Origin of the sequence: Bradyrhizobium shewense (assembly GCF_900094605.1) — a bacterium.
Classification (GTDB): Bacteria; Pseudomonadota; Alphaproteobacteria; order Rhizobiales; family Xanthobacteraceae; genus Bradyrhizobium; species Bradyrhizobium shewense.
Genome location: NZ_FMAI01000030.1, coordinates 1 through 53,278, shown reverse-complemented (window position 1 = coordinate 53,278; position 53,278 = coordinate 1). Strand labels below are relative to the sequence as shown.

63 protein-coding genes, 2 pseudogenes and 1 riboswitch (1 of these 66 cut by a window edge) are annotated in these 53,278 nt (G+C 62.6%); of the genes and pseudogenes, 23 read left to right on the top strand and 42 right to left on the bottom strand.

The annotated features are described in order from the left end of the window. Positions 1–1,067, top strand: the 3' portion of a protein-coding gene (locus tag GA0061098_RS36275) for an HlyD family type I secretion periplasmic adaptor subunit (RefSeq protein ID WP_091966166.1). It extends 298 nt beyond the left edge of the window; 1,067 of the gene's 1,365 nt are visible here — the last part of the coding sequence; the start codon falls outside the window, past its left edge; it ends in the stop codon at positions 1,065–1,067. Positions 1,068–1,583: 516 nt separating this feature from the next. On the opposite strand, the gene GA0061098_RS47300 is transcribed toward GA0061098_RS36275, so the two are convergent. After that, a complete protein-coding gene (locus tag GA0061098_RS47300) occupies positions 1,584–1,865 on the bottom strand; it encodes a hypothetical protein (protein ID WP_165637825.1) in 282 nt (93 codons plus the stop codon). 1,976 nt (positions 1,866–3,841) lie between these two features. Beyond that, positions 3,842–4,072, bottom strand: coding sequence for a hypothetical protein (locus GA0061098_RS36250; RefSeq protein WP_091966163.1), 231 nt, complete (start codon positions 4,070–4,072; stop codon positions 3,842–3,844). A 334-nt stretch (positions 4,073–4,406) separates the two neighbouring features. On the opposite strand from GA0061098_RS36250, the gene GA0061098_RS36240 reads away from it, so the two are divergent. Continuing rightward, positions 4,407–4,751, top strand: a complete 345-nt coding sequence (locus tag GA0061098_RS36240; protein WP_091966195.1) for a response regulator — start codon at positions 4,407–4,409, stop codon at positions 4,749–4,751. Here the strand turns inward: GA0061098_RS36240 and GA0061098_RS36235 are convergent. The 3 genes from GA0061098_RS36235 to GA0061098_RS36220 all read right to left on the bottom strand — a co-directional run bounded on the left by GA0061098_RS36235 (position 4,748) and on the right by GA0061098_RS36220 (position 6,289). Further along, positions 4,748–5,092 (bottom strand): response regulator, encoded by a 345-nt coding sequence (locus GA0061098_RS36235; protein WP_091966161.1) that lies wholly within the window; start codon positions 5,090–5,092, stop codon positions 4,748–4,750. The two genes, GA0061098_RS36240 and GA0061098_RS36235, sit on opposite strands and share 4 nt — an antisense overlap. A 482-nt stretch (positions 5,093–5,574) precedes the next feature. After that, complete coding sequence (locus GA0061098_RS36225; RefSeq protein WP_091966159.1) at positions 5,575–5,766, bottom strand: CsbD family protein; 192 nt, start codon at positions 5,764–5,766, stop codon at positions 5,575–5,577. A 262-nt stretch (positions 5,767–6,028) separates the two neighbouring features. Then, positions 6,029–6,289: a hypothetical protein gene (locus GA0061098_RS36220; protein WP_129591022.1), complete on the bottom strand. Its 261-nt coding sequence runs from the start codon at positions 6,287–6,289 to the stop codon at positions 6,029–6,031. A 260-nt stretch (positions 6,290–6,549) separates the two neighbouring features. On the opposite strand from GA0061098_RS36220, the gene GA0061098_RS47295 reads away from it, so the two are divergent. Further along, positions 6,550–6,807: a response regulator gene (locus GA0061098_RS47295; protein WP_347337552.1), complete on the top strand. Its 258-nt coding sequence runs from the start codon at positions 6,550–6,552 to the stop codon at positions 6,805–6,807. 193 nt (positions 6,808–7,000) lie between these two features. Then, positions 7,001–7,276 (top strand): DUF6894 family protein, encoded by a 276-nt coding sequence (locus GA0061098_RS44230; protein ID WP_129591021.1) that lies wholly within the window; start codon positions 7,001–7,003, stop codon positions 7,274–7,276. A gap of 1,268 nt (positions 7,277–8,544) precedes the next feature. Here GA0061098_RS44230 and GA0061098_RS36190 read toward each other — a convergent pair. The 11 genes from GA0061098_RS36190 to GA0061098_RS36125 form a co-directional block, all read right to left on the bottom strand. Then, complete coding sequence (locus GA0061098_RS36190; protein ID WP_091966154.1) at positions 8,545–8,751, bottom strand: hypothetical protein; 207 nt, start codon at positions 8,749–8,751, stop codon at positions 8,545–8,547. Between the two features lie 17 nt (positions 8,752–8,768). Continuing rightward, positions 8,769–9,086: a PilZ domain-containing protein gene (locus GA0061098_RS36185; RefSeq protein WP_091966153.1), complete on the bottom strand. Its 318-nt coding sequence runs from the start codon at positions 9,084–9,086 to the stop codon at positions 8,769–8,771. After that, entirely contained in the window at positions 9,046–9,423 is a 378-nt protein-coding gene (locus GA0061098_RS36180) for a hypothetical protein (protein WP_165637824.1), read from the bottom strand. The genes GA0061098_RS36185 and GA0061098_RS36180 overlap by 41 nt, the downstream gene beginning before the upstream one ends. An 821-nt stretch (positions 9,424–10,244) precedes the next feature. After that, complete coding sequence (locus GA0061098_RS36170; protein ID WP_091966151.1) at positions 10,245–10,481, bottom strand: hypothetical protein; 237 nt, start codon at positions 10,479–10,481, stop codon at positions 10,245–10,247. 8 nt (positions 10,482–10,489) lie between these two features. Next, positions 10,490–11,041 (bottom strand): hypothetical protein, encoded by a 552-nt coding sequence (locus GA0061098_RS36165; RefSeq protein WP_091966150.1) that lies wholly within the window; start codon positions 11,039–11,041, stop codon positions 10,490–10,492. Between the two features lie 137 nt (positions 11,042–11,178). Continuing rightward, positions 11,179–11,742 carry a hypothetical protein gene (locus GA0061098_RS36160; protein WP_091966149.1) on the bottom strand — a complete coding sequence of 188 codons (564 nt, stop codon included), beginning with the start codon at positions 11,740–11,742 and terminating at the stop codon, positions 11,179–11,181. Between the two features lie 6 nt (positions 11,743–11,748). After that, the gene (locus tag GA0061098_RS36155; RefSeq protein ID WP_091966148.1) at positions 11,749–12,039 is read right to left on the bottom strand and encodes a hypothetical protein; all 291 of its coding nucleotides are present in this window, start codon (positions 12,037–12,039) and stop codon (positions 11,749–11,751) included. Positions 12,040–12,205: 166 nt separating this feature from the next. Further along, positions 12,206–12,409, bottom strand: a complete 204-nt coding sequence (locus GA0061098_RS36150) for a hypothetical protein (RefSeq protein ID WP_091966147.1) — start codon at positions 12,407–12,409, stop codon at positions 12,206–12,208. 407 nt (positions 12,410–12,816) lie between these two features. After that, positions 12,817–14,067: a tyrosine-type recombinase/integrase gene (locus tag GA0061098_RS36145; RefSeq protein WP_245323806.1), complete on the bottom strand. Its 1,251-nt coding sequence runs from the start codon at positions 14,065–14,067 to the stop codon at positions 12,817–12,819. Positions 14,068–15,071: 1,004 nt separating this feature from the next. Continuing rightward, positions 15,072–15,914, bottom strand: a complete 843-nt coding sequence (locus tag GA0061098_RS36130; RefSeq protein ID WP_018318586.1) for an AAA family ATPase — start codon at positions 15,912–15,914, stop codon at positions 15,072–15,074. A 96-nt stretch (positions 15,915–16,010) separates the two neighbouring features. After that, on the bottom strand, positions 16,011–16,256 hold the full coding sequence (locus GA0061098_RS36125; RefSeq protein ID WP_018318587.1) for a GlsB/YeaQ/YmgE family stress response membrane protein: 246 nt from the start codon (positions 16,254–16,256) through the stop codon (positions 16,011–16,013). A gap of 123 nt (positions 16,257–16,379) precedes the next feature. Between GA0061098_RS36125 and GA0061098_RS36120 the strand changes: the two genes are divergently transcribed. The 3 genes from GA0061098_RS36120 (at position 16,380) to sseA (ending at position 19,076) form a co-directional block, all read left to right on the top strand. Next, positions 16,380–17,555, top strand: coding sequence for a vWA domain-containing protein (locus GA0061098_RS36120; protein ID WP_028145611.1), 1,176 nt, complete (start codon positions 16,380–16,382; stop codon positions 17,553–17,555). 131 nt (positions 17,556–17,686) lie between these two features. Next, on the top strand, positions 17,687–18,100 hold the full coding sequence (locus tag GA0061098_RS36115; protein ID WP_091966194.1) for a rhodanese-like domain-containing protein: 414 nt from the start codon (positions 17,687–17,689) through the stop codon (positions 18,098–18,100). Positions 18,101–18,224: 124 nt separating this feature from the next. Further along, on the top strand, positions 18,225–19,076 hold the full coding sequence (gene sseA / locus GA0061098_RS36110) for a 3-mercaptopyruvate sulfurtransferase (protein ID WP_091966144.1): 852 nt from the start codon (positions 18,225–18,227) through the stop codon (positions 19,074–19,076). Between the two features lie 69 nt (positions 19,077–19,145). Here the strand turns inward: sseA and GA0061098_RS36105 are convergent, their stop codons facing one another. Continuing rightward, positions 19,146–19,910: a hypothetical protein gene (locus GA0061098_RS36105; protein ID WP_208610713.1), complete on the bottom strand. Its 765-nt coding sequence runs from the start codon at positions 19,908–19,910 to the stop codon at positions 19,146–19,148. Between the two features lie 368 nt (positions 19,911–20,278). On the opposite strand from GA0061098_RS36105, the gene GA0061098_RS36100 reads away from it, so the two are divergent. Continuing rightward, complete coding sequence (locus GA0061098_RS36100; RefSeq protein ID WP_165637822.1) at positions 20,279–21,481, top strand: L,D-transpeptidase family protein; 1,203 nt, start codon at positions 20,279–20,281, stop codon at positions 21,479–21,481. A 90-nt stretch (positions 21,482–21,571) separates the two neighbouring features. On the opposite strand, the gene GA0061098_RS36095 is transcribed toward GA0061098_RS36100, so the two are convergent. Together GA0061098_RS36095 and GA0061098_RS36090 are read right to left on the bottom strand one after the other, a co-directional pair. Further along, on the bottom strand, positions 21,572–22,534 hold the full coding sequence (locus GA0061098_RS36095; RefSeq protein ID WP_091966141.1) for a D-2-hydroxyacid dehydrogenase family protein: 963 nt from the start codon (positions 22,532–22,534) through the stop codon (positions 21,572–21,574). Between the two features lie 143 nt (positions 22,535–22,677). Beyond that, entirely contained in the window at positions 22,678–22,893 is a 216-nt protein-coding gene (locus tag GA0061098_RS36090; RefSeq protein WP_091966140.1) for a hypothetical protein, read from the bottom strand. Between the two features lie 234 nt (positions 22,894–23,127). Here GA0061098_RS36090 and ettA point away from each other — a divergent pair, with 234 nt between their 5' ends. Beyond that, the gene (gene ettA, locus GA0061098_RS36085) at positions 23,128–24,777 is read left to right on the top strand and encodes an energy-dependent translational throttle protein EttA (protein WP_091966139.1); all 1,650 of its coding nucleotides are present in this window, start codon (positions 23,128–23,130) and stop codon (positions 24,775–24,777) included. A gap of 7 nt (positions 24,778–24,784) precedes the next feature. Next, entirely contained in the window at positions 24,785–26,011 is a 1,227-nt protein-coding gene (locus GA0061098_RS36080) for a lytic murein transglycosylase (protein ID WP_091966138.1), read from the top strand. 80 nt (positions 26,012–26,091) lie between these two features. On the opposite strand, the gene GA0061098_RS36075 is transcribed toward GA0061098_RS36080, so the two are convergent. Next, positions 26,092–26,376, bottom strand: coding sequence for a hypothetical protein (locus GA0061098_RS36075; RefSeq protein ID WP_091966137.1), 285 nt, complete (start codon positions 26,374–26,376; stop codon positions 26,092–26,094). Between the two features lie 238 nt (positions 26,377–26,614). Further along, positions 26,615–26,938 carry a hypothetical protein gene (locus tag GA0061098_RS36070; RefSeq protein ID WP_091966193.1) on the bottom strand — a complete coding sequence of 108 codons (324 nt, stop codon included), beginning with the start codon at positions 26,936–26,938 and terminating at the stop codon, positions 26,615–26,617. Between the two features lie 134 nt (positions 26,939–27,072). Here GA0061098_RS36070 and GA0061098_RS36065 point away from each other — a divergent pair, with 134 nt between their 5' ends. The 3 genes from GA0061098_RS36065 (at position 27,073) to bfr (ending at position 28,438) form a co-directional block, all read left to right on the top strand. Further along, positions 27,073–27,381: a hypothetical protein gene (locus GA0061098_RS36065; protein WP_091966192.1), complete on the top strand. Its 309-nt coding sequence runs from the start codon at positions 27,073–27,075 to the stop codon at positions 27,379–27,381. 161 nt (positions 27,382–27,542) lie between these two features. Further along, positions 27,543–27,815 (top strand): (2Fe-2S)-binding protein, encoded by a 273-nt coding sequence (locus GA0061098_RS36060; protein WP_018318601.1) that lies wholly within the window; start codon positions 27,543–27,545, stop codon positions 27,813–27,815. A 134-nt stretch (positions 27,816–27,949) separates the two neighbouring features. Beyond that, the gene (gene bfr, locus GA0061098_RS36055) at positions 27,950–28,438 is read left to right on the top strand and encodes a bacterioferritin (RefSeq protein ID WP_011089420.1); all 489 of its coding nucleotides are present in this window, start codon (positions 27,950–27,952) and stop codon (positions 28,436–28,438) included. Positions 28,439–28,624: 186 nt separating this feature from the next. On the opposite strand, the gene GA0061098_RS36050 is transcribed toward bfr, so the two are convergent. The 3 genes from GA0061098_RS36050 to GA0061098_RS36040 form a co-directional block, all read right to left on the bottom strand. Further along, positions 28,625–29,227 (bottom strand): MSMEG_1061 family FMN-dependent PPOX-type flavoprotein, encoded by a 603-nt coding sequence (locus tag GA0061098_RS36050; RefSeq protein WP_091966136.1) that lies wholly within the window; start codon positions 29,225–29,227, stop codon positions 28,625–28,627. 76 nt (positions 29,228–29,303) lie between these two features. Then, positions 29,304–29,657 (bottom strand): hypothetical protein, encoded by a 354-nt coding sequence (locus GA0061098_RS36045; protein WP_091966135.1) that lies wholly within the window; start codon positions 29,655–29,657, stop codon positions 29,304–29,306. Between the two features lie 148 nt (positions 29,658–29,805). Beyond that, entirely contained in the window at positions 29,806–30,882 is a 1,077-nt protein-coding gene (locus GA0061098_RS36040) for an alpha/beta fold hydrolase (protein WP_091966191.1), read from the bottom strand. Between the two features lie 129 nt (positions 30,883–31,011). Here GA0061098_RS36040 and GA0061098_RS36035 point away from each other — a divergent pair, with 129 nt between their 5' ends. Next, positions 31,012–31,278, top strand: a complete 267-nt coding sequence (locus GA0061098_RS36035; protein ID WP_091966134.1) for a DUF2277 domain-containing protein — start codon at positions 31,012–31,014, stop codon at positions 31,276–31,278. Positions 31,279–31,477: 199 nt separating this feature from the next. After that, positions 31,478–31,699, top strand: a complete 222-nt coding sequence (locus GA0061098_RS36030) for a hypothetical protein (RefSeq protein WP_091966133.1) — start codon at positions 31,478–31,480, stop codon at positions 31,697–31,699. 147 nt (positions 31,700–31,846) lie between these two features. Here GA0061098_RS36030 and GA0061098_RS36025 read toward each other — a convergent pair whose 3' ends face one another. The 3 genes from GA0061098_RS36025 to GA0061098_RS36015 all read right to left on the bottom strand — a co-directional run bounded on the left by GA0061098_RS36025 (position 31,847) and on the right by GA0061098_RS36015 (position 33,845). After that, the gene (locus GA0061098_RS36025) at positions 31,847–32,356 is read right to left on the bottom strand and encodes a collagen-like domain-containing protein (protein ID WP_091966132.1); all 510 of its coding nucleotides are present in this window, start codon (positions 32,354–32,356) and stop codon (positions 31,847–31,849) included. A gap of 186 nt (positions 32,357–32,542) precedes the next feature. Further along, positions 32,543–32,791, bottom strand: coding sequence for a helix-turn-helix domain-containing protein (locus GA0061098_RS36020; RefSeq protein ID WP_028145592.1), 249 nt, complete (start codon positions 32,789–32,791; stop codon positions 32,543–32,545). A gap of 286 nt (positions 32,792–33,077) precedes the next feature. Then, positions 33,078–33,845 (bottom strand): SDR family NAD(P)-dependent oxidoreductase, encoded by a 768-nt coding sequence (locus GA0061098_RS36015; RefSeq protein ID WP_091966131.1) that lies wholly within the window; start codon positions 33,843–33,845, stop codon positions 33,078–33,080. 111 nt (positions 33,846–33,956) lie between these two features. Here GA0061098_RS36015 and GA0061098_RS36010 point away from each other — a divergent pair, with 111 nt between their 5' ends. Beyond that, positions 33,957–34,442: a molecular chaperone DnaJ gene (locus GA0061098_RS36010; protein WP_091966130.1), complete on the top strand. Its 486-nt coding sequence runs from the start codon at positions 33,957–33,959 to the stop codon at positions 34,440–34,442. Between the two features lie 229 nt (positions 34,443–34,671). Here the strand turns inward: GA0061098_RS36010 and GA0061098_RS36005 are convergent, their stop codons facing one another. The 3 genes from GA0061098_RS36005 to GA0061098_RS35995 form a co-directional block, all read right to left on the bottom strand. Next, a complete protein-coding gene (locus tag GA0061098_RS36005; RefSeq protein ID WP_038947729.1) occupies positions 34,672–34,923 on the bottom strand; it encodes a hypothetical protein in 252 nt (83 codons plus the stop codon). Positions 34,924–35,160: 237 nt separating this feature from the next. After that, complete coding sequence (locus GA0061098_RS45345; protein ID WP_165637821.1) at positions 35,161–35,421, bottom strand: hypothetical protein; 261 nt, start codon at positions 35,419–35,421, stop codon at positions 35,161–35,163. Between the two features lie 151 nt (positions 35,422–35,572). Then, positions 35,573–35,956, bottom strand: coding sequence for a RidA family protein (locus GA0061098_RS35995; RefSeq protein WP_091966129.1), 384 nt, complete (start codon positions 35,954–35,956; stop codon positions 35,573–35,575). 481 nt (positions 35,957–36,437) lie between these two features. Between GA0061098_RS35995 and GA0061098_RS35990 the strand changes: the two genes are divergently transcribed. Further along, positions 36,438–36,872 (top strand): hypothetical protein, encoded by a 435-nt coding sequence (locus tag GA0061098_RS35990; protein WP_165637820.1) that lies wholly within the window; start codon positions 36,438–36,440, stop codon positions 36,870–36,872. A 122-nt stretch (positions 36,873–36,994) separates the two neighbouring features. Here the strand turns inward: GA0061098_RS35990 and GA0061098_RS35985 are convergent, their stop codons facing one another. Continuing rightward, positions 36,995–37,690: a glutathione S-transferase family protein gene (locus tag GA0061098_RS35985; protein ID WP_091966128.1), complete on the bottom strand. Its 696-nt coding sequence runs from the start codon at positions 37,688–37,690 to the stop codon at positions 36,995–36,997. Positions 37,691–37,870: 180 nt separating this feature from the next. On the opposite strand from GA0061098_RS35985, the gene GA0061098_RS35980 reads away from it, so the two are divergent. Further along, positions 37,871–39,427, top strand: coding sequence for an outer membrane protein (locus GA0061098_RS35980; RefSeq protein WP_091966127.1), 1,557 nt, complete (start codon positions 37,871–37,873; stop codon positions 39,425–39,427). Between the two features lie 80 nt (positions 39,428–39,507). Here GA0061098_RS35980 and GA0061098_RS35975 read toward each other — a convergent pair whose 3' ends face one another. Continuing rightward, positions 39,508–40,158: a glutathione S-transferase family protein gene (locus tag GA0061098_RS35975; RefSeq protein ID WP_091966126.1), complete on the bottom strand. Its 651-nt coding sequence runs from the start codon at positions 40,156–40,158 to the stop codon at positions 39,508–39,510. Between the two features lie 179 nt (positions 40,159–40,337). Then, positions 40,338–40,855: pseudogene (locus tag GA0061098_RS35970) on the bottom strand (mismatch-specific DNA-glycosylase). Here GA0061098_RS35970 and GA0061098_RS47290 point away from each other — a divergent pair. Next, positions 40,739–41,503, top strand: a pseudogene (locus GA0061098_RS47290) (DUF4262 domain-containing protein). The pseudogenes GA0061098_RS35970 and GA0061098_RS47290 sit on opposite strands and share 117 nt — an antisense overlap. A gap of 105 nt (positions 41,504–41,608) precedes the next feature. Here the strand turns inward: GA0061098_RS47290 and thiC are convergent. The 6 genes from thiC to GA0061098_RS35930 all read right to left on the bottom strand — a co-directional run bounded on the left by thiC (position 41,609) and on the right by GA0061098_RS35930 (position 47,322). Next, entirely contained in the window at positions 41,609–43,507 is a 1,899-nt protein-coding gene (gene thiC / locus GA0061098_RS35955; RefSeq protein ID WP_091966123.1) for a phosphomethylpyrimidine synthase ThiC, read from the bottom strand. 215 nt (positions 43,508–43,722) lie between these two features. Then, entirely contained in the window at positions 43,723–44,331 is a 609-nt protein-coding gene (locus GA0061098_RS35950) for a thiamine phosphate synthase (protein ID WP_091966122.1), read from the bottom strand. Beyond that, on the bottom strand, positions 44,318–45,100 hold the full coding sequence (locus GA0061098_RS35945; protein WP_091966121.1) for a thiazole synthase: 783 nt from the start codon (positions 45,098–45,100) through the stop codon (positions 44,318–44,320). Before GA0061098_RS35945 ends, GA0061098_RS35950 begins: the two co-directional genes overlap by 14 nt. A gap of 172 nt (positions 45,101–45,272) precedes the next feature. Further along, positions 45,273–45,470, bottom strand: a complete 198-nt coding sequence (thiS, locus tag GA0061098_RS35940) for a sulfur carrier protein ThiS (RefSeq protein WP_028145578.1) — start codon at positions 45,468–45,470, stop codon at positions 45,273–45,275. Beyond that, positions 45,461–46,471, bottom strand: a complete 1,011-nt coding sequence (locus tag GA0061098_RS35935) for an FAD-dependent oxidoreductase (protein WP_091966120.1) — start codon at positions 46,469–46,471, stop codon at positions 45,461–45,463. The genes thiS and GA0061098_RS35935 overlap by 10 nt, the downstream gene beginning before the upstream one ends. Beyond that, a riboswitch (TPP riboswitch) is annotated at positions 46,459–46,587 on the bottom strand. Its footprint overlaps the gene before it by 13 nt. A gap of 177 nt (positions 46,588–46,764) precedes the next feature. Beyond that, complete coding sequence (locus GA0061098_RS35930; protein ID WP_165637818.1) at positions 46,765–47,322, bottom strand: lytic transglycosylase domain-containing protein; 558 nt, start codon at positions 47,320–47,322, stop codon at positions 46,765–46,767. A gap of 243 nt (positions 47,323–47,565) precedes the next feature. On the opposite strand from GA0061098_RS35930, the gene GA0061098_RS35925 reads away from it, so the two are divergent. Then, positions 47,566–47,781, top strand: a complete 216-nt coding sequence (locus GA0061098_RS35925) for a hypothetical protein (protein ID WP_091966118.1) — start codon at positions 47,566–47,568, stop codon at positions 47,779–47,781. Between the two features lies 1 nt (position 47,782). Here the strand turns inward: GA0061098_RS35925 and GA0061098_RS35920 are convergent, their stop codons facing one another. Further along, entirely contained in the window at positions 47,783–49,105 is a 1,323-nt protein-coding gene (locus GA0061098_RS35920; RefSeq protein WP_091966190.1) for an ATP-binding protein, read from the bottom strand. A 14-nt stretch (positions 49,106–49,119) separates the two neighbouring features. Next, positions 49,120–49,890, bottom strand: a complete 771-nt coding sequence (locus GA0061098_RS35915) for a response regulator (protein WP_091966117.1) — start codon at positions 49,888–49,890, stop codon at positions 49,120–49,122. Positions 49,891–50,070: 180 nt separating this feature from the next. Between GA0061098_RS35915 and GA0061098_RS35910 the strand changes: the two genes are divergently transcribed. Then, positions 50,071–50,643 (top strand): hypothetical protein, encoded by a 573-nt coding sequence (locus tag GA0061098_RS35910; protein WP_165637817.1) that lies wholly within the window; start codon positions 50,071–50,073, stop codon positions 50,641–50,643. A 231-nt stretch (positions 50,644–50,874) separates the two neighbouring features. Further along, positions 50,875–51,405, top strand: coding sequence for a PRC-barrel domain-containing protein (locus GA0061098_RS35905; RefSeq protein ID WP_091966116.1), 531 nt, complete (start codon positions 50,875–50,877; stop codon positions 51,403–51,405). Between the two features lie 171 nt (positions 51,406–51,576). On the opposite strand, the gene GA0061098_RS35900 is transcribed toward GA0061098_RS35905, so the two are convergent. After that, on the bottom strand, positions 51,577–52,788 hold the full coding sequence (locus tag GA0061098_RS35900) for an ABC transporter substrate-binding protein (RefSeq protein ID WP_091966115.1): 1,212 nt from the start codon (positions 52,786–52,788) through the stop codon (positions 51,577–51,579). 242 nt (positions 52,789–53,030) lie between these two features. Between GA0061098_RS35900 and GA0061098_RS35895 the strand changes: the two genes are divergently transcribed. Beyond that, positions 53,031–53,278, top strand: a 248-nt coding sequence (locus tag GA0061098_RS35895; protein ID WP_129591019.1) for a transposase, incomplete at its 3' end; no start/stop codon positions are given.

Genomic DNA, 53,278 nt, shown 5'->3' with positions numbered 1-53,278 from the left:
CCAAGCTGAAACGGCTGGTTCTGAAGAAGTATCGACTGCTCGCCATGAAGGCGCGTCTGGAAGCTGAAATGAGCTCTTCGGACGCAATCGAAACCCCGACCGCATTCAGCGAGAACGCACGTGATCCAGAAACCAAAGCGATTCTTGAGCGGCAACGTGCCGAGCTTCAGGCCCGCCGGGCAAGTCTGGTGACCGACGAAAGCGTACTCGTGAAGCAAATCGCTGGGCTGGAGGAAAGCATCCGCGGATATCAGGCGCAAGTTCAGTCCACCAAAGAGCGAATTTCCTTGTTCGCCGAAGAGCTGAAGGACAAGAATTCGCTTCTTGGCCAGCAGTTGGTCCGCAAGTCAGATGTGCTTGCGTTGCGACGTTCAGAGGCCGGTCTTGGGGGTGAGCTAGGTGAATATCTCGGCCGCATCGCCGATTCGAAGGAGCGGATCGCTCAGGCGAACGAAAGAATAGCGCAGCTCCACACGACGGCGCTTCGGGAGGCGATCAAGGAGTTGCGCGAGACCGAGGCGGAGCTGGACGACGGGGAGGAGCAGATTCGCGCCGCTCAAGATGTGGTCGATCGGGTCAATGTCCGGTCGCCGGTTCGAGGTATCGTGGTGAAAAACAACTTCCATACACCGGGCGGCGTGGTCTCTCCTGGTGCCGTGATCCTTGAGCTCCTACCGATTGGCGACGAGCGCATCATCGAGGCACGTGTCAATCCCAAGGACATTTCGCACGTGAGTGTCGGCCTGGAGGCGCTGGTGCGGCTGTCGGCGCTCAACCAGCGCATCACGCCCATGGTCGGGGCGAGCGTCATCTACGTGTCAGCGGACGCCCTGGCGGAGCAAGTGCAGGGGAAGGCCGAAACCCGTCCCGATGGCGACACGCGTCGGGAATTCTATGTTGTTCGGGTGCGCCTGGACCAGGACGATATTCTCAGGCAAATGCCTGAATTTATCCCGACGCCCGGGATGCCCGCGGACGTTTACATTAAGACCGGAGAGCGTACGTTTTTCGAGTACATCATGAAGCCTGTCCTCGACAGCTTCTCCCGCGCGTTCCGCGAAACCTGAAGCGAGCATTCTGAACCTCAATCCTGAGCACTCGCGTAGTACGGTGAGCTCAAGCCTTTCGGCCTAAGGCTTGCTAAAACGGCGCTACGAGGCACCACGATCGTGACGGGAGTTGCGAAACTGTTCGTTAGCTTTCGTGTGGCCATCTAAAAGCGCGCCGATTACCGCCGATTGCGGCACATTGGAATGGGAATGCCGGCCCCGGCTGTTTACCCCAATCCTGCGACGTGCCCGGCAGTCTGAAGACATGCCCGGCAATCTGAATATGGTGTCTGCTCTGTGGGCAAAGCCTGACAGAGCCGCGCGGGGCAAAAGTGACCCGTGACCCGAATAGCGGCCTGAGAGCATCGGCGCCTGAGGGAGTGGAAAATCGCTCGGGGCGCACCTACCATTCATGGCATGAAACGGCCGGGGAAGAAGTCCGAAAAGCAAGAAGCGGACGACATCATCGAAGCCCTCTCGGCAGGCTGCCATGCAGCAGATGCTCCGGGACGAAATTGCTGAGCTACGTGCCCCTCATAAAGAAGCTGCTGCGAAAACTAAACCTAGACGCTGGCTGGCCCCTGGTTTGTTCCACACTTCGAACCGATATACCCCTTCTGCGTTAAGGTTGGTCGTTAACTGCTCAAGGAGCGCGCTATGAGCCAGCAGCGCCAGCGAGTGAAACAGACCCGCTCCCTTGAAGAACGAATGGCAGAACAGGTAGCCAAGCTCAAAGAGCAGGCCAGTCAATTGCCCGCTGGAGCAGAACGTGAAAGCTTGCTCAGGCGGGCCAGAATTGCCGAAGTAGGCATGCACTCATGCACTTAAGTGATTGGGTTCAGTCCCCCGGCCTGCAGCCGCCGAAATGATACAGTCACTCCGCGCAGCGGCATCGGCCCCGGCGGACCTTCGCTTTCCGCATTGACGTCAATGTCGCAGGAATATCAACTCGGTGCCATGAAGGAAATGCAAGCCCAACTAGACCTGCTCCGCGCGCAGATCGCTGAATGCGAGCGACTTCAGATTGTTACAAAAAATCAGACTAAGCGCGACCTATATGCGAGACTGCTCGTGCGCTATCGGGCCATCGCTACTGAGCTGGAGCATGCGATAGCAAATCTACCGTCGCCTTTCGACACCCTCCTGCGCCGCAAGCCCCAAGAGCCGCTTCCCAAAAAAGGAGGGCTAACACCACGCACAACGGATAAGTCACCTTAGGTTCGCAGGTTGCGTCGGGATTGATCCAGTAGCGGCCGACCTTAAGGACCGCATGGGCGAACTGCCCCCGGTTTTATTGAGGCAACGGCAGAAGAACCGGGAAAGCCTCTAACAAAGAACTAAGGCCGCCCTAGGTGGCCTCCTGCCTGATGCAATTCCAGCCATGGCGGCACGGCCGACAATCGGTTGGCTGTGCTGCGAGAGCAAAAGCGGTCATCATTGTCCCGCGCGGTGCCAGCGCTGGTAATCGCGCGAAACGTGGAGCGCCCTATATTTAATTAAATTTTGCGGGAGGTTCGCGTGCGGACTGTCCTCCTAGTTCTTGGGCTATGGCTACTGATCAACGTTTTGTTTGTTGTGATCACGATGCCCCCTCGCAGGCCACGCTTGCCGCCTCGACCAGCGCGGCCAACGTTGATCGAAGCATTGGATGCAATCAAGCGCTTTCTGAAAATACGACGCCGCTGAAAAGTCAGACGATTGCGCTGTCATTTACCAGTCAAACACCGGACTATCACGCGTCATTTTTATCTGCGAGACTTTCAATCCGACACAAACAATGGCTTGCGAAGAACAAGCCCGAAGGAGGTTCGCAGTGGAGAAGGTGCGACGCTTGCGCGCGATGGGTTCGCTGTGCCGTCAACAGGCCGCGTACAACAGCATGAACAAATGGAAACTCCTCGCGGATGCGGAATGCTGGGAGCACTTGGCTGAGCTTGAGTTGTCATCCCACTTCCAGGAATGCAACGTCGGTAGCTCGACCAGCTCGCTTGCAACACGGTGATGAAAACCGACCCACGGCCAACTGTATTAAACATCGGGGTCGTGCAATGAGTAACCGTAATCGGGCATACAACCGCGTTGTCCTGTGCCTGCGCGCTCAGGCGCTTCTTTTTCAGCTTGCCGAACTTGAGACCCTTCGAGGCCAACCGGCAGACCCGGTGAAGTCAACCATTCACTGAGTGATGGCAGGTCGCCCGCGAGGCCATCGGTAGGGTCTCCCGAGGGCTTGTAGGCAATTCGGGCCTCGCCTTGTGAGCACATCGCGCTCTCGCTCTGGGGGCACGGCCCGCGCCCGGACGGCGGCGCGAGAAAGAGTTCGTTAGCTTTCTTGTGGCTTGCTGGGAGTGTGCCGATTACCGCTGATTACGGCACACGGAATGGGAATGTCGGCCCCGGCTGTTTCTCCCAACCTGCGGCTGGGGCCGTTTTGAACTTTCGCTGCATCGTTCAACCCGGTCCACAACCATGTTTAGAGGCATTGCCATCGCGCTATTTGGAATGGGCATCTTTTCGCAGCTTGATCAGGCACTCTTCTATGGCCGCAATACTGACGCCGCGCTGAGGCTTATGCGGGAGATTGGCCGAGGCTTTGGGCTGTAGGTTTCAGCGCCCCCCTTTCAAGCAGGACCAGACGCGCGGCCCGGATGCCGCGCTCGCGCGCTGGAATACTGAACGTGGGCGTGAAAAGGTCAGTTTGTTAGCATACGCCGCACCTGTCTCGTGCGAGAACGGCGGTCGTGACCCACATTGGCATCCGCGGCTTAGCAGATCGCATGCAACAATTGCGCGGATCAAGAGGTCTTCAGAAAGCCGCCGAACGAAGGTGCCGGGCCTGGGTTTGGCTTAGTCAACCAGTCGCTGATCTGCGCGGCTCTTTCAGCTTGCTGCACTCGCTTCATCAGAAGCTCACGCTCAGTACCGGGTGGCAGTCGCTCTGCCGCTTCTCGAAACTTGGCCGCCTCATCCATGAGGCGTTCCTTGAACGTCTTCGAATGTTTGGTACGACGCCGACGTGCACTCATGGCTCCCCTCCTATACTGCACCGCAACTTGAAGCTTGCGTCGCTTGACACCGGAACGCGCCGGATCAACATAGGTTCCACAATTGGAACGTAGACGAGGGGACCATGGGTTTAGCGGACGGTGTTAGGACGAATTTGGAATTGGTGCTCGACGAGGTGTGCCGCCAGCTTCCTAACGGCGGAGACCACGAGGTTCGCAAGAGGATCGCGGAGCAGCTTTTGGAAGCTGCCCAAACCGGTCAACATTCGCTCGCGGAGCTTCGCGCCGTCGGGCTTCGCTCCTTTGCCGAAGCATTCAAGTGGACGGGTCGAGTGGGATAGCCGATGAGGTGCTTATGGCTTCTGTGCTCTTGGTTGAAGATGAAGCACTTATTCGGATGATGATCGCCGACATGGTAGTCGAGCTTGGTCATAACATTGCCGGGGAAGCTGGTGATCTACAGACTGGCGTGGCGCTCGCCTCAGCAGCTGAGATTGACATAGCTATCTTAGACGTGAGGCTCGGCGCCGATAGCTCGGAGGCAATTGCAGAAGCATTGCGAAGCCGGAACATCCCATTCGTTTTCGCGAGTGGGTATGGTGCGGAGGGGGTTCCAGCCAAATACAAAGATCGCCCAATTCTTCGCAAGCCATTTCAGATCGAAGAACTTGAGCGCTGTCTGCTTTCCCTAAAGCGCTAACAAACCCCCGTCGTTTCTCGCATGACGCGGGCAAGGTCATCTTCGGAAAACGGCTTCCTGATCATAGGAAAACCATCCCGCCTCCGTTCGCGACCCGATAGTTGCAGAACTTTCAGCTTCGGACGAATGCGTATGCCGCGCTCGGCGAGTTCATGTCCATCCATGCCTGGCATGTTGATGTCCGTGATCAAAATGGAAATCTTCTCATTGCCCGCCAACGTGTCCAATGCTTCAGCGCCGCTGCTTGCGCGGACCACGTCGCAACCCAGTTCTTCAAGCATGCTTGCAATCACGTCCAGCACGTCGGCATCGTCATCGACGACCAAAACAGTGTGTTTCATGGCCAATCCTTTGGATGATTAACTTATTATATTTTTGAGAGTTCCGGCCGCCGTGATGGCACTCGACGTTAAACACAACCGCGCAACCTGCCAAATCGCTTCAGGCTCACAAAAGAGCAAAGGATGCCGCCTCAGTTGTCATGAGCTAGATCAACTTCCCAGCCTTGGCGGGCGGACCATCAGGTCATGCCCGCCCCCAGACAAACAGACTGAGGGTAAGGAACCCAAGCTGTCGCGCTTGGAGGAGGCGCGCCGGATCATCGAGGAGTACGCGGCCAGTCTCCGGGAGATCATCAAGCAGCTACGCCGCAAGACGAATTAAGGCCGGCTCAGTTGCGACCTCTGCCTTTCAAGGCTTTAGCTGACCGGGCGCCCGGTCGGGCAATGTCCAGAAGTGACCATGGCAGCACATCCAAGCAGAAAGTCCTGCCGTAAAGAAACGGCCGCCCGGAGACGGCTAGTTCTTGGTCTTAGCATCTTCATTATTTTTTCACGGCGTCAGCAGCGTCTCGCGCCGCATCCTTCACATCTCCAGCGGCGTTGTGGACGGACCCCTTGGCTTTGTCGATCTTGCCTTCGGTTTCCATGTCTTTGTCGCCACTAAGTTTACCGGCACCTTCTTTGATGGTGCCTTTTGCCTTGTCGGCAGCGCCCTTCACGTGTTCGCGGTCCATGATCGTTTCCTTTGCTGTCCGGTGACCAGCCCAACGAAGGTGTTGCCCAGTGGTTCCTCGCACAGCAGCTCCAAGGGGAAGTGGACCGAATTCGCGGGTCAAAGACCGCCGACCTGAAACCCACCGCGCGAACGGGCGTTGAGCCATATGGATGACAAAGAGCTGCAAGCCCGCAGTGAACAGGCTCTGGTGGTCGTGACGTTCAGTACAGCAACACTGATCGCGTGCGTCACCTTGTTAGTTTCTCAATTGTAAGGCCGCCTCAGTTCGCGGCCTTTTCGTTGATCAGTCGCACATAGGTGCCGCTCTCGTGCAGCTCAAGCCAGTTACGCGGGACCGCTTTCTTGATGGCGACGCCGAACTCCGGGCCACTGCCGCCTCGTTGGTACATGAACAGCGCGTTGATCTTCTCGAATATGGATGGACAAGAACCTCCTGCTCGGCCCATTGCTTTGGCTTCGCTGTTTTCATGATGCAGCGCTCGATCCGCACCAGTTAAACCAGCGAGTGCAATTACCGACACTTGGGAAATTTACGGGTGGGCTTCCTGCCTGAGGCCGGCCCTCGCCGTAGAACGGCCATTTCGATGCTTGTCGGCTATAGGAAGCAAACCGGACGTAGGGCTGCGCTTGCCACGACCGCTGCTTGTGACCCATTGCGGAATCCGTCGTTCGGTGAATGCGGTGTCCTGAGAAGTGAGGGACGCCGGTTTGCGGTTGGAATTTTTGTGCACTTTTGCACTTACCTGTCCTGCCGCGATGTCGCGCAGTGAGGATGGGGCCGGTGCAAAACGAAATGCTGCTAGTCCTCATTCTGGAGGACGACGTTCTTATTCAGGATATGGTTCGAGAAGCCCTGTCCGAGGGTGGATTTGAAACGCAGGTTGTCCCCTCAGGAGAGGAAGCGATTCGACTCCTCGAAGCAGACAGCACCAAACACCGTGCTCTATTGACCGATATCAACGTTCGCGGCTCGCTAACGGGCTGGGACGTTGCCAAGCGCGCCAGAGAACTTAATCCAGCCGTACCAGTGATTATATGACCGGGGCAGCAGCAGACGAGTGGCCTTCTCGCGGCGTGCCGAACAGCGTTCTATTGAACAAGCCATTCGCGCCTGCCCAGGTCGTGACGGCCGTGTCTCAGTTGCTCAACCAACTTCCACTTTCGCACTCATAGCGGACCTGAGAGGCGTGCACGGCCCTGAGGGAGCAGACACGAATACAGGAACCGTGACCATGCCTGCGCATTTGCTCGGCATGCCACGGTACTACTTCAACGTTCTAAACGTCGCACCCCACGCCGATTATGAGGGCGAGGAACTGCCAGACGATGAGGCAGCCTGGCGTGAGGCGACCAGCGCGGGCGCGCTTTTAAACGACATCGACGGTAAGTTTCGGCCGGGCCAAGAATGGCGGCTGGAAGTGAAGGACGTGGCAGGCAGGTTGGTGCACACCATCTGCATTAGCTTGAAGTCTGATCCGGCCCCGAGTCTCCTGAGCGTTCCGCGATAGAAGGGACGCAAAAGCAAGCCGCGCTTACCATCGATCAATCAAGAGAAAGACAAGGCAGAAGGCGGGGCGGCGCCCCGTCTAAAGGCTGAGCGCGACGCCACCATGCGCCAGATGATCCCTGAGCACATAAGGGAGCTGCGGCTACTCGCTCGATCACTGCGCAAGAAGCTTTACTAGGGAGCCGCCAAGCCGCTCTGCGGCGCCGCTTCAGCAGGCGCTCTAAATTTGTCTTGCGCATCGACAGAGGGAGCATGCGGAAGTCGTTACCATCTTAGAGCATTGCTATCGCGTTATTTGGAATGGGCATCCTTTCGCAGCTTGATCACGCGCTCTTCTAGGGCCGCAATACTGACGCCGCGCTGAGGCTGATACGGTTGGCCGAGGCTTTGGGCTTGGATAGCCCAGGCGCGCTGGCCCTTAGCTTCTGAAACGCGATTTGAAGCCGAAACGAAAGCCGAATCGCGCTTTAGAAATTAAAATTGGTTCTGCGTCATAATCATAATGACTCCGACGCAAAAATAGAAAATAGGGTGGAAAACGCAAAAAACATTGGGAGGAGTTAGGTGGATACTGCGAGTCGCCTGCGCGCGATGGCATCGTTGTGCCGTCAGACTGCCGCGCATCATCCCGATAGAAGTTGGAAATTGCTCGCCGAAGCTGAGTATTGGGAGCATTTAGCCAACGATGCGGTGCGCGATCACCCGTGCACATCTAGCTTCTCGTTCCCAGCAATGCGAGATGATACGAACATCACGCCATCGGCGCAGGGTGTGGCGGCGTGAGCGCTTTTGGTTGCTCAAGGTCCCCTCGACGGTGACAGCCAGCTCTCACTTTTTGCGAGACGAATTTGTTTCTTTTGGCGGGGGTGCGTTCATGGATAGCGTAGAGCGGTGCTTCGCCGCAGTGACGGCAATCGGTTTCATTGTGACCGTCGTCGGGATGATATTGCTGCAAACGATCTAAGTTCTAGTTCCGCGCGAATTGCAGGCCAGCTCGCCGCGACCGGGCTTTGGGTTGTAGGTCCCCTGCGCCGCGCTCAAGATCGCTCGGGGATTACTTCTTCAACAGCAGTCCCAACGTTCGCGCCATTCGCCTGACCGATCCAGCGTGGCGGCCGAGTTCGGCGGCTATCCGCGATGTGCCAACTTCCTGCCGGGCGAGCCTGACTAATCGTCGGACCTCTTGGTCGGCCCATTGCTTTGGCTTCTGTGTTTTCATCGTGAACGCGACCTGCAAAAGTCGGAGAGGGTTTTCGGTCGATAAACTCGTCACGTCGAGAGAGGAGATATGTAGCTTCGGTCTAAGACGGTCGGTCTCAGCGCGCCATCGAACAGCACCGTCACGCCAGGGGTGCGACTACTGGTTTCGACAATGGTGCCGGTCTTATGGGCGAACTCCGGGAGCTGAACGATCCCCAGCTCGCTCATCTTGAAGCGACTTCCGACAGCAAGCTTGTCAGGCTGCTTAGCGTTCATTTGGTGCCGAACTCGTCTCATTGTGAGCCGACAAGACGTTTCTGTGCACTTGCCTTCGCCGTCGTCTTTGCGGTGACGAATTGGACTCCGACGTGAGACCCATCCACCCAAATCAGCTCGCAGCGCCGAAATGCCAGTCCAGTGGACGACAGAACTAGGAAGAACTCCTGTGCCTTGAGGGGGTCCGTCGAGCCCTCGACCTCAAGCTTGGCACCGCTTGCAGAGGCGTCCACGAGAATGCAGCTTCTTCGCCACGTGCCATCAACACCCATGATGCTCACGATGTGCTTGTGTTCAAATCGAACGCGGTGCGCCTTTCGACTGTTCTGTGCCATCTGCAATCCACGATTTCAATTCAGTTGGTTTAAATAAGCAGGTCGCCTCTCTGCGCGTCTCTGCAATCAGCAGATCGATCCGCGCCGACTGAGCCAGTAGAGTGGTTCTGGTTGTCTCATTCAGTGAGGTCTGTCCGACGATCAACCGGATGCAGCCATTCGCGAGTTCAAGAATGAAGATCGCCTGACGAGCGTCATCTATTGTCTGAATTTCGAGAGCTTGAACTCGCGACAACAGAGCGGCGATGTTGGCGAGAATGTCAGGCAGTTTCTGGCGCGAGCGGTACGTCTTAGACTTCGCGTTGTGCGGCTGGCGAAATTTAAGCACCGACGACATCGTCGCAATCTCTATTTGGTTCGGCGGCAGTGCCGAAAGGTCGTAATGAAATACACGTATACGCGAGTACAAAAACGGCCGACCCGAACTAAGCCTTGCCACGACACCATGGCCGCACTGACCGTCCTTAGAATATTTCAAGAGCTTACGCCAAATTGTTTGATAAATGATTACGAGGTTGCGAGCGGCAGGGATCGTAGTGTGGAGGTTGCGTCCCGAACAACATCGAAATTCGGCGAGAATGGCTGTGCAACGCGCAGACCTGGCGGCTAATACGCGCAACACAAGCGATTATGCCGGTTTACTGGTGGCGACGTTGCGGAGATCGCGCCCGAAGGGCCGCAAGCGGTGTTTGAACTAGACCGGTCGCTTCTTCGCGATCGGGCGACTTCGGACGTAATAGCCTTGCGTCTGAACGTTGGACCTAATCTCGTCGCTTACTCTGACAATTCGTTTTCTGCTCTTGCGCCATTTGTTTGATGAGTACGCCGCGGGTATGGCGGCCCCTGTGCTTAGAACGAGCAAGTCCCGCTTGCCATTGCGATAGACATCAAACACTTTCCGCCCCCGCTATTCGAATGAAAGTAAGCTATGAAAAGTATGGTTCGGCCGTCTCGCTTGACGAGCTTAGTATCTTGAATGCTTATTTGGGTGGTAAATCTGCAACGCCCGCGACTTTGCTTCGCCGCGTTCCGCAACTAATGCAAAGCCCCAGACCATCGTCTAACTGAGGCGCGCGCCTTAGCACAGGGAGGTAGAACCTACCGAATTCCGCCACAACTGAATGAGCACGCGGCGCTCGCGAAGCCGCGCGCCTCTCGTCACACCGCGCGAGCCAACAAGCTGCTCAAGACATTGTAGAATGTCTGGAACGTGGGGATCAGCAAGAGCGCAAAGCCAACAGCATAGAAAGAAGCGGCAAGCAGCCTCCAAAGTGGCTTGCTATGATCATAAGCCATGTAGCTTAGAGCAAGGATATCGTTGCGCGTTTCCACATCGAACGACGTGTCTGCCACTTGATCGACCCACCATTCCTCCGTTCTGCGGCTGAAGGCCATGGGCCGCACTAGCTTCCATGGATCAGGGCGCCCGGATTCGTCGTCCTGATATTGGGAATGATCGTCAGAACGGATCCGTTTTTGCGGCACCATTCGCCATACACCTCAAGTAATACTGTTACGAATAGCCTTAGAAAATCGACAGGCTCGCCAAGCCTCCCTAAGGTTCGAGAGGCGGTCAAGGGAAAATGATCATCGTAGATATTCCATTGCCAGAAACAGAAATGGTGGGCCGCATGACGCAGCAAGATACGAAACCTTGGCTTAGTCGCCAATGGAGCCTCGACACTTTGGTAATTTGTCACGGACGGATACTCCTTGATCGATTCAGGGCAGAAAAGAGCAAAGACCGCAGACCCGAAGCCAAGGAAGCTTAGTCCGAAGTATACGAAGTATAATCGCGAGAGCGTAAGGGCGTGCGCTGTGGCCTTTGCTTCCTCTGACCGATCACTCGCAAGATGAAACCAGCGGCGCACCACCTCCGGCGAAATACTCAGTAAGTCCACGACGGCCTGATTGAACAGAATAACTGAGCCCAAAAACGGCACGACGATAGTCAAGCTAAGGAGTCGTGATTGTCCAATCCTGCGAATAGACGACCAAGAAATGTGCGATAGCGGGCGGCTAACACATACCAAAGACGAAGCGGGTTGAGCTTGTTTTTCATGGTGCCGCGAATTTCTCGTTTCCTGACAATTCAGCGGTCGCCTCGCTGAATGATGTGTAGTCTCGCAGATACGGGCTCAAGAAAAGAGCAAGCGATCTGAACTAGGTTGCGTAGCGCTAAAATTGTCACTGGGTCCTGCTCAGTTTGGACCAGCAAGATGGTTTCGGATTCGGTGATCGGTTGCGATGGGATCGAAAATAATTCCACCTCAGTCTTGGCGACGAGGAGATGAAAGTCATAAGACGAGCGGAGAATAGAGGCCGTATGGGAATGGATGATCCGGCTAAGAACTTGATAGAGCGAAAGTGTCTCGCCGGAGTCCACGAAGTAAGGCGGTTGTGGTGGTGCTATGAGCTTACAGGTGGAAACCCTCAATTGTCGTAGTTCCTGCACCGCCTTGGCAGCCTCGGCGAAGTTACGAAGAGACGCGGAGAAGGTGAGCAAATCGCGCTTCGCCAGCAAGTCTGCAACGCTGTCCACGTCGTCCTGAACGTCTCCAGCGTCGCCTAGGTCACGCCTCTTGCTGGAGCAAAATCCATGCAGTCGAACGATATGCTCGATTGCTTGGTCGTACAGGAAGATAACGTCATCCATTTTCTTTCAATCTTTCGGCTTTTCGTACAGATCGATATCGTTGATCGCGTCTTGGATCAGATCGCGGAGCGCGATCAACGTGTCGCGAGCGCGGAGCGCCGAGCGGCCAGCCATGTAGGGGCCTGCTGGCGGCAGGTCTTCTGCTGGCGACGCCGTGATGCTGCTGCCGGTCTGCCCCGTGCTGATTTCAGCGATGCGGCCACCGTTGATGCCAAAATACGCTGCGATATCGTGCTGCCGATCTCCGCGAAGCAGTATGCCTTTAACAATCGCGATCTCACCGTCGTTCAGTGCCATGCGTGTGTCCTTCTGACGAATCGGGAAACACGACGATGCCACAATGCAGGGTAGTGTGGAGCCGGAGGATTACGGAGGCGCCTGTGGATAAGGCGGATGATGCGCCGACCGGCGGCCCGGATCATCGCAATGAGCTGGGCGGACTTCCCGCCGCAAGCCGTCGGGCCTAACGGTCGAAATCTGCCAGCAGCCGGTCGCGATCCTGCCGGTGCAGCCGCTGTGTCGCGCGCATGATGGCAAGGAGCTTCAGAGCATCAGCCGTATTGTGGCCGTCGCGGTCCAGCTCTGCGATCAGAGCCTCTTGCTTCAACACGTGCTTCTCACCAAGAGCGACATGTCGCTCGGCCATCACGAGATGCTGTTGCAGCATAGTGCGGTCTACATGCCTTTGTAGAACGCCGCCGGAACGGCCCGGTTGATCACGTCACAGCGAAAGCAAATCAGGCCCGGCAGTCGCAACCCTACGACCACCGGGCCTGAGCGCCAGCCAATATCATTACGGCATCAAACATCGCCAGTGTCGCTGACACTGAGGGCGCAGGTCTGTCCGCTTCCCGACTTTAGGCGATCCGGGAAAATACGGGGCTTCCCGCGAGGTAGTCACACGTTCAAAAAATCTCTTGGAAACAGTACCGTCCCCAGATCGGGACACAACGGTTAACACAAACTCGCTTCGATATTGATTTTATTGTGTTTTTCGACCCACTCTACTCCCTGCGCAGTGAAATGCCAATACAGCCAGCGCGATATGTGCTGGGCTAACTACTTCTGAGCCCGTCAGGCCAGAAGCTGAGATCGGGCCTGTTCGATGACTTGCGTAGGAACATTCTCGATGATGCGCCGCAGCTCGGCGGCAACACCAACCAACACCGCGCGCTTTTCCTTCATGCGTTTGCTGTGATTGTAGACCTTGCCAGTAACCGTCGGCACGATCTGCTCGGATTTCTTGCTCGCGGCGTGATCAAGGCACTTGGCGATCCACGCGTCGTCGAAGCCGAGATCCCCAGCCAAGGTCGCTGCCGTCCGTCGCAGGTCGTGCGGCGTTAACGGCTTGAGGCCAAGCAGCTCGCATAGGCCGGCGGTCTTGGTCTTATCCTTGTTCTTCTCATGCTTGGTGCCGCGCAGCGCATCGGCCATTGCTTTGCGGTGGATCGGCTGCCCCTTGTACATGGGGCTCTCAAAAACAAGCTGCTGATCATCCGAGGCCAGCGCCTCCTTGATGATCTCGACGGCAAGGTCGGACAGAGGCTGCTGGATCACACGCCGCTTCTTGACCCGCTTGAGCGGCACGTCGAAGCGCGGGTAGTCGCTCTCGAGGTCAAACAACTCGTCCCGATGGGCACCAAGAAGTTCGCGTGAGCGCAACATGGTGACCAACTCGAACTTGAGCGCGAGGCGGGTGCGGCGGTCCCATGGCAAGTCCTCACGATCGAGGCCGTGCCAAAAGATCCTGATCTCTTCCTCGGACAGAACGCGGGTGCGGGGGTGTTCGGGGTCGAGCTTGGGCAGGTTGACGCAGGGGCTGGCCGTCACGTAGTCGCGGCCTGCCTCAGCCGCCCAGTTGAACAGGCCAGAGGCTGCCTTGCGCATATGGCGCGCGTTGCTGACGGATGGACTGCCGAACTTGCCAGCAACGATGTCGTTGGAAAGCGTGGCGATGTCATGCTTGGTCACCTCCATGGCCAGCTTCTTGCCAAGGCGGGGACGGATAAAGCGATTGAGGTGGCTCGCCGTGTTCTCCCAGCTTTCCAACCGGGGCCGCATCTCGCCGTCGGGCTTCTTGACCGGCGTCTTCATCCACACGATGCGCTCGTCGATAATCTCGGTAACGGTCTTGCCGCGCTTTGCTTTCGTGGCCTTCTGATCGCGAAAGGTCTCGGCGAGGGCCTCGCCACCCATGGCCTTGAGGCCGTAGACCTTGCTGCGGGCGTCCTTGACCGTGAAGGTCGCGGGATTGTAGACGCCGAGCCAGCCGGTGCGCTGCTTGCCGGTCTGCCGGTCGGTGAACTTGAAGGAGAAGGTCGCCACGCCCGCCGTGGTGATGCTGACGTACAGACCAGGGCACTTGCGGTCGTAGAACTTGGTCCTCTGGGCGACACGCTTCTCGCAGATGCGGTCGGTCAGGATGACGCTGCTGTTGCGGCCCCGCTTGCCGACGGGGGAGGCGGCAGTGCTAGTATTCATATGGTTTCGGCTCCAAGGCTTGAGACCAAAGGGCCCTGCCGGACTCCCAGTTTGTCGTGCGGACGCTGGAAGGCTGGGGCCGGGCCCTTATTTTGGTGAAGCCCGCTGAAACAGCCCGGATCAGGGTAACGCAAAACCCCTTATTTCATAGAGTTTTTGTAGTTTCGGCGTGTTTCACCGAATGCCAAAATATAGACCTGTGGTCCTGGCCGTCGTTGCTACGGCCAAGCTCTTGCGAATGCGGCAGCCGCGTCAACCGGCGCGGCGCCGGCGAATTTCGCAGGAGTGAGGGAGGCCAGAAGGAAAGTTCGGCTCCCGGGAGAGCACGGCATAAGCCGTCCGACCATCGCGCAGGGAAGGCCGTGTGTTCGGCCACACCTGTATGCTGCTGTGCGGTTTTCTGCGTGTGCCTTTTGCGCAGCAGACCGCGGGTGCGAGCCAGCACCCGGCCTTCCCTGCGCCCTCGTTCTTGGAGGGTGGAGCGATTGAAGCAAAGCTCGGGCGAGATGCGCCGCGAGGATGCGAAGGCGTGTCTGCGATCAGGATGTCAGTTGGAGGGGGGGCGGCCGCCTGCTCCGTCATTGCGAGGAGCCCTTGCGACGAAGCAATCCAGAATCTCTCTGCGGAAAGACTCTGGATTGCTTCGCTTCCGCCGTCGCTCTTCGGGCTATGGCGGACAAGCCGCTCGCAATGACGATGGGGAGGCCGCGGTGCGTCACACCGCACTCTCGGGCTCCGGATGCGGTCCGTAGGATGGGTAGAGCGAAGCGAAACCCATCGCTCGCTCTTTCCGGGAGGACCTGATGATGGGTTTCGCTACGCTCTACCCATCCTACAAGTCTGTCTTCTCACACTTCCCGTCGGCTCAAAAACGCCAGCCGCTCGAACAGATGCACATCCTGCTCGTTCTTGAGCAGCGCACCGTGCAGCGGCGGGATCAGTTTGCGCGGGTCGCGCTCGCGCAGCTGCTCGACGCTCATGTCCTCGTTGAGCAGCAGCTTGAGCCAGTCGAGCAGCTCCGACGTCGACGGCTTCTTCTTCAGCCCGGGCACCTCGCGCACCTCGAAGAAGATGCGCAGCGCCTCTTCCACCAGGCGCTTCTTGATGCCGGGGAAGTGGACGTCGACGATCCGATGCATGGTGTCGGCATCGGGGAACTTGATGTAGTGGAAGAAGCAGCGGCGCAGGAAGGCGTCCGGCAGCTCCTTCTCGTTGTTGGAGGTGATCATCATGATCGGGCGCTGCTTGGCCTTGATCGTCTCGCCGGTCTCGTAGACATGGAATTCCATGCGATCGAGCTCGAGCAGCAGATCGTTCGGGAATTCGATGTCGGCCTTGTCGATCTCGTCGATCAAGAGCACCGGGCGCTGTTCGGCCGTGAAGGCTTCCCACAGCTTGCCGCGCTTGATGTAGTTCTTGATGTCGGACACGCGCGCGTCGCCGAGCTGGCTGTCGCGCAGGCGCGACACCGCGTCGTATTCGTAGAGGCCCTGCTGCGCCTTGGTGGTGGACTTGATGTGCCAGGTCAGAAGCGGGGCGTTCAGCGCCTTGGCGACTTCCTCCGCCAGCACGGTCTTGCCGGTGCCGGGCTCGCCCTTGATGAGCAGCGGGCGCTCCAGCACGATCGAGGCATTGACGGCGACCTTGAGATCGTCGGTCGCAACATAGTCCTTGGTGCCGGTAAATTTCATTGCGTGTCCTTGGGTAATCGTCGGCGCGAGGCGCGGGCCCCGGTCGCGACAAGGGAACGGCCGCTCGCGGCGGCCGTTCCTGGTTCGGTCAGGCTTTCAGACCCGTTTTATCAGCGAAAGGATGACGAGCACAATCACCGCGCCGATGGTGGCGTCCACGATGGCGCCGACCGTGCCTGTTGCCAGCTGAATGTGCAGCTGGGGCAACACCCAGCTTGCGACCAGCGCGCCGATGATGCCGACAACGATGTTGCCGATCAGTCCAAATCCCGCCCCGTGGACAATCTTGCCCGCAAGCCAGCCTGCGATCGCGCCGATGATGAGCGCTGCGACAATTCCCATTGCAAACGTCCCCAAAACAACCCCGTGAGGGCCCCAATTCTAGAGCAAAAAGCTTCCCGGTCCAGCGCCCCGCGGCGGTCTCCGCCCCTTGACGTCAGCCACCCGACGGGCAATCTGTCACCCATGTTTCTGCAATTCTTCACCTCTCTGCGCGACGCGCAGGTCCCCGTGACGCTGCGCGAATACCTCACGCTGATGGAGGCGCTCGACGCTGACCTGTCGGATTATTCGGTCGAGAATTTCTATTACCTGTCCCGCACCTCGCTGGTGAAGGACGAACGCAACCTCGACAAGTTCGACCGCGTCTTCGGCACGGTGTTCAAGGGGCTGGAAAATCTGCTCGACGCCATGGAGAAGGCGGAGATCCCCGAGGAGTGGCTGAAGAAGCTCGCTGAAAAATACCTGACTGACGAAGAGAAGAAGCAGATCGAGGCCATGGGCTGGGACAAGCTCATGGAGACGCTGAAGAAGCGCCTCGAGGAGCAGAAGGGCCGCCACCAGGGCGGCTCGAAGTGGATCGGCACCGCTGGCACCTCGCCGTTCGGCGCCCACGGCTACAATCCCGAAGGCGTGCGCATCGGCCAGGAGAAGAACCGCAACAACCGCGCCGTGAAGGTGTGGGACAAGCGCGAGTTCAAGGATTTGGACGGCAATGTCGAGCTCGGTATCCGCAACATCAAGGTGGCGCTGCGCCGCCTGCGCAAATTCGCGCGCACCGGCGCGCCCGACGAGCTCGATCTCGACACCACCATCCGCGAGACCGCCAATCACGGCTATCTCGACGTGCACATGCGACCCGAGCGGCGCAATGCGGTGAAGCTCCTGGTGTTCTTCGATATCGGCGGCTCCATGGACGCGCATATCGAGCAGGTCGAGGAGCTGTTCTCGGCGGCGAAGAGCGAGTTCAAGCACATGGAGTATTTCTACTTCCACAACTGTCTCTATGAAGGCGTGTGGAAGCAGAACAAGCGCCGTTTCACCGACCGCACGCCGACCTGGGACGTGCTGCACAAATATCCGCACGACTACAAGATCGTGTTCGTCGGCGACGCCTCGATGTCGCCTTATGAGATCATGGTGCCCGGCGGCTCGGTCGAGCACGTCAACGAGGAACCCGGCTCGGTCTGGCTCGACCGCATCATCCGCACCTATCCGCATGCAGTGTGGCTGAACCCGGTCGCTCAGAAGCATTGGGATTATTCGGAATCCACCACCATCATCAAACGCATTTTTGCGAACCGCATGTACCCGATCACGATCGAGGGGCTTGAGGGCGCGATGAAGGAATTGACGCACTAGCGCCGTCCATCGTCATTCCGGGGCTCGCGCAGCGAGAACCCGGAATCTCGAGATGATCAACTGCCGCTCGAGATTCCAGGTTCGCGACTTCGTCGCGCCCCGGAATGACAGCAAAGAAGAGGGAGAACCACATGCCCCAAAACATCACCCGCGGCATCAAGGCGCTGATCGACGAGGCCAATGCCGAGATCGAGACGCTCAACGCCAAGGACGCCATCGAGATCTCCAAGAACGGCGATGTCGTCATCGTCGACATCCGCGACCCCCGCGAGATCGAGCGCGACGGCCGCATCCCCGGCGCGTTCGCCTGCACCCGCGGCATGCTGGAATTCTGGATCGATCCGCAGAGCCCCTACGCCAAGCCGGTCTTCCAGGAGGACAAGAAGTTCGTCTTCCACTGCGCCGGCGGCCTGCGCTCCGCACTCGCGGCCAAGACCGCGCAGGACATGGGCCTCAAGCCCGTCGCCCACATCGCCGGCGGCTACGCCGCCTGGCGCGATGCCGGCGGGCCGACCGAGCAGTGGGAGCCGAAGAAGAAGTTGTGATCGCTCTCGTCATTCCGGGGCGCGACGAAGTCGCGAACCCGGAATCCATTCATCCCCAACTCCGCGGCCCGATGGATTCCGGGTTCGCGCTTCGCGCGTCCCGGAATGACAAGGAATAACTCGCATGGCCACCGACCCCCTCGTCTCCACCGAATGGCTCGCCGCCCACATCAACGATGCCAACGTCAAAGTGCTCGACGCCAGCTTCAAGCTGCCGGGCGTGCTGCCGCTGCCGAAGGACGATTATCTCGCCGCGCACCTGCCGGGCGCTGCGTTCTTCGACGTCGATGCGGTGTCGGATCATTCCAACCCGCTGCCGCACATGTATCCGAGCGCCGAGCAGTTCGGCCGTGACATCGGCAATCTCGGCATCTCCAACGCCGACACCGTCGTGCTCTATGATGCCGGCGGCTGGGTTGCCGCGCCGCGCGCATGGTGGATGTTCCTGGCCTTCGGCCACGGCAACGTGCGCATCCTCAATGGCGGGTTGAAGAAGTGGCGCGCCGAGGGGCGAGCGGTCGAGAGCGGCGAGGTGAAGCCGAAGCCGGAGACGTTCAAGGCGAGCTACGATTCAAATCGCGTGCGCAGCATGCAGCAGCTGGTGGCCAACGTCGAAAGCCGTGCCGAGCAGGTGATCGACGCGCGCGCTGCCGACCGCTTCGAGGGCCGCGCGCCCGAGCCGCGTGCGGGCATCCGCTCCGGCCACATCCCCGGCGCCCGCAACGTGCCCTACAATCAGCTGTTCGATGCCGCGACCGGCACGATGAAGCCGCTCGAGGATCTGCGAGCCGCCTTCACCAGCGCCGGCGTCAAGCTCGATGCGCCGATCGTGACGAGCTGCGGCTCCGGCGTGTCGGCCGGCGTGCTGACGCTGGCGCTCTATCGCCTTGGGATCACCGAAACCGCGCTCTATGACGGCTCGTGGTCGGAATGGGGCCAGGAAAAAGGCCCGCCGATCGCGACCGGGCCGGCGTGAGTCATTCGGATATCGCCGCGCTGAAGGTGCGCTCCCTCCCCGCAAGCGGGGCGAGGTAAAGCAAGCGCATCATCGCGTGCGCGTGGTCGTCGTCGCGAAGGTCTGCGGCTGGCCGAACGGATCGAGCTGCTGCTGTAGCTGCTGAGGCGGCGGACGTCGCACCACGCGGTGTCGCTTCTTCGCCTTCGCCTTGCGCTTGGTCGCCTTGTCGTCAGCCTTGCTATCGACCTTGCTCTCGGTCTTGGCCTTCGCCGGCGCATCCTTCACGGCCGTCGTCGCCGGCTCGTTCAAAGCGGCCAGCTTGGCCGAGGCGGCATCGAGTGCGGAGGACGCCAGGGCCGCGCTGGGATCGACTGGCGCCGGCTCGCTGGCGGTCGCGGCTGGCTCGGCCGCGGGGATCGACGCCGTGGTGTCGGCAGGGGTGAGCGTGTCGGCGGGCGCCGGCGCTGCGGCCTCCGTCGTCGTCTCGGCCTTGGCCGGTTCGGCGACCGGGACGTCAGCCGGAGGTGCCGCGACCTGGGACTGAGCCTCGGTCTCGGTCGTCAGCACGGCGACCTGGTCGGGCTCGCTTTCGGGCAGTCCAATGGTCGGCACCTTGTCGCGCAGCGACGGCTCGGGCTCGGCGGTCGGCTCCGCGCGGAGGACCGCGAGCACCGGTTGGGCCGGCTCGGGAGCCTGCGCGAACATCTGCTCCTGCGGGCCGTTCCGCCAGGAGGGGTTGCTGACATACTGCTCATGGCTCGCCCGCAGCAGTGCGGCGGCGCCCAGGCCGAACACCAGGATGGAGACTGACAGCAGGATCGCGGCAAACAGGAAGCGAAAGCCGGGAAGCATCGAGCGGTTGCGAATTTCCGCCCCGGCGGCGAAGAGGCCAGGGCCCAAGAGCCATCTGAACGCGGTGACGGTACTGTTTGCCGCGTTCGCCACGCGGGGATCGGGAGTCCAAATGGGCGGCGAATCAGGCTGATTCGAACATACCGCAACGATTCCGACCCGTTCCGCAAAAAACGGGCCGAAGACTCCGGCAATTGACGCCATGAGCTGATTTCCGCCCCGTGATGCAACGGGGCAACGGTAGTCTTGCGGATCACAAATCGGCAGGTCCGGCGCAAATAAGCCTGATATGTCTTGAATGTGCCGCTATCTTCGGCCATCTGGCCGTTAACGGTCCGATCGGGCTTGGGGACTATACAAGAGCGATGATGATCAAACACTTTCTGACGATATGCGCTGCCGCAACAGTCGCTGCGGCGGGAACCTCGCTCGCGCAGGCTCAGAGCTATCCGGTTCAGCAGGCACCGAGCTACGGCGCTCCGGCCGAATATCGGCCCGGTGACCGCACGCCGAATTTCGACGCGCTGGAAGATGACGACGATGCGATGCCGCAGGCATCGTTGCCGCCGCCCGGCCCGGCCGACGATCCGCGCTATGGCCGCCCGGTCGGCTCTCCCCCGGTCTACTCGGCCGCGCCGCCGCGGGGTCCGGTGATGTCACCGGATGATCCGCGTTATGGCCGTCCGACCGGCGCGCCGGTCTATTCGGCCGCACCGCCGCAGGGCCCCGTGATGTCGCCCGACGATCCCCGCTACGGCCGGCCCGCCGGTCCGCCGCCGGTGATCTATGCCAATCGTCCGGGCCAAGGTCAGGCCCCCGCCGGTGACGGCATGCGTCCGCCGGAGGCCGTTGGTGGTCCCGCCGCGACCGGAACGGTCCAGGCCGGGCAGCCGCCGGTCGGCGCTGACGGAAGGCCGATGACGATGGCCGCGCTGCCGCCCGAGGAGCAGCCCGATGCTGCGCCGGTGCAGTTGCCGCAAAACCTGCGCCGCCAGGAGGTCTCGTTCCAGACCAAGGAGCCCGCGGGCACCCTCGTGGTCGATACGCCCAACACCTATCTCTACTACGTGCTCGGAGGCGGCCGTGCGATCCGCTACGGCGTCCGCGTCGGCCGCGACGGCTTCACCTGGACCGGCGTGCAGAAGATCACCCGCAAGGCCGAGTGGCCGGATTGGCATCCGCCGACCGAGATGATCGAGCGCCAGCCTTATCTGCCGCGCTTCATGGCCGGCGGCCCCGGCAATCCGCTCGGCGCCCGTGCGATGTATCTCGGCTCGACCGTCTACCGCATTCACGGCACCAACCAGCCCTCGACCATCGGCAAGTTCGTCTCGTCCGGCTGCATCGGCATGCTGAACGAGGACGTCTCCGACCTGTTCGATCGCGTCAAGGTCGGCACCCGCGTGGTGGTGATGCCGGGTGGCTCGCCGCCGGGAACGGCGACCGCCTCTGCGGCGCCCGCGCCCGGTCCTGCCGCAGGTCCGGCTCCGATGGCCGCCCAGTCCGGTCCAGTTCCCGGCACGCAGCCGACCGTGGTGCCGCCGCTGCCCGCGCCGGTCACCGTGCGCTAAGCGCGTCGAGAATATTCAGATTGCAAAAGGGCGTGCCATCGGCACGCCCCAGTTTTTTAGGATCCGCGTCATTCAGGCCAGCTTGGTCATTCAGGCCAGCTTCCGCGGCAGCTCGCGGCCCCCGGTGAAGGCGTCGATCGCCTCGACCATCTGGCCGTAATGGATGCGCAGTCCGTCCTCGGTGGCGTAGCCGAGATGCGGCGTCAGCACGAGGTTGTCGAGCTTGCGGAAGGGATGGTCGACCGGTAGCGGCTCGACCGCGAACACGTCGATGCCGGCGCCCGCGATCTTCCGCTGCTGCAACGCCTCAAGCAGCGCCTGCTCGTCCACGATCGGCCCGCGCGCGGTGTTGACGAGGAACGCGGTCGGCTTCATTCGCGCGAGATCGGCGGCGCCGACCAGCCCGCGCGAGCGCTCGCTCAGCACCACATGGATGGTGACGATGTCAGCCTTGGCGAACAACTCCTCCTTGGTGGCGTAGCCGACGCCGGCCGCCGCGCATTTCTCGGGCGTGAGGTTCGGGCTCCAGGCGATCACGTTCATGCCGAACGCCTTGGCGATCCCGGCCATCCTGCTGCCGAGCTTGCCGAGCCCGACAATGCCGAGCGTCATGCCCTCGATCTCGACGCCGGCAAAGGTCTGCCAGGGCTCGCCGGCATGCATGCGCGCGTTCTCGCGGCCGATGCCGCGGGTCAGCTCCAGGATCAGCCCCATGGTGAGGGGCGCTGTGGGATCGCGCGAATATTGCGTGCCGCCGATGGTGACGCCGCGCGCCTTCGCGGCATCCATGTCGATCGCGGCATTGCGCATGCCTGACGTGAGCAGCAGCTTCAGCTTCGGCAGGCTCTCGAACAGGCTCTTCGGAAATGCCGTCCGCTCGCGCATCGCGCAGATGATCTCGAAATCAGCCAGCGCGCTGGCTGCGGCCTGTTCGGAGGCGAAGGGATGGCTGAACACGGTGACGTCGAGGCGGTCGGACAGTTTCTGCCAGTCGGCGACGTCGAGCGCGAGGTTGAAATAGTCGTCGAGAATTGCACAGCGCAGCCGGCTCATCAGCGTTCATCCATGGCCAGAGTTGATGGCGAGAGGTGAGGGCGCTGGGCGAGCGCCATCGTCGGAACCAGGCCATGGTTGCGCGCAATCAGGACGGCGCGCAAGCCGCTTGCGTCTTCAAAAGTCCGCTAGGAAGGAGGCGCTCAGAGATCCCGGGGCTTGAGGCGGAACGGCGCATCCATGCCGTGCTTGGCGCGCCAGGCGGGACCGGGGCCACGCATGTAGTGCAGTTCGGGCCGGTAGGGATTGAAGGCGGTGGCGAAGAAGCGCTTCCAGAATCCCATGACCTCCGAGATGAGCCCGGAGACGTGGCCGGCTTCTGCCGGAACAGGAAGTGAGTTGGTCTCGATCAGAGCCATGATGCGGCCTCGCTGTGCTCCCGTTCGTTCTGAGCGGGTGGCGCTGTTTCCGCGCGAAACCGAGCTTTCGGCCTGATTTATTAAAAGATGGTTTCAATTGTCCGGATCGGTGACCGGATGGTGTCCGTCCCGTATTCATCCGTGGTGAACGGACGGAAAACATTGCCCTTTGGGGGCGGGATCGCTACATCGCAGGCTAAGCAAATTTCCTCAAATCGAAGGTTTTCGGGACCGATGGCGCGCCAGTTCATCTATTTCATGCAGGGCCTGACCAAGAGCTACCCGACCCGGAAGGTGCTCGATAACATCCATCTGTCGTTCTACCCGGACGCCAAGATCGGCGTGCTCGGCGTCAACGGCTCGGGCAAGTCGACGCTGCTCAAGATCATGGCTGGCCTCGACAAGGAGTATAACGGCGAGGCTTGGGTCGCGCAGGGCGCCCGCGTCGGCTATCTCGAGCAGGAACCGCATCTCGATCCCGCACTCAGCGCGCGCGAGAACGTCATGTTGGGCGTCGCCAAGCAGAAGGCCATCCTCGATCGCTACAATGAGCTGGCGATGAACTACTCCGAGGAGACCGCCGACGAGATGACCAAGCTGCAGGACGAGATCGAGGCCCAGGGCCTCTGGGATCTCGACAGCAAGGTCGACCAGGCCATGGACGCGCTGCGCTGCCCGCCCGACGATGCCGACGTCACCAAGCTCTCGGGCGGTGAGCGCCGCCGCGTCGCGCTGTGCAAGCTGCTGCTCGACCAGCCCGAGCTGTTGCTGCTGGACGAGCCGACCAACCATCTCGATGCCGAATCGGTGTCGTGGCTGGAAGGCCATCTGCGCAACTATCCCGGCGCCATCCTGATCGTCACCCACGATCGCTACTTCCTCGACAACGTCACGAGCTGGATCCTCGAGCTCGATCGCGGCAAGGGCATTCCCTACGAGGGCAACTACTCGTCCTGGCTGGTGCAGAAGCAGAAGCGGCTGGAGCAGGAGGGACGCGAGGACGCCGCGCACCAGAAGACGCTTGCCCGCGAGCAGGAATGGGTCGCCTCGTCGCCGAAGGCGCGCCAGGCCAAGTCCAAGGCGCGCTACCAGCGCTACGAAGACTTGCTCAAGCAGGCGAGCGAGAAGCAGACCCAGACCGCGCAGATCATCATTCCGGTTGCCGAGCGGCTCGGCGCCAACGTGGTCGACTTCGAGGGCCTCAGCAAAGGCTTTGGCGATCGCCTGCTGATCGACGATCTCACCTTCAAGCTGCCGCCCGGCGGCATCGTGGGCGTGATCGGCGCCAACGGCGCCGGCAAGACCACGCTGTTCAAGATGATCACCAAGCAGGACACGCCGGACAAGGGCACCATCACGGTCGGCGAGACCGTGCATCTCGGTTATGTCGACCAGTCGCGCGACGCGCTCGACGGCAACAAGAACGTGTGGGAGGAGATCTCCGGCGGCAACGAGCTGATCCTGCTCGGCAAGAAGGAAGTGAACTCGCGCGGCTATTGCTCGGCCTTCAACTTCAAGGGCGCCGACCAGCAGAAGAAGGTCGGTGCGCTCTCCGGCGGTGAGCGCAACCGCGTGCATCTCGCCAAGATGCTGAAGTCCGGCGCCAACGTCCTGCTGCTCGACGAGCCGACCAACGACCTCGACGTCGACACGCTGCGCGCGCTCGAAGAGGCGCTGGAGGATTTTGCCGGCTGCGCCGTCATCATCAGCCATGATCGCTGGTTCCTCGACCGCATCGCGACCCACATGCTGGCCTTCGAGGGCGACAGCCACGTCGAATGGTTCGAAGGCAACTTCCAGGACTACGAGAAGGACAAGATGCGCCGGCTCGGCCAGGACAGCATCATTCCGCACCGCGTGAAGTACAAGAAGCTGACGCGGTGATCCCGGCATGATGCGGCGGGCGCTCATTGCTGCGGTGATCGTTGTCACCTGCGGCTGGTCGTCCGCCCGCGCCGCCGATGCCGCCTTCACGCAGTTCATCGCATCGCTGTGGCCGGAGGCGCAGGCAGAAGGCGTCTCGCGCAAGACGTTCGACGAGCAGACGCGCGGGCTCGAGCCCGACTACAAGCTGCCTGATCTCATCCTGCCGGGACGGCCCGCGCTAGGTGCGCCGTCGCAGGCCGAGTTCGTGCAGGTGCCGGCCGATTACGTCAAGGAAGCCTCGATCGCGCGGCTTGCGGGCGAGGGGCAGCGGCTGCTGCAGAAATATCGCGCTTCGCTGAGCGAGATCGAGAAGAAGTCCGGCGTGCCGGCAACCGTGATGCTCGCTATCTGGGGCCGCGAGACCGATTACGGCCGCTACACGCTGCCTTACGATCTCGTCCGCGTGCTGGCGACGCAGGCCTATGTCGGGCGACGCAAGGATCAATACCGCACCGAGTTCATCCTTGCGCTGAAGATCCTCGGCGATGGCGTGGTGACGCGCAAGGACATGCGCTCGTCCTGGGCCGGCGCCACCGGGCTGACGCAGTTCCTGCCGTCCGAATATTACAAGCATGGCGTCGATTTCGACGGCGACGGCCGCATCGACATCTGGCATTCGGTGCCGGATGCGCTGGCGTCCGCCGCGCAGCAGCTCGTCAACAAGGGTTGGCAGAGCGGCGTGCGCTGGGCCTACGAGGTGCAGGCGCCGTCGAAGGTCGATTGCACCACCGGCGTGCCCGAGGTGACGAAGCCGATCAGCCAGTGGCTGCGTGAAGGTTTCGTGCCGGTGCGCGGGCAGAAGCTGAGTGCCACTGAACAGGCGCAGCCGGCCTCGCTGCTCCAGCCGGAAGGCATCTATGGCCCGTCATTCCTGACCACGAAGAACTACTTCGTCATCAAGGAATACAATTTCTCCGATCTCTATGTGCTGTTCGTCGGTCATCTCGGCGACCGCATGACGAGCCCGCTTCCGTTCGCAACGCCATGGGCGGCCTCGAAGCAAATGCGCACCAAAGATGTCGAGACCATGCAGCGTGGGCTTACGCGCGCCGGGCTCTACAAGGACAAGATCGACGGCAAGGCCGGCATGCAGACGCGCGCCGCGCTCGGTGCCTATCAGAAGTCGGCAAGCCTCAAGGTCGATTGCTGGCCGAGCGAAGAGGTGCTGCGCTCGATCCAGGCGGCGCGATAGCGCGCGACCAAAGAAAAAGCCCGGCCGATGGTCTCGGCCGGGCTTCGATCGCGGCGCTCACGAGCGCCGGTGCGATCAGATCAGTAGCAGACTCGAACCGGGCGAACGACCCAGCCGTAACCGTCCCAATAACGCTGACGCTGCCAGTAGCAGGGCGGGGGCGGCGGGCCGGGCTCGGCGACGTAAACGGGGCCGCCATAGGCGGGGCGGCTCGACGCAATGGCGCCGCCGACGATCGCGCCGCCGATCAGGCCGGCAGCGAGCCCAGCGCCGATGCCGTCATGCGCCTTCGCGGACGGAGTGGCAGTCACCAGCGAACCGGCGACCGTCGCAACCGTGAGGGCGGCAACTAAAGTCTTCTTCATGCTCTTGGCTCTCCTGGGAGATGGGTTCCTCTTGTTAGAGGCGCCCGGGTTTCAAAGGTTCACGCACACGCTGATGGAATTGGCCGTGCAGCTAGGAAGCGCGCAATTGGTCAACCCACGGTAAACGCGCACGGAGCTGTGACGAGAAAAAGCGGTCTTTTTCAGGCCCCGAGATGAACGGCGCATCCGTAGCGAAGCGGTCAGCCGAAGCGGTCGCGATGGACCGGTTCGAGTCGCTTCAGCCGCAGACTCTGACGCGGCGGGCGCGCCAGGCATAGCCGTCCCAGAAGCGCTGCTTCTGCCAGACGCAGCCGCCGCCGTAATAGTCGTCAGAGACATAGCCCGGACCCGGCGCATAGTAACGGGGCGGGTAATAGCCGGGTTCGTAATAGCCGGGGCCGGGTCCGTAATAATACGGAGAGGCCAGCGCGCCGCCGACAATGGCGCCGCCGATGATGCCGGCCGCTACGCCCGCCGCGACGCCGCGCTGTGCATGGGCCGGGGTTCCGGCCGCAACGGCCAAGGAGGCGACGGCGGCGACCGTCAGGAGCAACTTCTTCATCGGCTTGACCTTTCGTACGAACACGCGGGAACCCTTTGGGAGCAGAGTTCCATACTTCGTTTGAATGATCAATGAACGGCACCTTGGTGGCGGGCGACCAATTGATATGGACCGCAGGCTCGGCCATGGAGGCGATGATGGGCAACGCGATGATCAATGCGCTGATTGCTGCCGGGGTCGTGTCCGCGATCGGTTACGGCTGGATCACCCATCTCCAGAACCGCGGCCAGCGGCGCTCCCGCGCCGGGGCGGGTGGCGACGGCAGCAGCAGCGGGGACACCTATTCGGGCAGCAACGGCGGCTTCTCGCTGGGAAGCTGGTTTTCCAGCGACAGCTCGAGCAGCTCGACCGACGGCGGCAGCTGTTCCAGCAGCGATAGCGGCAGCAGTGGCGGCGATTGCGGAGGCGGCGGCGACGGTGGGGGAGGCGGTGGCGGCGATTAGATCCGCTCCAATCTTGATCCAGCGCGACGCTGAAATTTAGGACCGTTCTAGGCTGCTTTTGGGCCAGTTTGGAATAGCTTGAAATACCGCTTTTTCCTTTTGCATCCGGCGGGCCCGTTAAATATCGATGATGACGCATCACCGAAGGGCCTGCCGCTTCCATGATCGTTTGTTCCTGTAACGTGCTGAGCGATGACGACATCCGCGCCGCCGTCGCCGAGTCCGATGACGCCGTGCGCCATGCCAAGCAGGTCTATGGATGCCTCGGCTGTAGCGCCGAATGCGGCCGCTGCGCCCGGACGATCAAGACCATCATCGACGAAGCCCTTGGCCCCTGCGCCCAGTCCTGCTGTGCCGGCTGCCCGCACAACCACACTGTGGCTGCCAATGACGAGGCGGCCGAGCCCGCCCAGTTTGCCCTCGCGGCCTGCTGAAAGCCCTCGCCAGCTCGGCTGAGCTTTTCCCCCGGCTGCGCCGCCGTAGCCAGTTGCCCTCATTCGTAAACTGACTTAGAAGCATTCTAAATTCGGTTTTGGGCCGATTTGGACTGCAAGAGCTGGAGTGAACCATGCAGGGCGACGCAAAAGTCATCGACTATCTCAACAAGGCACTGCGTCACGAACTGACTGCGATCAACCAGTACTGGCTGCACTATCGCTTCCTCGACAATTGGGGCCTCCTCGACATGGCCAAGGTCTGGCGCAAGGAGTCCATCGAGGAGATGGAGCACGCCGACAAGCTCACCGCGCGCATCCTGTTCTTCGACGGCTTTCCGAACATGCAGGTGCTCGATCCCTTGCGCATCGGCCAGAACGTCAAGGAGATCATCGAGTGCGACCTCGCTGCCGAGATGAGCGCGCGTGCGCTCTACCAGGAAGCGGCGACCTACTGCCACGGCGTCAAGGACTACGTCACGCGTGACCTGTTCGAGAAGCTGATGAGCGACGAGGAGCACCACATCGACTTCCTCGAAACCCAGCTCGACCTGATCGGCCGCATCGGCCTCGAGCTCTACACTCAGAAGCACGTCGGTGGGCTCGAGGGTGAGGGGCATTAAGCTCCGGCCACCAGGCGCTTGCTTCGATGTCGTCCCGGCGAACGCCGGGACCCATAACCACAGAAGGTGGTCGTAGCGCGCAACTTGTAACCACGAGTCTTCGTCAAACCACTCCCTGTGGCTATGGATCCCGGATCTGCGCTTCGCTTGTCCGGGACGACACTGTGATCGTCGCGACAGCTACGCCTACAACTGCGTCTTGTAGATCTCTTCCACGGTCTCCTGGCTCGCCGGTTCGCCGAGGCCGGTCTGGTCGTGAATGACCGTGACGATGCTGGGCATCACCGAGCGCTGCACTTTCTCCGGCGACCACAGCTTCGAGCGCATCAGCGCTTTGCCGCAATGGAAATAGACTTCGCTGACGGCGACGTTCAGCACCGCGCGCGGCGGCTTGCCGAATTCCACCATCGCGGCGAGCAGATCCGGATCGGCCGACAGCGTGCCGCGTCCGCCGACGCGTAGCGTCTCGTCGATGCCGGGCACGAAGAACAACAGATGCACGAAGCCCGAGCCTTCGACGACGTTGCGAAAACTGTCGATCCGGTTGTTGCCGGAACGGTCAGGCATCAGCAATTGGTTGGGACCGGCGACGTGGACGAAGCCGGTGCCGCCGCCGCGTGGCGAGGCATCGACGCTGCCGTCCGCGCCCGACGTCGCGAGTACGCAGAACGGCGACATCTCGATGAACTTCTTCGCATGCGCATCGATCGCGGGACGCGCTTTGGCGATCACGCGCGGGCTCGGCTTGGCATAGATGGTGGTGAGGTCTTCGGCGCAAAGATCGGTCAACGGCGGCCTCCGCTTCAGCTTGGCGGCAAGCTACCCGATCGGGCCGCCTCCAGCCAATGGAATCGATAAAGACGTTTTACACGGCATCCGCCGGCACGAAGCAGCTGATGATGATGGCGCCGCGGTGGCGAACGTACCACACCACGGCCTGGCCGACCGGATTGCCCCGGTCGCGGATGATGGCGCGCTCGGGCACCTCCATCCATTGTCCTTCGATCGGCACCCAATAAGCACCGCTGCGCACATCGTAGTCGGTGCGATGGCCGTCCGAGACGTCGCAGCAGGGCACGCCGTTCGGCGCGATCACGCTCTTGAACCAGGCGCGGATATCGGGCGGGATGTGGTCATATTGCCCGTTGTCGAATGCGAGTACGGCGCTGGTCAGCGCCGTCATCGCGACCAGCCAAACGCACAGTGCGAGCCTGTGCATGCGATCCCTCCTCGTCGCGTCCCGCTATTCGCGCGCGAGTCTTGCTCGCGTCGATTCCATCGGTGACGCGATTAAGCCCGAGCTGTCAGCGCATTGCATGCCCAAATAATATGCGGCTCCGAATTGCCGCACATGATGCGCTGCAAAATCAGCGGCGCGCCGATCCGATCGTTTGTTGCGGCGTGCTCTCCAGCAATTGCCGCACCTGTTCGCTGTAGAATTTCGCATTGCCGGTGGTGCCGTGGCCGCGCGTCTCGGCGCTCGCCGGGATCAGATAGAGGCGGCCGTTTTTGACCCGCTTCATGGCCGCGTCCGTGATGCCGGTCTCGGGCGGGTTGCGCTCGTCGTCGGCGGAATTGATCAGCAGCAGCGATGCTTCGATGGCTTCCAGCTTCTCGCCGGCATTATAGTCGTGCGAGGACTCCCACTGGTAGACGAAGTCGTTGGCATCCGCCGTGATCGGCGTCGCCAACCGGTCGTCGACGATCTTGTCGGCCTTGGCTGCGGTCGGCGCCTGCGATTGGTAGGCCAGGGTGCCGCCGATGCTGGCGATGCCGTAGGCGGTGATGGCATATTTCATCATGCGCGGCTGGCTGGCGTAATTGCCGCCATTGTAGTCCGGGTCGTTGCGGATGGTGTCGAGCATGATCCGCCGCAGCATCCAGTTGCGCGACGCCATCTCGGTCGGCTGCGAGGCCATCGGGATCAGCGCGTCCATCGCGTTCGGATATTTCTCGCCCCACAGCCAGGTGTGCATGCCGCCCATCGAATTGCCGATGACGAGCCGCAAATGCTTGACGCCGAGGCCCTCCGTCACCAGGCGATGCTGCGCCTCGACCATGTCGTCGTAATCGTATTTCGGGAAGCTCGTCTTCATCTCGTCGGAGGGCTTCGACGATTTGCCATGACCAATGCCGTCGGGAAGGATGATGTAATATTTGGAGGCGTCGAGCGGTTGCCCCGCGCCGAACAGCTCCCCGGCGAAGGCGGGTGACAGCATGCTTGTGCCCGAGCCGCCCGTGCCGTGCAGCACCAGCACCGGTTGGCCCGAGGGCTCGCCGATTGTGGTGTAGTGTAGCTTCAGCTCCGGCATGGTCTCACCGGTGTGGAACTTGAAGTCCCTGGCGATCCAGTCGCCCTGCTTGGGTGCCGGATAATCGGCGGCCAGGACCGGCATTGAAAAGGACAGCAGGACAGCCGACAGCGCGGCGCAGGAAGCCTTCATGTTTCTCTCCCCATTGCGGCTCATGGTCGGCGGCCGCGTTGCGGTGGAACTTAGCAGAAATGCACGGAAGGATGTAGGATTTCGGCTCCGCTGATCGTCTTCAAGGAAACATCCGGAAGAGGCCCCCGCATGTGCCGCAACATCAAGACGCTGTTCAACTTCGAGCCGCCGGCGACAGAGGATGAGATCTACGCCAGCGCGCTCCAGTTCGTGCGAAAACTGTCCGGCTTCAACAAGCCGTCGCAGGCCAACGAGGCGGCGTTCGACCGCGCAGTGGCCGAGGTCTCGGAGGCTGCGCGAAATCTCCTGACCTCGCTGCATACCCATGCGCCGGCGCGGGACCGCGAGGTCGAGGCGGAAAGGGCCAGGGAGCGATCGCGGCTGCGCTTCGGTTAGAGCATGATCCGGAAAAGTGTGCAGCGGTCTTCCGAAAAGATCATGCTCAAACAACAAACTAAAGCGCGATGACGATTCATCCTAATCTCATCGCGCATTAGAGGGCTCGGCTAATTCGTTCCGTGATCTGGCTCACGGTACGGGGGCGTCTCCTCCTGCAATGATGTCCGCCGGGATTTTGACAGCCCGGAGCAGGATCATGAGCCGCCCCCTTCTTCCGCTGAAAGCAGGTGCCATCGTCTTCACGCTGCTATGGACCGCGTGGATGATGTGGTGGAGCGGCTCGTTCTCGAGCGCCAACGTGATCATCCTGGCCCTGTGCGGCGCAGGGGTCGGCTATCTCTGGTATCGCGCCATGCGCTGGCAGTTCGAGCGCATGGGCGTGCTGCCGCGCAAGGATGACGCTTCCGGCGCGTCTTGATTTGGCTCGGGTCCCGATGCGGTGCGGCGCGAAGTGCCGCTCCGCAGAGCCGGGACCCAGTCATCGTCAGCGCAGCTCCCGGCGATATGGGCCCCGGCTCAGCAGCGCAGCATTGCATGCCGCGCTGGGTCCGGGGCACCGGCATCGCTAATCCCGGCGCTTCTTCTTTTTCTTCTTCTTGTGCTCGTCGCCTTCGCCGTCGTCGCTCTCGTCGTCGACGATGGCCTCATCGGGCTCCTGCACGGCGGCCTCCAGCGCTTCGCGCTCGGCGGCGTCGCGCTCGCGCTGGCGGCGGCGCTCGTCCCAGGCGTCGAACAGCTGATCGAGCCACGGCAGCACCTGTTCGATCGAGGGCAATTGACCTGCCGGCCCAGCCTCGCCGCGCTGGCCTTGCGGCCCCGCCGGCCCCTGCGGTCCGGCAGATCCCTGCGCGCCGGCGGCTCCACGTGGGCCAGCCTCGCCCTGCTTGCCTTGCGGACCGGGCTTGCCCTGAGGTCCCGCCTTTCCGATCGGCCCCGGCTTGCCTTGCGGACCCGGCTTGCCGCGCGCGCCGTCGGGACCGCGCCGGCCGGGATGACCCTGCGGTCCCGGCCGTCCCGGTTCACCCTGCCGTCCGCGCGGCCCTTGAGATCCCTGCCGTTTCTGTTCGTCTGCCACGCCGCTGCTCCCTTGACCGGAAGCAAGCTACTTAGCGGCGTTTGACGACAGCAGCAATTCCGCCGGGACAGCTCACCACGCTTGATCAACATCAATCGGCCGCACGCGGCGCTGACAGCCTCGGTCGTGATGATCGCGCTTGCGGTCATCATCGGCGGATTGATTCAGCGGCGCGTCCTCGGACGCCTAATCCTGATAGGCGGGCACGTCGATGCCGGACGCCGCGTAGATCCTGATCTTGTTGCGCAGCGTACGCACCGACAGGCCGAGCACGCGCGATGCGCGGGTGCGGTTGCCGTCGCAGCGCGCAAGCGTCTGAAGCACGAGCTCGCGCTCGACCTCGTCGACGGTTGCGCCGATCAGAAGCGGAACGATCTGGTTAGGGGCAAGGAATTGCGCGCCCGACTCGGACGCAGCGACATGAACAGTGGTCATCAACACACCTCCCGATCAACGCCCGCTGCCATCTTTGGAAGCGGATCGAGAACCAACGACCCCCAAGCCGTAGATGTACGGTGGGCGGGTTTGGTTAATGAAAAGTTAATCGCGGACGATCGCACCAATTGACCTCAGGAATGCCGCTAAGCCGCCGCGATTGGCGCCAGATGCATCGTGATGCGGGACTATCTCTTCCACACACGCGGTGTCATCGTCCGGTCCAGTGGCGCAATTGCCTACAAGGCGGACGATGATCCTGTGCGCGGGGATAGTGAGTCGCGCCTCACACCGTCCGGTAGCCGCCGTCCACCATCACGATCGTTCCCGTGACATAGGCCGACAGATCCGACGCGAGGAAGATCGCGGGCCCGACGATATCCTCGGGCTTGCCGGTGCGCGCCAGCGGCGTGTGTTCGACGAAGGCCTGCACCAACGCCGGATTGGTCGCGCGCACATTGGCGTTGATGTTGGTCTCGATGAAGCCCGGCCCGATCGCGTTGACGCGCACGCCTTCCTTGCCGAGCTCGACCGCGAGCGCCTTGGTGAAGCCGAGCACGCCGTGTTTCGAGGTCGTGTAGGCCGCCGAGCTCGGCGTGCGCAGATGCACGAAGGACTGGATCGAGCCGATATTGACGATGCGGCCTTTGCTCGCGCGCAAGGGTGCGAGGAAGGCCTGCGTCATGTTAAAGACGCCGTTGAGGTTGAGCGAGATGATATCGTTCCAGTCCTTCGCCACCGTCTCGGTCTCCGCGGTGAAGGCGTTGCGGCGAGTAATGCCGGCATTGTTGACGAGGATCGAGACCTGCCCGACCTCGCCCGCGACCTGCTTGGCGAGCGCAAAACAGTCCTCGCGCCGGGTCACGTCGAGCGCAAAACTCTCGGCCTTGCCGCCCGCTTTGCGGATCTCCTGGGCGGCCTCCGCGACCGTGTCGGCATTGACGTCGAGCAGCACCACTTGCGCGCCCTCACGGGCGTAGCCCGCCGCGATGGCCCGGCCGATACCGGAGCCGGCGCCGGTGATGACGGCGATGTGGTTTGCGAGCAATGCCATGACATTTTCCTCCCGATTTCGTTTCGAAGTTTCACGAAACGCTAACTCGAAATTAAGGGGTCGGAAACGGCAGCCTTGGCATACTGATCTTCATTGCTAAACGTTGCGCGCATGATGGAACGGCTCGACTCCTGGAAACTCGCCCTCGAACGCCTGCGGTCGGCGCAATCGGCCGATTGGGCCGAGGCGGGCCGGCTCGTGGCCGAGATCGCGCGGATGAGCGTCGATGCCACGCTGCGCCAGGCCGCCGAGCAGGCGCTTCCGGTGCTGCGCCAGGCGGTCGACAATGACGATCACGGCGTCACGCTGGCGGCGCAGCGCCGCATCGGCGTCGTTCTCGAAGTCGTTCATGATCTGACCGCGCCGCGCTTCGGCCGTCGCAACGCCACGCCGAAACAGCTGTCCAGCGAGGATCGCGCCCGCAAGATGCTCGGCCTGCCGCTCGCGGTGCAGCTCACCTGCGAGGACATCAACCAGGCCTATCGCCGCGCCGCCAAGGGCATGCATCCCGACCACGGCGGCAGCACGCAAGCCTTCATCGACCTCGCCGCCGCGCGCGACGTCCTGATCCATCCCGGCGCGCACAAGGACGCGTGAGAACGCCTCGGCTTTTGCGCACGTCGCGATATCCCGTAGGGTGGGCAAAGGCGCAAAGCGCCGTGCCCACCATCTTTCGTCACGAATGGAATTGGTGGGCGCGCTTCCGCCTTCGCTCTTCGAACTACGGCAGTCAAGTCGCTTTGCCCACCCTACGACATCTCGAAAAGGAAACGGGCAAGGACGCATGCCCGCGTCCTTGCCCGCTCTTCGTCCGCCGATCGAAATCTTACCAGGTGCACTGACCGTTCTTCAGCGCGGCATCCTTCACCGCGAGGGCGTCGATGAACGTCGGCACGGTTGCGCTGGCGCGATGATAGCCGGCCGGCCACGGCGTGGTCGGGATGCTCTCGTCCCAGATCTGGCACAGGCCCGTGTCCTGCCAGCGGATCAGGTGATAGCTGGCTTCCGCTGGGCTCGCCGCGACGAAGGCGGTGACGGCAAGACCGGCGGCAGCGCACAGCACGGAAATACGACGCATGATCAGCTCCTCAAATGAATGATGTGATGTGCCTCCCGGCAATGACGGGGAGGGCTGGTGCGGGACGTCTTGGGGATGCGCCCCGGACAAGATGTGAGTAGTTCCGCAAGCCGGTCAGGTTCAAAGCGCGCGGGCGGAAAATGGCTGATTTCGGCCGGAAAACGCGCGGGTCTCACAAAAAGAAGAAGGCGGATCGCTCGCGCGACCCGCCCTCCAAATCCGGTCCGTTGCAAAAGCTCAGAGCGTGCAGCGGCGCTCGGCGCGCATCTTGATCTGGACGTCGGAAGCGGCAGCGAAGGTCGGGAGCGGCTTGCTGACGACCTTGTAGGTCGACACGCCCCACTGGAACGGCTTGTACTTCAGGTCCTCGTTCCAGACCTGGCAGATGCCGGTGTTGTCCCAGCGGATCACGTAATAGCCGACCGCCGCCGAGGCCGGCACGGCAAAGACGGAGGTGGCGATGCCGGCAACGGCACAGAGGGCGAGAACGCGACGCATGAAATATCTCCTTGTGGGGAAGTGGGGCGCAAAAATTCGTGCGGTAAAAGCAGGTCCTTTGCAAGCCGGGGAGCTGCCGTTCACGGACATGTCAGCTGTTCCCCAAGCATTTGGTTCGGCCGCGTGCCCGGCAAGCCACACGCTCAGTAGCTCACTTGGCCAGCGAGACCACCGCCTCGATCTCGATCAGCATCCTCGGGTCGGGCAGGGCCTGCACAACGCAGGTGGTGCGCGCCGGATAGGGCGGCGGGCCGAAGGCGCCGGCATAGAGCGCGTTCATGGCGGCGACGTCGGAGGCGCGCGTCAAGAGCACGTTGACCTTGACGAGGTCGCGGACACCGGCGCCGGCCTCGTCCAGCACGCGCTTGATGTTGACGACGACATTGGCGAACTGCGCCTCGAAACCGTCGGGCAGCGCACCATTGGCGTCGAAGCCCGGAATGCCCGAGACGAACAGGAGATCGCCAACGCGCGTCGCAAAGGACAGCGGCGGCGCTTTCACGTGCGGCGGGGGCGCGAAATGCTGGATCGGCATGGCATCACCTCGAATGTAGGAACGGGCGCGTAGCCCGCATGAGCGTAGCGACATGCGGGAGACTTGCAATCGGGTTGCGGAGACGGGCAAGAACAAAAACGCGAAAACAACCCCATGCACAGTAGAGATCATGTGGAGATCATTGAGTTTCTATAATTCGGTAAAGGCTAAACATTCAAGTTGCGCCGTCGGGCAAAACAGGGGCGGAATGGGATGATGGCGATGCGCGACCTTGTGCCCGAACCTCCGCCGTCATGCCCCGGCTTTGACCGGGGCATCCAGTACGCCGCGGCCTCTCGGCTCAATCACCGCCGCCTCTGGAATACTGGATCGCCCGGTTGAATCCGGGCGATGACGGTTGAGTGCGACTCTGCACCTTGCGTCTCAGGGCAGCCCCATCATGTTGCCGCCGCGATCGATCGGATAGATTCGCTGCGTCTGATTCGAATCCCTCCTTGAAAAATAGCCCCCGGAGACATCCATGAAGATTGCATCCACCTTCCGCGCCGCGCTGGTCGCCATTGCCGCCCTGGCCGGGCTCTCGACCTCGGCGCTGGCCGACGGCGGCACTGTGGTGCTGACGATCTACAAGGCGGGCTGGATCATCGGCGGCTCCGGCGGTTCCGGCGTGCTCAACTTCCGCGGCCGCTCCTATGGGCTGTCCACCGGCGGGCTCGACTACGGTCTCGTCTTCGGCGGTTCCAAGACGGTGCTGCGCGGCCGCGTCTCCAACATCAACCGTCCCTCCGACGTCGCCGGCGTCTATGGCGCCGCCGGTGCGGGCATCGCAGTGGGCCGCGGCGCCCGCGCCATCGTGCTAACCAACCAGAAGGGCGCCGTGCTGGAGCTGTCCGGCACGCAGGTCGGGTTGATGGCGAATGCGGATCTCAGCGGCCTTGCGATCACGATGCGGTAGGGGCGGTTGCGTAGGGTGGGTTAGCCCCTTGGCGTAACCCACCACTTCTGTCACCGCGGAAAGAGAAGAGGTGGGTTACGCTCATCGGCCTGCGCTTCGCGCAGCCGCTGCGCTAACCCACCCTACGATTTCCCGACCATCGCATGAATCCGCTCGCAATGCGCGACGAGATTCTTCTGCGCATCGACGAACGCCTTCAGCGGCGTCGGGATCGGAAAATAATAGATGTTGGCGATGAAGCCGTAGATGCCGGCATCGACGCTCGTTGGCGCCGCGCCGCGCACAAAGCCCGCGGCGGGCACGATCTCCGCCAGCACCTGCAGATCGGCGAGCCCCCGCGCGTACGCCTGCTCCGGCGTGTAGCGGCCGATGCCCTGGTAGTGATAGCGCTGCGCATTATACGCCTTCGCCTTCTCGAACCCTTCCGCATCGATCTGCGGGTGCTGCGCAATGAAGCCGTCGCGGAACGCCGGATAGAAGCGCTCGTCCTTCCAGCGCGAATACGACATCACCCAGTAGAGATCGTCGAGCATGCGCGTGACGAGGAGATTGGTGCGGCGCTGCTCCGGTGAAAGTCCGGCATCGATGGTGAGACGATATTTCGCGATCGCATGCGCGATGATGGTCTCGCTGTCGCCGATGCTCTCGCCGTCGTCGACGACATAAGGCAGCTGCCCGCGCGGTGCGGCCGAGGCATCGAAGATGTGCTCGTGCACGAACTCCACGCTCGCGAGCTTCAAGAAGGCGTAGACCTTGAGACCGTAGCCATTGTTGTCGGCGACGCCGAACAGTTGCGGGTAGGAATAGAGGGTCAGCATGGGCGGGCTCCCTTCCACCCGGAGTCGTATCGCCGCAGTGACACGCTTGCAACAGTCCGGCGCCTTGTGGGCGGTGTCGTTCGATCGGAGGGCGCGAAATATCGCCCGTTCGCAGTATGGATTCGGCCTGAAATTATTGCGCCAGGGCCCGCCATGCGATGTTCATCGACCCGCCGAAACATGCCGGCATTGTCTTGTGGCGGTGCGCTTCTGGTCGGGCTCGCCATTGCAGCACCGGCACGGGCTGCGGATATCGCGGTAAAGCCGCTGACCAAGGCGCCGTCGGTCGCGGTCTCGTCGTGGACCGGTTTCTATGCCGGCCTCGGCCTCGGCTTTCGATCGACCGCCGCCGACCTCACCACCACATCGGTGCTGGAGGACGGCGTTCCCCGTGACATCAGCGATGCCGTCGTCAGTCAGCCGTTCGACGGCCCGGGTCTTCGCGTCAATCCCTATGCCGGCTTCAATTGGCAGGTGGCACCGAGCTGGGTCCTCGGCGTCGAAGGCGATCTCGGTTTTGGTCGCCAGACCACCATCCTCCAGGGCTTTCGCGCCTCGCCGCGGGCCGGCTCGTCCACCTTCCTCGTCGACAGCCTCGCGCTCGAGGCCGGCTGGGATGCCAGCCTGCGCGGCCGCGCCGGCTATCTCCTGACGCCGGCGACACTGGTCTATGTGACGGGCGGACTTGCCTGGCAGCAATTCGACGTCACCTCGGTCTGCGTCGGCGCCACCTGCAACAATGCGCTGCCCGCCGTGGTGTCGAACTCCGCCATCAAGACGGGGTGGACGCTCGGCGGCGGCCTCGAGACCGCGCTATGGGGCAACTGGCTGCTGCGCGCCGACTATCGCTATGCCGATTTCGGAACCACGCCCTTCGCCATCGCACGCACGAGAAGCGGCGCGGGGCCCACGCTGACGGTCGACAATTTCGACACCAGTCTGCGGACCCACACAGCGAGCGTCGGCCTCGCCTACAAGTTCGGCGCTCCCGTCACCGGTGGCGGTTCGCATCCGCTGCAGGCGCAGGCCGCCATGCTGCCGTCCTGGACGGGTGCGTATCTCGGCCTTGGCCTCGGAGCGCGCGCCACGCGCACCGACCTGACGGCGACGTCGGAGACCATTGGCGGCTCTGCGTTCGACCTCGCCAAGCGCGCCAACAACCGCCCGTTGGACAACACCGCGTTTCGCGCCAGCCCCTATGCGGGCTATCTCTGGCAGCTCGCCCCGCAATGGACCGCGGGCGTCGAGGGCGACGTCGGCTTCGCCGACCGCACCACCCTGCGCGAGGGCTTTACCAGCATCCATCTCGCCGACTCCCAGGCACCGGGCGAGAGCCTTTCGATCCGCAGCCGCTGGGACGCATCCTTGCGTGCGCGCGCCGGCTATCTCGTCAACCCCCACACCATGCTCTATGCCACCGCCGGCGCGGCCTGGCAGAATTTCGAGTTGACCTCGACCTGCACCAGCCGCAACTGCAGCGGCTTCTTCGCGCTGTCGTCGCCGATCATCAATTCGTCGACCACGAAGATGGGCTGGACGCTCGGCGGCGGCCTGGAGGCAGTCGTGTGGGGCAATTGGCTCGCGCGCGCCGAATACCGCTACGCCGACTACGGCAGCGCCGGTTTCACTGTCGCACGGTCGAGCGGCCGACCCGAGTTCGATCCGTCCGTCAACACCTACGACGTCGCGATGCGGACGCATCTGGCGACGTTCGCCATGACGTATCGGTTTCAGTGAGGCGGCCGGAGATGCGGATATCGACAGAGGTGGATTACGCTGATGGGACTGCGCTTCGCGCAGCCCGGGGCAAATCCACCCTACGACTGTGATGCAGCCTTGAACACTGCCAATTGCGCATCGAACGCTCGCCTGAACGCCGGCCGCGCTTCACCGCGCGCGACATAGGCGGCGATCCCGGGATATTCGTCGAGCAGGCCAGATGTGTTCAGCCGCCGCAGTACCGTCACCATCATGAGATCGCCGGCGCCGAAGGCGCCGTCGAGCCAGTCGGCATCACTAATGTGGCGGGACAGTTCGCCGAGCCTGACACGGACGCGCTCCTGGAGCATGGGCAGCCGCTCCGCGTACCAGCTCTTGTCGCGCTCAAACAGCATGGCCATGGTGAGCTCGACGATCGGCGGCTCCACCGTGCTCAGCGCGGCGAACATCCACGCGATCGCGCGGACGCGCGCATTGGCGTCCTTCGGGAGCAAGCCATCGTGGCGCTCAGCGATATGCAGCACGATCGCGCCCGACTCGAACAAAGTGAGATCGCCATCCTCATAGGTCGGGATCTGCCCGAACGGATGCCGCGCGCGATGCGTCGGCTCCTTCATCGCCGCGAACGAGACGAGGCGAACGTCGTAAGGTTGCCCGACTTCCTCGAACGCCCAGCGAACCCGCATGTCGCGCGCCTGTCCGCGGCCGCGATCGGGGGAGCTTTCGAAGGCAGTGATGGTGGGGGGCATCTAGAGCTCCGGGTGATTGCGGTTTGGCTTGCAGAGGACGAACGGCTGGTGCGGATTCCGACAGCTGCTTTCTTTCAACCGGTCCCGTAGGGTGGGCAAAGGCGCGCTCTTCGCGCGCTGTGCCCACCATTCTGCTGGACTGGCGAAAGGTGGTGGGCACGGCGCAAGAGCGCCTTTGCCTACCCTACGGCGGCGATCCAAGCCGCAAGCTCGCGCCACGGCTCAATCGTCCAATGCCCGGACGCCGCACCTGACGGCGACGGCAGCACGAAGATCTCCGGCAGGCTCGTATCGCGCGTCTGCCGCCCCAGCGCTATCCCACTCGACGGCCTGCCATAAAACAAGCTCGCCGCCTTCTTGCTCGTGAACGCAATCGTCCGCGGCCGGTAGTTTTCGATCTTCGCCCTGAAGCCTGATACGTCGATCGTCTCCGCCGCGATCTGGTGATCCATCCCGGCGCCCGTCTTGCAGAGATCGGTGAAGCCGATCCCGAGTGCGATCAGCGAAGCAAACTCGCCGGCTGATACCGCCGCGGCGTGATCCCGGCCTCATGGATCGCGCGCCAGAAGCGGTTGCCGGGATGGGCGTAATAGTGCCCGAGCTCGGCCGAGCGCGTCGAGGCGGCGGTGCCGACGAAGACGAGGCGGAGATTGGGACGGAGTTGGTCGGGAAGGCGGTGGGGGATGATGCCGGGCACGTCATTATCCGCAGTATTGTAGCCCGCATGAGCGTCAGCGACATGCGGGGTCACTGTCAATCCCGGATGTCGCTGACGCTCATCCGGGCTACATATCCTAGATGCGAGCTTGTAGGGTGCAGAGCTGAGCAAGACATGCTCACCAACTTCGTCGGGATAAGAATGCAAGATCAGTTCGAGTGGCCGGAGCCCGAGCACGAAGCCGACAAGGCGATCTTGCGCAACGTCCGCAATCACAGCTGTCATATCACAGGCATACCCGATGCCAATCCACCGTTTGCATTTTCAATCGGTTTGCATCTGAACTATGGGCATCCCGAACTCATCATTTTCGGCCAGAGAGCTGAAACCGCTCAGGCCATCATCAACCTTATCCGCGATCGCGTCGCTGCAGGGCATCAATTCGTCGATGGCGATGTCGTCGACGATATGCTGGAGAACGGCTACAAGCTCGGCTTTTTGCAGGTGCCGCTCGGCGTCTAGCCCGAATATCTCGGTACGGCGATCTGGTTTTACCGAAAGTCGCGGCTCCCATGCCCGTGTCTCCAGGTGATCTGGCAAGACGTCAACAGGCGTTTCCCTTGGGAGGCGGATTGCTCATCCGGTGTCAAAGCAGATCAGCCGTTGTTGAAGAAGATGGTTTCTTGAGGAACTGCTGTTCAAAAAAAGGCCGGGCTATTTGCCCGGCCTCTCAACATTCGGATGGATGCCCCGGGTCAAGCCCGGGCATGACGACAAGAGAGTGCGTGCCCCTCACAACACCCGATTGCTCTGCTTCACCTTCTCCGCATCCAGATAAACGCTGCTCCCCATCTCCTTGAACTTCGCGCTCATCTTGGCCATGCCGTCTTCGGCGGTGCCGGCCATCGACATCCCCACGCTGTTGGGATCATTCAGCGTCGCGGCATAATCCCGCACGTCCTGCGTGATCTTCATCGAGCAGAACTTTGGTCCGCACATCGAGCAGAAATGCGCGACCTTGTGGGCTTCCTTCGGCAAGGTCTCGTCGTGGAAGTTCTTGGCCGTATCCGGGTCGAGGCCGAGGTTGAACTGGTCGCTCCAGCGGAAGTCGAACCTCGCGCGGGAGAGGGCGTCGTCGCGCAGTTGCGCGGCGGGGTGGCCCTTGGCGAGATCGCTGGCGTGGGCGGCGATCTTGTAGGTGATGACGCCGACCTTGACGTCGTTGCGATCGGGCAGGCCGAGATGCTCCTTCGGCGTGACGTAGCAGAGCATGGCGCAGCCGAACCAGCCGATCATGGCGGCGCCGATGCCCGAGGTGATGTGGTCATAGCCCGGCGCGATGTCGGTGGTCAGAGGTCCAAGCGTGTAGAACGGGGCTTCGCCGCACTCTTTCAGCTGCTTGTCCATGTTGATCTTGATCTTGTGCATCGGCACGTGGCCGGGGCCTTCGATCATGACCTGGCAGCCCTTGTCCCACGCGATCTTGGTGAGTTCGCCGAGCGTCTCCAGCTCCGCGAACTGCGCGCGGTCGTTGGCGTCCGCGATCGAGCCGGGGCGCAGGCCGTCGCCGAGCGAGAACGAGACGTCATACTTGCGCATGAGGTCGCAGATCTCGTCGAAATGCGTGTAGAGGAAGCTCTCCTTGTGATGCGCCAGGCACCACTTCGCCATGATCGAGCCGCCGCGGCTGACAATGCCGGTGACGCGGCTGGCGGTGAGGTGGATATATTGCAGGCGCACGCCGGCGTGGATGGTGAAATAGTCGACGCCCTGCTCGCACTGCTCGATCAGCGTGTCCTTGTAGAGCTCCCAGGTGAGCGCCACCGGATCGCCGTTGCACTTCTCCAACGCCTGGTAGATCGGCACGGTGCCGATCGGCACCGGCGAGTTGCGCAAGATCCATTCGCGCGTGGTGTGGATGTTGCGCCCCGTGGAGAGGTCCATCACGGTGTCGGCGCCCCAGCGGATCGCCCACACCATCTTCTCGACCTCTTCCTCGACGGACGACGTCACCGCGGAGTTGCCGATATTGGCGTTGATCTTGGTCAGGAAGTTGCGGCCGATGATCATCGGCTCGAGCTCGGAATGGTTGATGTTGGAGGGGATGATGGCGCGGCCGCGCGCGATCTCGTCGCGGACGAACTCCGGCGTGATGAAGGCGGGCACCGATGCGCCGAAGCTCTCGCCGTCGGCGAGGGCTGCTTCCGCGCGCTCGAGCTGCTGCTTGCGGCCGAGGTTTTCGCGGGCGGCGACGTAGATCATCTCCTTGGTGATGATGCCGGCGCGTGCGAATTCGAGTTGGGTGATCTTGTGGCCGTCGAGGCCGCGCAGCGGCTGGTGATAGGCGCTGAACGCGCGCGCGGCCTTGTCGGTGGAGACGCTGCCATTGTCCTCCGGCTTGATCTGGCGGCCCTGATATTCCTCGACGCCGCCGCGCTCCAGCACCCAGGCTTTGCGATTGCGGGCAAGGCCGGCGTTGACGTCGATCGTCACGCTCGGATCGGTGTAGGGGCCCGAGGTGTCGTACACCGGCAGGTTCGGCTCGCCGGCGCCTTCGGACAGAATGATCTCGCGCAGCGGCACGCGCAGATCGGGCGCAGCGTCTGGCGAGGCGAAGATTTTTCGCGAGGAGGGAAGGGGGCCGGTGGTGACGGCGGGGACGGTTTTGTCGGGGTTGGAGCGGATGTTCATGGGATCCTCCGGTTTAATTCTGTTGTGCTGTATTCGATCTCGTCATCCCTGCGCGAGCGCGAAGCGCTCGTCGCTGAGGTGCTCGCGAAGCGAGCCTCGAAGGATGAAAGAGCCGGGCCGTCGCCCTTCGAGGGCCGCTGAAGAAACGGCCACCTCCAGCGACAACGGCTGCGCCGTTGCGCGGGGGTGATGGGATGAAGAGGGGCGGACATGCATCACGCAGCCTCCGTGGACAGGCCGAGCCATTGCCGCACGCGGGCATCGGGGTCGGCGTTTTGCGTGACGTCAGACACCACCGCGATCGAATCCGCGCCCGCCGCAAAGATCTCCGCGGCTTGCTCGAACTTGATGCCGCCGATTGCGACCAGCGGAATGCTGCCGATGCGCTTCTTCCATTCGGTGATCTTCGGAATGCCCTGCGGCTCGAAGCGCATCGATTTGAGCGTGGTGAAGAAGATCGGGCCGAGCGCGACGTAGTCGGGCTTGGCCTCGAGCGCGGTTTCAAGCTCGGCATCATCATGGGTGGAGATGCCGAGCGAGAGGCCCGCCTCGCGGATGGACTTGAGGTCGGCTTCCGCCAGATCCTCCTGGCCGAGATGCAGATATTTCGCGCCGGCGACGACGGCGGCGCGCCAATAGTCGTTCACGACCAGCTTGGCTTGCGTGTCCTTGGTGATCGCCAGCGCGTCGGTGACGATCTGCAGCGCGTCGGCGTCGTTGAGCTCTTTGGCGCGCAGCTGGATAGTGCCGACGCCGAGCTTTGTCAGCCGCTCGACCCATTTGAGGTTGTCGACGACGGGATAAAATCGATCAGGATACGGCATGCCAGAACGGAGTCCCAACGACAGGGGTGGAGGGGGAGGCGAAATCGCGGGCGTTCATCAGCCCGGCTTCATAAGCGGTGCGGCCGGCCTCGACGCCGAGACGGAAGGCGTTCGCCATCGCGACGGGATCGGCGGCTCTTGCGATCGCGGTGTTGAGCAGCACGGCGTCATAGCCGAGCTCCAGCGCCTGCGCGGCGTGGCTGGGAGCGCCCAAGCCAGCGTCGACCACCAGCGTGATGTCGGGCAGGCGCTCGCGCATCAGCCTCAAGGCATCGCGATTGGTGATGCCCTTGGCGCTGCCGATGGGGGCTGCCCACGGCATCACCACCTTGCAGCCGGCGTCGACCAGGCGGTTGGCGACCGAGAGATCCTCAGTGCAATAGGGGAAGACTTCAAAGCCGTCCTTGATCAGGAGGCTTGCCGCTTCGACCAGGCCAACGACGTCGGGCTGCAGCGTGTCGTTGTCGGCGATGACTTCGAGCTTGATCCAGCTCGTGCCGAACAATTCGCGCGCGAGCTTTGCCGTGGTCACGGCTTCGCGCACGCTGCGGCAGCCGGCGGTGTTCGGCAGTACGGTGACGTCGAGCTCGCGGATCAGATTCCAGAACGCGTCCCCGGTCTTGCCGCCGGCGGATTCGCGCCGCAGCGACACCGTGACGATGTTCGAGCCCGAGGCGCGGATCGCGCTCTGCATGATCGCAGGCGAGGGATAGAGCGCGCTGCCGATCAGCAGGCGGGAGGCGAAGGATTTGCCGTAGAAGGTCACCATGTGGGAGGTGTCTCCTTGAATGACGCTGTCAGCCCAGATGTAGCTGTCATCCCCGCGAAGGCGGGGATCCAGTACGCCGCGGCGGTGCGGCTGGAACCGTAAAGCCGCGGTGTACTGGATCGCCCGGTCAAGCCGGGCGATGACAGCGGAGTGTTTGGCGAGAGCATCTCCCTCACCCTCCCTGCCGCGGCGTGATGATCTCGATCTCGTCGCCGGCCTTCAGTGCCGTCTCGGCCCAGCGGCTCTTCGGCACGACGTCGTAGTTCAGCGCGATCGCGAAATGCGTGCCCTCGTAATCGAGCTCCGAGAGCAGCGCGTCGACGCTTCCCGAAGTCACCTCGCGCTGCTCGCCGTTGACGATCAAACGCATTGCATCACCTCGTTGTCGATCTGGCCGCGCTCGACATAGGCAAGCGTCAGCTCGGCGAGCGCCGGCGCGATCAGGAAGCCGTGACGGTAGAGGCCGTTGACGCTGATCCTGCGGCCGCGAATGCCGATGCGCGGCAGATTGTCGGGATAGGCGGGACGAAGCCCGGAGCCGAATTCGACGATGCGGGCTTCGCCGAATGCGGGGTGCACGGCGTAGGCGGCGCCCAAAAGCTCCAGCGCGGAGCGGACGCTGACGCCGGTGTCCTCGGCCTCGATCGAGGTCGCGCCCAGCATGAACAGATTGTCCTCGCGCGGGATCACGTAAAGCGGCCAGCGCGGATGCATCAGCCGCACCGGGCGCGCCAGCTGCACCTCGTCTGTCTCGATCAGGATCATCTCACCCTTGACGCCGCGAAGCTCGCTCTGTTCGTCGCGGGCGCCAAGGCCGCGGCAGTCGATCACGATGCCGTCGAGATCTCCGGCTGCGACGTCGCTGGAGAACTTGATGGTGCCGCCGGCGGCGCGGATGCGATCGTGCAACTGCGGCAGCACGCGGCGCGGCTCGACATGGCCCTCGGCCGGGAAGAACAGCGCGTCGCGGAAGCGGCCCTCCAGCGAGGGTTCGAGCGCGGCGAGGCCTGAGGCATCGAGCCGGCGGTGGTCCTCGGTCATGCGCGCAAAACGCTCGAAATCGTTGCGTTCGCGCGGATGGGCGACGACCAGCGAGCCGTTGAAGGGCGTGTCGGGCAGCTCGCGCCGCCAGAGATCGAGCGAGCGCAGCCCCAGGCGGCTGATGATGGGTTCGGCGACCTCGGCCTCGCAATAGGGGGCGAGCATGCCGCCGGCCCAGTGGCTGGTGGCGTCCGTCATCGCCTCGTCACCGCGCTCGTGCAAGGTCACGGCATGGCCGGCCTGCGCGAACAGCAAGGCTTGCCAGGCTCCGGCGATGCCTGCGCCGATGATGGATACCGGTGAATCCGGTCGCTTGGTCGTTTGCAACATCCCTGTCCCTTCGCCGGCATGACCCGGATCAGGTTCAAAGGGTCACCGCGGTCCTGGGCGTTATTGCCCATTTAGCGGTATCTCAGCTCCTCCTCGGAGCACCCCTCGGAACGGCTCTAATGTAGGACAGTGGGGCGGGGTGGTCAACGCGCTTTGCGGGAACCCTCGTGCCCCGGACGCAGCGCATCACGCAGTGCTGCGCTGCTGAGCCGGGGCCCATGCTGATGCAGGGATGCTGGGTCCGGGCTCTGCGCAGCAACGCTTCGCGTCGCAGCGCGTCCGGGACACGGGAGTTACTTCAGCGCCTGCGCCCGCGCATTGCGGACGCGCTGGGCCAGCTTCTTATGCGGGACGTTGCCGAACATCGGTTGCGGGTTGCCGTTCGGCTCGAGCCGGGGTTGGCCCATATTGCCCATATTGGTATCGCCCATATTGGCGAGCTGCACGGTCTCCTGCCGCTGGCGCTTGGCGGCGTAGTAATAGCCGCCGGCGAAATAACGCACGGCGCGGGCATGGTCGCCATTGGCGGCGCGATAGGCGCCCGCGAGGTATTTCACGGCATAAGTGAGGTTGGTGTTGGGATCGCGCAGGCCGGCGGCGTCGCCGGTGTAGCCGACGCCGCGGGCTGTCGCGAGCTTGATCTGCATCAGCCCGATGGTGCCGCCGCGGCCGACAAGGTGCGGCTGGTAGCGGCTCTCGCGCACGATCACGCGATGCACCAGCGCTTCCGGCACGCCGTTGGCGCGGGCATGCGCCGCGACCATCTCGGCATATTCGGCTTCACCCGCGAATGCGGCCTGCGGCAATGTCAATCCGGCCGCGAGCAGCGCGGCAATGCATAAAATTTTCATCAGATATCCCTGAGGTCCCCTAGAGTGACCTGCGCCCAGTCGTCGTTAGGCCTTCCGAACGCGGCGATGATGTGACCAAACGCCGCCATCGCCCGTTTTTGCAGTGCCGAGCCGCTGTTACGACTCAAAGCTGGCGCAAGAGAGCTTCGGGGGCGGACGACCCCCGCTCGCGGCAGCACGCCTGTCTATTCGCGCGTGCCAGCGAAAGCGAGTAAGAAGACGCTGCAAATCGGGAGAGGTGCCATGACAAATTCAAACATGGCCAGGCTGTATGCCGGCGACATCCCCAGACAGAACCCCTGTGCCCAATGCGGCACGCCGATCCCGCAGCCTGACTGGATCGAGCCGGGCGAGGGGCGCGTCTCCTATCTCTGGAATTGCCACGCCTGCAATTATCGCTTCGAGGCCGTGGCCATCTTCGACGAGACCGCCATCCAGCACCCGCCGCTCGCGGCTTGAGTCAGGCGGCGAGCCGCGGCTGCTGCCAGAGCGGCAATTGCATCCGTACGATTAGTCCATGTGGCGCGCGGTCGTGCAGCGACAGGTCGCCGCCATGGGCGAGCGCGATCGCGCGCGCGATCGACAGGCCGAGCCCGAAGCCGGTGGATTCATCCATGGTGCGCGCATCGTCGCCGCGCACGAATGGCTCCAGCATCTCCTGCTTGCGCGCATCCGAAATGCCGGGGCCGTCGTCCTCGACGTCGATGACGAGCGTGGTGCCCGAGATGTCGAGGCGGATCGTCACCTCGGCGCCGAAGCGCACCGCGTTCTCGACCAGGTTGGTGACGCCGCGATGCAGATCGTCGGGCCGCGCGGCGGCGGTCGCGGACGCCGGCCCGTCATAATGCACGACATAGCCCATGTCGCCGAACTGGTCGGCGACGAGCTGCAGCGTGCTGGCGATGTCGACCAGCGTAACCGCCTCGACCTTGCGGTCGTTGCGCAGCAGCGACAGCACCGATTCCAGCATCGCGCGCATCTGGTCGAGGTCCATCAGCATGCGCTTGCGGTTGCCCTCGTCCTCGATGAATTCGGCGCGCAGGCGCAGCCGCGTGATCGGCGTGCGCAGATCGTGGCTGATCGCGGCGAGCATCCTGGTGCGATCCGACATCAGGCGGGCGATCCGCTCATGCATGCGGTTGAGCGCGCGAGCCACCGAGCGGATCTCTTCCGGGCCGCGCTCCGGCAGCGGCTCCGCCCCGCCATCGAGGCTGAAATTCTCGGCGGCCTTGGCGAAGGACGATAGCGGTGCTGCCAGCGCGCGCGCCGCCCACAGGCCGAGCACGCTGACGCAGATGAAGGCGGTCATCAGCGCCGTCAGCCAGGGGGCGCCCCAGAACCACGGTCGCGGGCCGCCATCGACATGTCCGGCGATCACGGTGCCGTCGGGCAACTCGACGCCGACGCGGGATACTGTGCCGTCCGAGGTCAGCTGGACCGCCCGGTAGCCGCGTCCGAGATGACGGCGTATCCCGCGCAGGTGCTGATTGTTGCTCTCCTCGACCCTCGCGGTGCCGGGCGCGAGCATTTCGATGCCGAGCTTGGGGAACGCGCGCGCGAGATCGGCGACGAGGCGCGGACGCTCGCCGGGCTCGGCCGAGCCAAGCAGCAGCGCGGCATCGGTCAGCTGATGCGCTCCGTCCGGCGGCGTGTCGGGGCGGTCGGGCCGGCTGATCAGGAAGGCGGTGGTGACGACGAGATGGAGCGCGACGGTCGAAGCCAGCACCAGCGCGGCGATCTGCCCGCCGATCCCCTTGAGGTGGAAGAACCCGAACGGCTTCATCGTCGGCGTCCGCTTCAACTGCTCAGGGGCGCCGCAACCGCTTGAGTGCTTGCCGCTTGAGGGCTCGCAGCTTGCGTTCGCGGCGTGAACAGATAGCCGCCGGAGCGCACCGTCTTGATGAGGGTGGGATCGGCCGGATTGGGCTCGATCTTGCGGCGGATGCGGCTGACCAGCACGTCGATGGAGCGCTCGAACGATCCGGTGCTGCGCCCTTGCGTGAGGTCGAGCAGGCTATCGCGCGACAGCACGCGGCCGGGCCGTTCGCAGAACGTGCGCAAGAGATCGAATTCGGCGCTGGTCACCGCGACGCGCGCGCCTTCGGGATTGCGCAATTCGCGCAGCCGCAGGTCGATGTGCCAGCCCTCGAAGGTGAGCGTGGAGGCGCCTTCGATCGAGCTTGCCGCTTGAGCCGCGGCCTGGCGGCGCAGCACGGCGTTGATGCGGGCGAGCAGCTCGCGCGGGTTGAACGGTTTCGGCAGATAGTCGTCCGCGCCCATCTCGAGGCCGACGATGCGGTCGACGTCCTCGCCGCGCGCGGTCAGCATGATGATCGGCGTCTGCGCCTCGGCGCGCACCTTGCGGCACAGGCTGAGGCCGTCCTCGCCCGGCAGCATGACGTCGAGGATGATGAGGTCGACGCGGTGATCGGCCATGGCGCGCGACATCTCGCGGCCGTCGCTCACGGCGGTGACGTTGCAGGCGTTGTTGCGCAGGTACTTCGCAATCAACGTCCGGGTTTCGCGGTCGTCTTCGACGACCAGGATGTTGGGATTGGGAATGGCCATGCGCTTTGTTTGTCCAGGATTCGGGCCAAATGGCGAAGATTTTTGTTTCGGATTGTTTCTGCCGGGCTTCCCGCAACAAACGGCAATCGCGCCGTCGTGAAACGGCAAGGTCTCGTTAAGGCCGTTAACCATAGCGTGGCGTGGTCCGCGACGAAACCCCGCAAAATCCACGGAGCCATCATGACCTCGATTTCGGCGGCCTCAGCCGGCAACCACCAGTCGCCGCTGCAGCGGCTGCAGCAGGAACTGCAATCGGAAGTGTCCGCCGGCACGATCTCGTCGTCGGACCAGTCAGCGCTCTCGACGGCGCTGACCGACATCGACACGGCACTCCAGCAGAACCGGTCGAGCGACCAGTCCAGCGGCACGCGCCCCTCCAAGGACGAGATGAAGTCGAAGATCGACGACCTCATCTCGAACGAGGTGTCGAACGGCACGCTCACCTCGGACCAGGCCGATGAGCTGAAGAACGTGTTTCAGTCCGCCTTCGCGAGCGGTCCGGGCGGGGCGGGCGGCCCCGGCGGTGCAGGCGGACCTCCGCCCGGTCCGCCGCCGGACGACAGCTCTTCGGATTCGGCGTCGTCCACGGACTCGATCAGCAGCACGTCGACTGACGCCACCACGGCCGATATCCTCCAGCAGTTCCTGCAGGCGCTGCAGCAGTCGCAATCGTCGAGCTCGTCCTACGGCGCCAACGGCGGCTCGTCCGGCAATTCCGACTTCTCCGCGCTTCTGATCGACTACAAGAGCTGACCCTGAGCGACGCGGGTCGGCGCGGGCCCTCGCCGCGATCGTGCTTCACCCAGGGCGCATGATCGTCGGCGGGGAACCGTGCGCCGCAAAATGTTCCTGGGTGACGCAGGAACAGTCCCTGCGAGGTTGTCGCGCTCGCGCATCGCGCGACGAAATTGCGGCGCGCACGGAACTGCGTGTGATCAGCGCTGTTTTCTCCACACGAGCTTTTTCTGTGAAGGAGAGGACAACATGCTGACGAAATCAATCGCCGCCGGCCTCGCCGGCACCGCACTGCTTGCGACCGTTGCGTTCGCGCAATCGCCGACCGCCACCACCGACAAGGCGCCGACCGCGGCCACCGCGACGACGGCCACCACGACCGCTTCCGGCGAGTGGCGTACGTCGAAGATGTCGGGCCTGAAGGTCTATAACGAGGCCAACGAGAACATCGGCTCGATCAACGAGTTGCTGATGGACAAGAGCGGCAACGTCAAGATTGCCGTGATCGGCGTCGGCGGCTTCCTCGGCATGGGCGAGCATCTGGTCGCCGTGCCGTACGAGAAGTTGAAGTTCGTTAACGAGGCCGTGGCCTATACCGGCGCCGCGACGAATCCGGGCGCCAAGCCCGCTGCGTCGACCACGACCGGCGCTGCGACCGGCACCGACAGGCCGGCTGCGACCACGACGTCGTCCACCTCGAAGTGGTATCCGGACCACGCCGTGTTCAATGCCAGCAAGGACGAGCTGAAGAACATGCCGGAGTTCAAGTACGCGGAGTAATGCAGCCCGCGTAACTGCCTAAACGAAGCGCGCCTGGTTTTCGCCGGGCGCGCTGTCGTGTCTTCTCGGCACCGTCATTGCGAGGAGCTCTTGCGACGAAGCAATCCAGACTGTTGCCGCGGAGAGATTTTGGGTTGCTTCGCTCCGCTCGCAATGACGGTGAATGTTCGCTCAGTGCGTCACCAGAGGGCAGCCGCCCTTGTCGAGCGGACGGAAGGCCTCGTCGCCGGGCACGGTGGCGATCAGCTTGTAGAGGTCCCACTCGCCCTTGGATTCCTCGGGCTTCTTGACCTCGAACAGATACATGTCGTGGACCATGCGGCCGTCGATGCGGATCTTGCCGTTCTTGGCGAAGAAGTCGTTGACCGGCGTCTTGCGCATCTGCTCCATCACCTTCGGCGCCTCGTCGCTCTTGATGGCGTCGATCGCCTTCAGATAGTGCATGGTCGCCGAGTAGAGCCCGGCCTGGATCATGGTCGGCATGTGGCCGACCTTCTCGTTGAAGCGCTTGGAGAAGGCGCGCGTCTCCTCGTTCATGTCCCAGTAGAAGGCGTCGGTGACGATCAGGCCTTGGGTTGCCTTGATGCCGAGCGAATGCGTGTCGGTAATCTCCTGCAGGAGCGCGATCATCTTCTGGCCGCCCTGGGTCAGGCCGAACTCGGACGCCTGTTTCAGGGCATTCGTGGTGTCGCCGCCCGCATTGGCCAGCGCGACCACCTTGGCCTTGGAGGCCTGGGCCTGGAGCAGGAAGGAGGAGAAGTCCGACGAATTGAGCGGATGGCGGACTTCGCCGAGCACCTTGCCGCCGCTCTCCTTGACGACGTTGGCGGCGTCGCGCTGCAGCGCCATTCCGAAGGCGTAGTCGGCGGTCACGAAGAACCAGCTATCCTCGCCGCGCTTGACCATCGCCTTGCCGGCGACGTTTGATAGCGCATAGGTGTCGTAGGTCCAGTGCACGGTGTTGGGCGAGCAGGCGGTGCCGGTGATGTCGGACGAGCCGCCGCCGGAATTGATGTTGATCTTGTTCTTCTCGCGCGTCAGGGCCGAGACCGGCAACGCCACCGACGACGTCGGAACGTCGAAGATTGCGTCGACCTTGTCGTTGTCGTACCAGTTGCGGGCGATGTTGACGCCGACGTCGGGCTTGTTCTGGTGATCGGCGGCCACCACCGCGACCGGCTTGCCGGCGGCCTTGGCGCCGTAATCGGCGACCGCCATCTCGACGGCGGCGAGCGATCCCTTGCCGGTCGCGTCGGCATAGAGGCTCGACATGTCCGTGAGCACGCCGATCTTGACAACGTCGTCGGAAATCTGCGCCTGCGCCGTGCCGGATGTTGCGGCGAGGGCGAGACCGGCCGCGACGGCGGCGATGAGTTTTTGCATGGTTGTTCTTCTCCCTGTGTGTTGTTGTTTGGGCTTTGTTGCGGGGACTGTTCTAGCGACAATCGGCCACGGCAGCTAAGCGGTGTGCGCCATAGCGGAATGCAAAAAGAGAAGGGGCGGTGTTCCGGGAGAAGGATGAGTATCGCAACGGCACGATGCCCATTGCTGCGCCCTCTCCCCTTGTGGGCCTGTTGCGTAATCCGCCAGTTGTGATTCCCTAGGGCAAAGCCTTGGAGGTATCGATGGCGGTGAAGCGGACAGGACAGCCGAGCTTTGTGGAAGCGCTGATGCCGAAGGGCGCCGGCGCCAATGCGGCGCTGGATCGGTTGGCTGGCCTGGTCAAGTGGTACCGGTTCGAGAAGTTGATCGGCCATTTGCGGGATGAAGGGAGCCCCGGTCGTCCAGGCTATCCGGTGCTTGTGCTGTTTCGCGCGGTGCTGCTGCAGTCGCTCTACGGTCTTTCGGAGCGCGAACTGGAGGAGGCGCTGGG

Bases quoted from the DNA above. Each gene is read 5' to 3' on its own strand.
- GA0061098_RS36250 (WP_091966163.1), bottom strand. From the start codon at position 4,072: ATGAGTGCACGTCGGCGTCGTACCAAACATTCGAAGACGTTCAAGGAA.
- GA0061098_RS36240 (WP_091966195.1), top strand. From the start codon at position 4,407: ATGGCTTCTGTGCTCTTGGTTGAAGATGAAGCACTTATTCGGATGATG.
- GA0061098_RS36235 (WP_091966161.1), bottom strand. From the start codon at position 5,092: ATGAAACACACTGTTTTGGTCGTCGATGACGATGCCGACGTGCTGGAC.
- GA0061098_RS36225 (WP_091966159.1), bottom strand. From the start codon at position 5,766: ATGGACCGCGAACACGTGAAGGGCGCTGCCGACAAGGCAAAAGGCACC.
- GA0061098_RS44230 (WP_129591021.1), top strand. From the start codon at position 7,001: ATGCCTGCGCATTTGCTCGGCATGCCACGGTACTACTTCAACGTTCTA.
- GA0061098_RS36190 (WP_091966154.1), bottom strand. From the start codon at position 8,751: ATGAACGCTAAGCAGCCTGACAAGCTTGCTGTCGGAAGTCGCTTCAAG.
- GA0061098_RS36185 (WP_091966153.1), bottom strand. From the start codon at position 9,086: ATGGCACAGAACAGTCGAAAGGCGCACCGCGTTCGATTTGAACACAAG.
- GA0061098_RS36180 (WP_165637824.1), bottom strand. From the start codon at position 9,423: ATGTCGTCGGTGCTTAAATTTCGCCAGCCGCACAACGCGAAGTCTAAG.
- GA0061098_RS36170 (WP_091966151.1), bottom strand. From the start codon at position 10,481: ATGGCCTTCAGCCGCAGAACGGAGGAATGGTGGGTCGATCAAGTGGCA.
- GA0061098_RS36160 (WP_091966149.1), bottom strand. From the start codon at position 11,742: ATGGATGACGTTATCTTCCTGTACGACCAAGCAATCGAGCATATCGTT.
- GA0061098_RS36155 (WP_091966148.1), bottom strand. From the start codon at position 12,039: ATGGCACTGAACGACGGTGAGATCGCGATTGTTAAAGGCATACTGCTT.
- GA0061098_RS36150 (WP_091966147.1), bottom strand. From the start codon at position 12,409: ATGCTGCAACAGCATCTCGTGATGGCCGAGCGACATGTCGCTCTTGGT.
- GA0061098_RS36130 (WP_018318586.1), bottom strand. From the start codon at position 15,914: ATGAAATTTACCGGCACCAAGGACTATGTTGCGACCGACGATCTCAAG.
- GA0061098_RS36125 (WP_018318587.1), bottom strand. From the start codon at position 16,256: ATGGGAATTGTCGCAGCGCTCATCATCGGCGCGATCGCAGGCTGGCTT.
- GA0061098_RS36120 (WP_028145611.1), top strand. From the start codon at position 16,380: ATGTTTCTGCAATTCTTCACCTCTCTGCGCGACGCGCAGGTCCCCGTG.
- GA0061098_RS36115 (WP_091966194.1), top strand. From the start codon at position 17,687: ATGCCCCAAAACATCACCCGCGGCATCAAGGCGCTGATCGACGAGGCC.
- sseA (WP_091966144.1), top strand. From the start codon at position 18,225: ATGGCCACCGACCCCCTCGTCTCCACCGAATGGCTCGCCGCCCACATC.
- GA0061098_RS36105 (WP_208610713.1), bottom strand. From the start codon at position 19,910: ATGCTTCCCGGCTTTCGCTTCCTGTTTGCCGCGATCCTGCTGTCAGTC.
- GA0061098_RS36100 (WP_165637822.1), top strand. From the start codon at position 20,279: ATGATCAAACACTTTCTGACGATATGCGCTGCCGCAACAGTCGCTGCG.
- GA0061098_RS36095 (WP_091966141.1), bottom strand. From the start codon at position 22,534: ATGAGCCGGCTGCGCTGTGCAATTCTCGACGACTATTTCAACCTCGCG.
- GA0061098_RS36090 (WP_091966140.1), bottom strand. From the start codon at position 22,893: ATGGCTCTGATCGAGACCAACTCACTTCCTGTTCCGGCAGAAGCCGGC.
- ettA (WP_091966139.1), top strand. From the start codon at position 23,128: ATGGCGCGCCAGTTCATCTATTTCATGCAGGGCCTGACCAAGAGCTAC.
- GA0061098_RS36080 (WP_091966138.1), top strand. From the start codon at position 24,785: ATGATGCGGCGGGCGCTCATTGCTGCGGTGATCGTTGTCACCTGCGGC.
- GA0061098_RS36075 (WP_091966137.1), bottom strand. From the start codon at position 26,376: ATGAAGAAGACTTTAGTTGCCGCCCTCACGGTTGCGACGGTCGCCGGT.
- GA0061098_RS36070 (WP_091966193.1), bottom strand. From the start codon at position 26,938: ATGAAGAAGTTGCTCCTGACGGTCGCCGCCGTCGCCTCCTTGGCCGTT.
- GA0061098_RS36065 (WP_091966192.1), top strand. From the start codon at position 27,073: ATGATGGGCAACGCGATGATCAATGCGCTGATTGCTGCCGGGGTCGTG.
- GA0061098_RS36060 (WP_018318601.1), top strand. From the start codon at position 27,543: ATGATCGTTTGTTCCTGTAACGTGCTGAGCGATGACGACATCCGCGCC.
- bfr (WP_011089420.1), top strand. From the start codon at position 27,950: ATGCAGGGCGACGCAAAAGTCATCGACTATCTCAACAAGGCACTGCGT.
- GA0061098_RS36045 (WP_091966135.1), bottom strand. From the start codon at position 29,657: ATGCACAGGCTCGCACTGTGCGTTTGGCTGGTCGCGATGACGGCGCTG.
- GA0061098_RS36040 (WP_091966191.1), bottom strand. From the start codon at position 30,882: ATGAAGGCTTCCTGCGCCGCGCTGTCGGCTGTCCTGCTGTCCTTTTCA.
- GA0061098_RS36035 (WP_091966134.1), top strand. From the start codon at position 31,012: ATGTGCCGCAACATCAAGACGCTGTTCAACTTCGAGCCGCCGGCGACA.
- GA0061098_RS36030 (WP_091966133.1), top strand. From the start codon at position 31,478: ATGAGCCGCCCCCTTCTTCCGCTGAAAGCAGGTGCCATCGTCTTCACG.
- GA0061098_RS36020 (WP_028145592.1), bottom strand. From the start codon at position 32,791: ATGACCACTGTTCATGTCGCTGCGTCCGAGTCGGGCGCGCAATTCCTT.
- GA0061098_RS36015 (WP_091966131.1), bottom strand. From the start codon at position 33,845: ATGGCATTGCTCGCAAACCACATCGCCGTCATCACCGGCGCCGGCTCC.
- GA0061098_RS36010 (WP_091966130.1), top strand. From the start codon at position 33,957: ATGATGGAACGGCTCGACTCCTGGAAACTCGCCCTCGAACGCCTGCGG.
- GA0061098_RS36005 (WP_038947729.1), bottom strand. From the start codon at position 34,923: ATGCGTCGTATTTCCGTGCTGTGCGCTGCCGCCGGTCTTGCCGTCACC.
- GA0061098_RS45345 (WP_165637821.1), bottom strand. From the start codon at position 35,421: ATGCGTCGCGTTCTCGCCCTCTGTGCCGTTGCCGGCATCGCCACCTCC.
- GA0061098_RS35995 (WP_091966129.1), bottom strand. From the start codon at position 35,956: ATGCCGATCCAGCATTTCGCGCCCCCGCCGCACGTGAAAGCGCCGCCG.
- GA0061098_RS35990 (WP_165637820.1), top strand. From the start codon at position 36,438: ATGAAGATTGCATCCACCTTCCGCGCCGCGCTGGTCGCCATTGCCGCC.
- GA0061098_RS35985 (WP_091966128.1), bottom strand. From the start codon at position 37,690: ATGCTGACCCTCTATTCCTACCCGCAACTGTTCGGCGTCGCCGACAAC.
- GA0061098_RS35980 (WP_091966127.1), top strand. From the start codon at position 37,871: ATGCCGGCATTGTCTTGTGGCGGTGCGCTTCTGGTCGGGCTCGCCATT.
- GA0061098_RS35975 (WP_091966126.1), bottom strand. From the start codon at position 40,158: ATGCCCCCCACCATCACTGCCTTCGAAAGCTCCCCCGATCGCGGCCGC.
- thiC (WP_091966123.1), bottom strand. From the start codon at position 43,507: ATGAACATCCGCTCCAACCCCGACAAAACCGTCCCCGCCGTCACCACC.
- GA0061098_RS35950 (WP_091966122.1), bottom strand. From the start codon at position 44,331: ATGCCGTATCCTGATCGATTTTATCCCGTCGTCGACAACCTCAAATGG.
- GA0061098_RS35945 (WP_091966121.1), bottom strand. From the start codon at position 45,100: ATGGTGACCTTCTACGGCAAATCCTTCGCCTCCCGCCTGCTGATCGGC.
- thiS (WP_028145578.1), bottom strand. From the start codon at position 45,470: ATGCGTTTGATCGTCAACGGCGAGCAGCGCGAGGTGACTTCGGGAAGC.
- GA0061098_RS35935 (WP_091966120.1), bottom strand. From the start codon at position 46,471: ATGTTGCAAACGACCAAGCGACCGGATTCACCGGTATCCATCATCGGC.
- GA0061098_RS35930 (WP_165637818.1), bottom strand. From the start codon at position 47,322: ATGAAAATTTTATGCATTGCCGCGCTGCTCGCGGCCGGATTGACATTG.
- GA0061098_RS35925 (WP_091966118.1), top strand. From the start codon at position 47,566: ATGACAAATTCAAACATGGCCAGGCTGTATGCCGGCGACATCCCCAGA.
- GA0061098_RS35920 (WP_091966190.1), bottom strand. From the start codon at position 49,105: ATGAAGCCGTTCGGGTTCTTCCACCTCAAGGGGATCGGCGGGCAGATC.
- GA0061098_RS35915 (WP_091966117.1), bottom strand. From the start codon at position 49,890: ATGGCCATTCCCAATCCCAACATCCTGGTCGTCGAAGACGACCGCGAA.
- GA0061098_RS35910 (WP_165637817.1), top strand. From the start codon at position 50,071: ATGACCTCGATTTCGGCGGCCTCAGCCGGCAACCACCAGTCGCCGCTG.
- GA0061098_RS35905 (WP_091966116.1), top strand. From the start codon at position 50,875: ATGCTGACGAAATCAATCGCCGCCGGCCTCGCCGGCACCGCACTGCTT.
- GA0061098_RS35900 (WP_091966115.1), bottom strand. From the start codon at position 52,788: ATGCAAAAACTCATCGCCGCCGTCGCGGCCGGTCTCGCCCTCGCCGCA.